The 53,287-nt window shown below is 67.4% G+C and carries 51 protein-coding genes and 1 riboswitch; of the genes, 35 read left to right on the plus strand and 16 right to left on the minus strand.

Translation table 11 applies throughout. The features are described from left to right. A partial coding sequence (locus C664_RS15250; protein WP_004263359.1) for a glycoside hydrolase family 19 protein occupies positions 1-901 on the minus strand: 901 nt, incomplete at its 3' end. A 174-nt stretch (positions 902-1,075) separates the two neighbouring features. Further along, positions 1,076-1,297, plus strand: a riboswitch (cobalamin riboswitch). Between the two features lie 186 nt (positions 1,298-1,483). Between C664_RS15250 and C664_RS15255 the strand changes: the two genes are divergently transcribed. Genes C664_RS15255 through cobJ form a run of 10 tightly spaced genes read left to right on the plus strand, consistent with a single transcriptional unit; the run spans position 1,484 to position 10,161 of the window. After that, complete coding sequence (locus tag C664_RS15255; RefSeq protein ID WP_004263362.1) at positions 1,484-2,122, plus strand: energy-coupling factor ABC transporter permease; 639 nt, start codon at positions 1,484-1,486, stop codon at positions 2,120-2,122. After that, entirely contained in the window at positions 2,122-2,949 is an 828-nt protein-coding gene (gene cobM, locus C664_RS15260) for a precorrin-4 C(11)-methyltransferase (protein WP_004263366.1), read from the plus strand. Before C664_RS15255 ends, cobM begins: the two co-directional genes overlap by 1 nt. Then, a complete protein-coding gene (locus C664_RS15265) occupies positions 2,946-3,860 on the plus strand; it encodes a sirohydrochlorin chelatase (protein WP_004263369.1) in 915 nt (304 codons plus the stop codon). The genes cobM and C664_RS15265 overlap by 4 nt, the downstream gene beginning before the upstream one ends. Positions 3,861-3,873: 13 nt before the next feature. Further along, positions 3,874-4,554, plus strand: coding sequence for a precorrin-8X methylmutase (locus C664_RS15270; RefSeq protein WP_038012063.1), 681 nt, complete (start codon positions 3,874-3,876; stop codon positions 4,552-4,554). A gap of 9 nt (positions 4,555-4,563) precedes the next feature. Continuing rightward, positions 4,564-5,730, plus strand: a complete 1,167-nt coding sequence (locus tag C664_RS15275; protein WP_004263375.1) for a cobalt-precorrin-5B (C(1))-methyltransferase — start codon at positions 4,564-4,566, stop codon at positions 5,728-5,730. Then, complete coding sequence (locus tag C664_RS15280) at positions 5,723-7,117, plus strand: bifunctional cobalt-precorrin-7 (C(5))-methyltransferase/cobalt-precorrin-6B (C(15))-methyltransferase (RefSeq protein WP_004263377.1); 1,395 nt, start codon at positions 5,723-5,725, stop codon at positions 7,115-7,117. Before C664_RS15275 ends, C664_RS15280 begins: the two co-directional genes overlap by 8 nt. Continuing rightward, positions 7,114-7,920, plus strand: a complete 807-nt coding sequence (gene cobI, locus C664_RS15285; protein ID WP_004263382.1) for a precorrin-2 C(20)-methyltransferase — start codon at positions 7,114-7,116, stop codon at positions 7,918-7,920. The genes C664_RS15280 and cobI overlap by 4 nt, the downstream gene beginning before the upstream one ends. A gap of 11 nt (positions 7,921-7,931) precedes the next feature. After that, positions 7,932-8,720 carry a cobalamin biosynthesis central domain-containing protein gene (locus tag C664_RS15290; protein WP_004263387.1) on the plus strand — a complete coding sequence of 263 codons (789 nt, stop codon included), beginning with the start codon at positions 7,932-7,934 and terminating at the stop codon, positions 8,718-8,720. Beyond that, positions 8,717-9,157, plus strand: coding sequence for a cobalamin biosynthesis protein (locus C664_RS15295; RefSeq protein WP_004263391.1), 441 nt, complete (start codon positions 8,717-8,719; stop codon positions 9,155-9,157). The genes C664_RS15290 and C664_RS15295 overlap by 4 nt, the downstream gene beginning before the upstream one ends. Next, positions 9,154-10,161, plus strand: coding sequence for a precorrin-3B C(17)-methyltransferase (cobJ, locus tag C664_RS15300; protein ID WP_004263395.1), 1,008 nt, complete (start codon positions 9,154-9,156; stop codon positions 10,159-10,161). Before C664_RS15295 ends, cobJ begins: the two co-directional genes overlap by 4 nt. A 10-nt stretch (positions 10,162-10,171) precedes the next feature. On the opposite strand, the gene C664_RS15305 is transcribed toward cobJ, so the two are convergent. Genes C664_RS15305 through C664_RS15315 form a run of 3 tightly spaced genes read right to left on the minus strand, consistent with a single transcriptional unit; the run spans position 10,172 to position 12,871 of the window. Next, entirely contained in the window at positions 10,172-11,122 is a 951-nt protein-coding gene (locus C664_RS15305; protein ID WP_004263397.1) for an AEC family transporter, read from the minus strand. 9 nt (positions 11,123-11,131) lie between these two features. Continuing rightward, positions 11,132-12,067: an AEC family transporter gene (locus tag C664_RS15310; protein WP_004263399.1), complete on the minus strand. Its 936-nt coding sequence runs from the start codon at positions 12,065-12,067 to the stop codon at positions 11,132-11,134. 42 nt (positions 12,068-12,109) lie between these two features. Next, positions 12,110-12,871, minus strand: a complete 762-nt coding sequence (locus C664_RS15315) for a FadR/GntR family transcriptional regulator (RefSeq protein WP_004263401.1) — start codon at positions 12,869-12,871, stop codon at positions 12,110-12,112. 396 nt (positions 12,872-13,267) lie between these two features. Between C664_RS15315 and gudD the strand changes: the two genes are divergently transcribed. The 10 genes from gudD (at position 13,268) to C664_RS15365 (ending at position 23,938) form a co-directional block, all read left to right on the plus strand. Then, positions 13,268-14,617, plus strand: a complete 1,350-nt coding sequence (gene gudD / locus C664_RS15320; RefSeq protein ID WP_004263403.1) for a glucarate dehydratase — start codon at positions 13,268-13,270, stop codon at positions 14,615-14,617. A gap of 28 nt (positions 14,618-14,645) precedes the next feature. Continuing rightward, on the plus strand, positions 14,646-15,551 hold the full coding sequence (gene glxR, locus C664_RS15325; protein WP_269745300.1) for a 2-hydroxy-3-oxopropionate reductase: 906 nt from the start codon (positions 14,646-14,648) through the stop codon (positions 15,549-15,551). A 94-nt stretch (positions 15,552-15,645) separates the two neighbouring features. After that, on the plus strand, positions 15,646-16,410 hold the full coding sequence (locus C664_RS15330; protein WP_004263406.1) for an aldolase/citrate lyase family protein: 765 nt from the start codon (positions 15,646-15,648) through the stop codon (positions 16,408-16,410). 29 nt (positions 16,411-16,439) lie between these two features. Beyond that, positions 16,440-17,261 carry an NAD-dependent epimerase/dehydratase family protein gene (locus C664_RS15335; protein WP_004263409.1) on the plus strand — a complete coding sequence of 274 codons (822 nt, stop codon included), beginning with the start codon at positions 16,440-16,442 and terminating at the stop codon, positions 17,259-17,261. A gap of 79 nt (positions 17,262-17,340) precedes the next feature. Continuing rightward, positions 17,341-18,333: a TRAP transporter substrate-binding protein gene (locus C664_RS15340; protein WP_004263414.1), complete on the plus strand. Its 993-nt coding sequence runs from the start codon at positions 17,341-17,343 to the stop codon at positions 18,331-18,333. Between the two features lie 71 nt (positions 18,334-18,404). Further along, entirely contained in the window at positions 18,405-18,938 is a 534-nt protein-coding gene (locus C664_RS15345; RefSeq protein ID WP_004263418.1) for a TRAP transporter small permease, read from the plus strand. Beyond that, complete coding sequence (locus tag C664_RS15350; protein WP_232435116.1) at positions 18,935-20,221, plus strand: TRAP transporter large permease; 1,287 nt, start codon at positions 18,935-18,937, stop codon at positions 20,219-20,221. Before C664_RS15345 ends, C664_RS15350 begins: the two co-directional genes overlap by 4 nt. A 7-nt stretch (positions 20,222-20,228) precedes the next feature. Then, positions 20,229-21,242 (plus strand): lactonase family protein, encoded by a 1,014-nt coding sequence (locus C664_RS15355; RefSeq protein WP_004263427.1) that lies wholly within the window; start codon positions 20,229-20,231, stop codon positions 21,240-21,242. 38 nt (positions 21,243-21,280) lie between these two features. Further along, the gene (gene garD, locus C664_RS15360; protein ID WP_004263429.1) at positions 21,281-22,864 is read left to right on the plus strand and encodes a galactarate dehydratase; all 1,584 of its coding nucleotides are present in this window, start codon (positions 21,281-21,283) and stop codon (positions 22,862-22,864) included. 90 nt (positions 22,865-22,954) lie between these two features. Then, positions 22,955-23,938 carry a DMT family transporter gene (locus tag C664_RS15365; protein ID WP_004263433.1) on the plus strand — a complete coding sequence of 328 codons (984 nt, stop codon included), beginning with the start codon at positions 22,955-22,957 and terminating at the stop codon, positions 23,936-23,938. A 37-nt stretch (positions 23,939-23,975) separates the two neighbouring features. Here the strand turns inward: C664_RS15365 and C664_RS15370 are convergent, their stop codons facing one another. Both C664_RS15370 and C664_RS15375 read right to left on the minus strand, forming a co-directional pair. Further along, on the minus strand, positions 23,976-25,124 hold the full coding sequence (locus tag C664_RS15370) for a glycerate kinase (protein ID WP_004263437.1): 1,149 nt from the start codon (positions 25,122-25,124) through the stop codon (positions 23,976-23,978). Between the two features lie 135 nt (positions 25,125-25,259). Then, positions 25,260-26,402 carry a sugar diacid recognition domain-containing protein gene (locus C664_RS15375; protein WP_004263441.1) on the minus strand — a complete coding sequence of 381 codons (1,143 nt, stop codon included), beginning with the start codon at positions 26,400-26,402 and terminating at the stop codon, positions 25,260-25,262. Positions 26,403-26,750: 348 nt separating this feature from the next. Here C664_RS15375 and C664_RS15380 point away from each other — a divergent pair, with 348 nt between their 5' ends. Beyond that, positions 26,751-26,969: a glycine zipper 2TM domain-containing protein gene (locus C664_RS15380; protein WP_004263444.1), complete on the plus strand. Its 219-nt coding sequence runs from the start codon at positions 26,751-26,753 to the stop codon at positions 26,967-26,969. Between the two features lie 107 nt (positions 26,970-27,076). On the opposite strand, the gene chrA is transcribed toward C664_RS15380, so the two are convergent. Continuing rightward, positions 27,077-28,282, minus strand: a complete 1,206-nt coding sequence (gene chrA / locus C664_RS15385; RefSeq protein WP_004263447.1) for a chromate efflux transporter — start codon at positions 28,280-28,282, stop codon at positions 27,077-27,079. Between the two features lie 248 nt (positions 28,283-28,530). Here chrA and C664_RS15390 point away from each other — a divergent pair, with 248 nt between their 5' ends. Continuing rightward, complete coding sequence (locus C664_RS15390) at positions 28,531-30,153, plus strand: peptide chain release factor 3 (protein WP_004263451.1); 1,623 nt, start codon at positions 28,531-28,533, stop codon at positions 30,151-30,153. Positions 30,154-30,203: 50 nt separating this feature from the next. Here the strand turns inward: C664_RS15390 and C664_RS15395 are convergent, their stop codons facing one another. From C664_RS15395 to C664_RS15420, 6 genes are all read right to left on the minus strand, one after another. After that, positions 30,204-31,010, minus strand: a complete 807-nt coding sequence (locus C664_RS15395) for a nidogen-like domain-containing protein (protein WP_004263463.1) — start codon at positions 31,008-31,010, stop codon at positions 30,204-30,206. 322 nt (positions 31,011-31,332) lie between these two features. Beyond that, positions 31,333-31,716: a hypothetical protein gene (locus C664_RS15400; protein ID WP_004263466.1), complete on the minus strand. Its 384-nt coding sequence runs from the start codon at positions 31,714-31,716 to the stop codon at positions 31,333-31,335. Positions 31,717-31,799: 83 nt separating this feature from the next. Beyond that, complete coding sequence (locus C664_RS15405) at positions 31,800-32,663, minus strand: SPFH domain-containing protein (RefSeq protein WP_004263469.1); 864 nt, start codon at positions 32,661-32,663, stop codon at positions 31,800-31,802. Positions 32,664-32,688: 25 nt separating this feature from the next. After that, positions 32,689-33,144 carry an NfeD family protein gene (locus tag C664_RS15410; RefSeq protein ID WP_004263475.1) on the minus strand — a complete coding sequence of 152 codons (456 nt, stop codon included), beginning with the start codon at positions 33,142-33,144 and terminating at the stop codon, positions 32,689-32,691. Between the two features lie 339 nt (positions 33,145-33,483). After that, positions 33,484-34,461 carry a recombination-associated protein RdgC gene (locus C664_RS15415; protein ID WP_004263480.1) on the minus strand — a complete coding sequence of 326 codons (978 nt, stop codon included), beginning with the start codon at positions 34,459-34,461 and terminating at the stop codon, positions 33,484-33,486. A 70-nt stretch (positions 34,462-34,531) separates the two neighbouring features. Then, the gene (locus C664_RS15420; protein WP_004263482.1) at positions 34,532-35,005 is read right to left on the minus strand and encodes an SRPBCC family protein; all 474 of its coding nucleotides are present in this window, start codon (positions 35,003-35,005) and stop codon (positions 34,532-34,534) included. A gap of 58 nt (positions 35,006-35,063) precedes the next feature. Here C664_RS15420 and C664_RS15425 point away from each other — a divergent pair, with 58 nt between their 5' ends. Next, positions 35,064-35,798 (plus strand): 16S rRNA pseudouridine(516) synthase, encoded by a 735-nt coding sequence (locus C664_RS15425; protein WP_004263484.1) that lies wholly within the window; start codon positions 35,064-35,066, stop codon positions 35,796-35,798. 25 nt (positions 35,799-35,823) lie between these two features. On the opposite strand, the gene C664_RS21025 is transcribed toward C664_RS15425, so the two are convergent. Further along, positions 35,824-37,092 (minus strand): hypothetical protein, encoded by a 1,269-nt coding sequence (locus tag C664_RS21025; RefSeq protein ID WP_232435117.1) that lies wholly within the window; start codon positions 37,090-37,092, stop codon positions 35,824-35,826. 75 nt (positions 37,093-37,167) lie between these two features. Here C664_RS21025 and earP point away from each other — a divergent pair, with 75 nt between their 5' ends. The 5 genes from earP to C664_RS15455 all read left to right on the plus strand — a co-directional run bounded on the left by earP (position 37,168) and on the right by C664_RS15455 (position 46,274). Then, positions 37,168-38,343, plus strand: a complete 1,176-nt coding sequence (gene earP / locus C664_RS15435) for an elongation factor P maturation arginine rhamnosyltransferase EarP (protein WP_038012060.1) — start codon at positions 37,168-37,170, stop codon at positions 38,341-38,343. A 64-nt stretch (positions 38,344-38,407) separates the two neighbouring features. Next, positions 38,408-38,965: an elongation factor P gene (efp, locus tag C664_RS15440; protein WP_004263495.1), complete on the plus strand. Its 558-nt coding sequence runs from the start codon at positions 38,408-38,410 to the stop codon at positions 38,963-38,965. 131 nt (positions 38,966-39,096) lie between these two features. Further along, positions 39,097-39,579 (plus strand): hypothetical protein, encoded by a 483-nt coding sequence (locus C664_RS15445; RefSeq protein WP_038012071.1) that lies wholly within the window; start codon positions 39,097-39,099, stop codon positions 39,577-39,579. Positions 39,580-39,731: 152 nt separating this feature from the next. Next, entirely contained in the window at positions 39,732-45,431 is a 5,700-nt protein-coding gene (gene uvrA / locus C664_RS15450) for an excinuclease ABC subunit UvrA (RefSeq protein ID WP_004263504.1), read from the plus strand. 144 nt (positions 45,432-45,575) lie between these two features. After that, the gene (locus tag C664_RS15455) at positions 45,576-46,274 is read left to right on the plus strand and encodes a cytochrome b/b6 domain-containing protein (RefSeq protein ID WP_004263511.1); all 699 of its coding nucleotides are present in this window, start codon (positions 45,576-45,578) and stop codon (positions 46,272-46,274) included. A gap of 49 nt (positions 46,275-46,323) precedes the next feature. On the opposite strand, the gene C664_RS15460 is transcribed toward C664_RS15455, so the two are convergent. Together C664_RS15460 and C664_RS20695 are read right to left on the minus strand one after the other, a co-directional pair. Next, a complete protein-coding gene (locus C664_RS15460; protein WP_004263514.1) occupies positions 46,324-47,334 on the minus strand; it encodes a helix-turn-helix domain-containing protein in 1,011 nt (336 codons plus the stop codon). After that, positions 47,331-47,576, minus strand: coding sequence for a hypothetical protein (locus C664_RS20695; RefSeq protein WP_157354184.1), 246 nt, complete (start codon positions 47,574-47,576; stop codon positions 47,331-47,333). The genes C664_RS15460 and C664_RS20695 overlap by 4 nt, the downstream gene beginning before the upstream one ends. Positions 47,577-47,667: 91 nt before the next feature. Here C664_RS20695 and C664_RS15465 point away from each other — a divergent pair, with 91 nt between their 5' ends. The 7 genes from C664_RS15465 (at position 47,668) to C664_RS15495 (ending at position 53,135) form a co-directional block, all read left to right on the plus strand. Further along, positions 47,668-48,525, plus strand: coding sequence for a hypothetical protein (locus C664_RS15465; protein ID WP_004263517.1), 858 nt, complete (start codon positions 47,668-47,670; stop codon positions 48,523-48,525). A gap of 74 nt (positions 48,526-48,599) precedes the next feature. After that, positions 48,600-49,811, plus strand: coding sequence for a methylamine dehydrogenase (amicyanin) large subunit (gene mauB, locus C664_RS15470; protein WP_004263520.1), 1,212 nt, complete (start codon positions 48,600-48,602; stop codon positions 49,809-49,811). A 6-nt stretch (positions 49,812-49,817) separates the two neighbouring features. Further along, on the plus strand, positions 49,818-50,363 hold the full coding sequence (locus C664_RS15475; protein ID WP_004263525.1) for a MauE/DoxX family redox-associated membrane protein: 546 nt from the start codon (positions 49,818-49,820) through the stop codon (positions 50,361-50,363). A 27-nt stretch (positions 50,364-50,390) separates the two neighbouring features. Further along, positions 50,391-51,017, plus strand: a complete 627-nt coding sequence (gene mauD / locus C664_RS15480) for a methylamine dehydrogenase accessory protein MauD (protein WP_004263528.1) — start codon at positions 50,391-50,393, stop codon at positions 51,015-51,017. Positions 51,018-51,108: 91 nt separating this feature from the next. Further along, entirely contained in the window at positions 51,109-51,669 is a 561-nt protein-coding gene (mauA, locus tag C664_RS15485; RefSeq protein ID WP_004263530.1) for a methylamine dehydrogenase (amicyanin) small subunit, read from the plus strand. Positions 51,670-51,674: 5 nt separating this feature from the next. Next, a complete protein-coding gene (gene mauG / locus C664_RS15490; RefSeq protein WP_004263533.1) occupies positions 51,675-52,715 on the plus strand; it encodes a tryptophan tryptophylquinone biosynthesis enzyme MauG in 1,041 nt (346 codons plus the stop codon). A 9-nt stretch (positions 52,716-52,724) separates the two neighbouring features. After that, on the plus strand, positions 52,725-53,135 hold the full coding sequence (locus C664_RS15495) for a hypothetical protein (protein WP_004263537.1): 411 nt from the start codon (positions 52,725-52,727) through the stop codon (positions 53,133-53,135). Positions 53,136-53,287 lie beyond the last annotated feature (152 nt).

Genomic DNA, 53,287 nt, shown 5'->3' on the forward strand with positions numbered 1-53,287 from the left:
GCATCGCGGCACGTGCGCGGCCGCGGGCGCGCGGCTGCGGCGCGAGTGCGGCAAGATACTGCTCGGCCACCACGCCCTCGCGCATCGTTCCGCCGAGCATCACGCGGACCCGCAGCCAGCCCGCGACCGCGCCCGGCCCGCGCACCTCGACCTCGGTTCCCTGGGCAAGCGAGGCCAGCAAGGTCGCTGGCGACACGCGCGGCGCGGAACGCAGGTTGAGCTGCAGCGGCACGACGCGGTGGGTGGGGGCAAACGGCACCGAGGCCGGGGCGACCGAGCCAGCCAGCCCCAGCTCGCGCAGGGCGTGGCGGCCTTTCTCTAGCAGTTCGCGGCGGTCGGCAAAGCCGTTTAGGCCGCCGTTGATGCGGCGCGTGATCGCCTTCAGGTCATCGATGTCGGCCAGGTCGTTGAGGGCGTTGCGCTCCCAGAAGAACACCGCCGACTGCACGGCCAGTTCGCTTCCCACGCGGTCGGGCTCGGCCACCACGTCCTGTCCGCACCAGCGTGCCAGGGCGCGGTAGTTGTCCTTGCCAGTAAGCTGGATCAGACCCCGGCCGCGGTAGCGGAAGCCGTCCCCGCTGGCTTCGGGCCCGTTGCCCATGCGCCCGCAATACACGCGGTTGCCGATCCGCTCGGGCTTGCGCGCATAGGCCTCGGCCTCGGCACGCGCGGGGAAATAGCGCGGAAAGACCTTCAGCAGACCGTCTGCCGAGTAGTTCAGGTTCTCCTCGGTCAGGCGCAGGCAGCCCGACTCGTGCAGCGTCTGGGCCAGGAAATGAACGACGCGCGGCGCCGTGTCGATGGCATGCCGGGCCATCTCCGCATTGAGCGCCTCGACATAGCGATCGGCATTTGGACCGGTCGCCCCCATGCGGGTCAGCACCTCGCGTGTGATCAACATGCTGCGTCTCCCGGAAAGCGCGCCCCCGCGGCCGTCGGCGCACTTTCACTAAAGCCCAGGCGCGCACGCTATTCAAGACGTGGCGCAGCCCATCGGAATGTCACCTCTACCCTGCGGTCACGCCGCGACCTTCCGCAGCGGCAACTTGCGTATCCCGATCGGTTTCGATTAGTCTGCGCCCGCATTCGATCCGGGTGCCTTGTCATGCAACCGCATGACAGGGTGAAACGGGAAGTCCGGTGACGTCGTCCGCCCCGCGCGTACGACCAGTCCGGCGCAGCCCCCGCTGCTGTAAGCCTGACGACTCCGCCACACGCCACTGAGCCTTGCGCTCGGGAAGGTCGGCGGACGAGGAAGAAGGCAAGCCAGAAGACCGGCCCGATCGAGTTTGGTTGATGTGAGCCCCGGGGTGAGGGTTCGATCCGACTGGTTTTCCGCCGGCTGCCCGCGTGCGCCGGAAGCTCCAGCCGATTCGTATTGCATGCGTCCGCACGTTCTTGGCGAGGCCAGGGTGCGCGCACGTACGCACACTCCGCCTGCGTGGCTCCCATCGTTGATTCAAAGCACTCGTGGGGAGTCATCATGCATATCGAACCGGGCATCCTTTCCGGCGCCAAGATCGCCGCCGCCAACCTCGCCGCCATCGGCCTTGTCGCCGCCCAGGCACCGCAAGTGGTCAAGCGGCCACAGCTCATCCTGCGCACACTGCTCGCGGCGCTGTTCTTCTCGGTCTTCATGCAGAGCTTCCACCTGCCTGCCGGCGCGTCGGAACTGCACTTCATCGGCGCGATGCCGATCTATCTGGCGCTGGGCTTCGTGCCCACGCTGCTCGGCTTCGGCCTCGGCCTGCTGCTGCAGGGCGTAGTCTTCGAGCCGGCCGACCTGCTGCATCTGGGCGTCAATTTCCTGTCGCTGGCCATGCCATTGCTTGCGCTGCATCTCGGCCTGGGCCGCAAGCTCGCCGCGGGTGCGGCGACCGAGATCAGGTCGGTGCTCAAGCTCGACGCCGCCTACTACGCCGGCGTTGCAGCGATGGTCGGCTTCTGGCTGTCGATGGGCGAGGTCGCCACACCCTTCGCCGAATGGATGACCTTTGCCGCGGCCTACCTGCCGGTGGTGCTGATCGAGCCGGTGCTGACGGTGGCCGTGGTCAGGCTGCTGCAGTCGCAGGCGCATCGCCCGCTGGTCCAGCTCTGCTTCGCCGTCCCGGCGCGCGGCTGATGGCCGGAATACCCGGCACGGTCTGGTTCGTCGGCGCAGGACCCGGCGACCCGGACCTGATCACCGTGAAGGGCCGCCGCCTGCTCGAGCAGGCCGGAGCGATCCTGTTCGCCGGTTCGCTGGTCGACCGCACGGCCACGCAGTACGCGCCAGCCGACTGCGAGATCCGCGACTCCAGGGACATGACGCTCGAGGCCATGAGCGCCTGGCTGCTCGACGCCTGCGCCCGCCATCACACCGTGGTGCGCCTGCAGACCGGCGACCCCGGCCTGTATGGCGCGCTGGTCGAGATGACCCGCCCGCTGGACGCGGCCGGCATCACCTGGCAGGTCGTGCCGGGGGTGTCCTCGGCGATGGCCTCGGCCGCCGCAGCCGGTGAGACCCTGACCCTGCCGGAAGTGACGCAGACCGTGATTCTCACCCGCGTCGCCGGGCGCACGCCGATGCCGCCGGACGAGGATCTGGCGGCGCTCGCCGCGCACCGCACGACGCTGTGCATCTTCCTGTCGATCACGCTGCTGCACGAGGTGCAGCGCGCGCTGCGCGCCGCCGGCTGGCCGGAAGAGGCGCCCATCGTGGTGGTGCAGAAGGCGAGCTGGCCGGGCGCGGAGAAGATCGTCCGCGGCACGCTGGCCGACATCAAGCGCCGCTGCCAGGACGAGAAGATCGCCAGCCAGGCCATGATCATCGCCAGCCCCGCGCTCGGCGCCCGCCACTGGCCCGACATCGCCCGCTCCAAGCTCTACGACCCGGGCTTCGGCCACCGCTTCCGCAAGGCCTCCGCGCCTGCCACCGAAGCCGGCCTGCCCACCGGAGAATCCGCATGAACGACACCGCCATCCTCCTCGTCGGCCACGGCTCGCGCAATCGCGAGGGCAACAAGGAGATCCTGCATTTCGCCGCCCAGTGGCGCGACCGCCACCCTGGCTGGCGCATCGAGACCTGCTTCATCGAGCACGCCGAGGTCTTGCTCGACGAGGGCCTCGACCGTGCCGCGCTCGGAGCACGGCACGTCGTCACCATTCCCTTCATCCTCAACGCCGCCGGCCACGTCAAGATGGAGCTGCCGGCCGCCATCGAGCGCGCGCGCCAGCGCCACCCCGGCGTCGCCTTCGCCTGCGCCCGCCACCTCGGCATGGGGCGCGAGATCTTCACCGTGCTCAAGGGCCAGCTCGACCGCCTGCTGAAGCAGCTCGACATGCCCGACCCGCGCACCACCGGCGTGGTGCTGCTCGGCCGCGGCTCGTCGGACGCGGGCGCCAACGGCGAGCTGGCCAAGATGGCGCGCTGGCTGTTCGAGGACGGCGACCACGAGCTGGTCGACCTCGCCTTCACCGGCGTCACCTGGCCGCGACTCGAAACCGTCGTCCAGCGCCAGGCGCGGCTGGGCATGACGCAGATCTGCGTCGTGCCGGTGTACCTCTTCACCGGGGTGCTGATGGAGCGCATCAAGGCCCAGGTCGCACGCCTGCAGCGCCAGTACCCGCAGATCGCCTTCGCCCTCGGCACGCACTTCGGGTTCGACAAGGGCATCTTCGATCTGCTCGACGCCAAGGTCGGCGGCCAGGAACTGCCCGAGGGCGCGCTGCTGGAGTGCGACGGCTGCAAGTACCGCATTGCCGCCGAGGCCGAGCATCTGCATGACCACAGCCATACACACGTCCATCACACGGACCACGACCATGGCCATCACCACGGTTCCGTCCATGGCCACGCCCATGAACATGCTCACGCCTGAGGCCGGCGCCGCGATGAACACCAACACCGTCACCGAACAGCTCACCGCCGCCGGCCGCGCGATCGAGCACGACTCCTTCGCCATCATCGACGCGGAGGTCGGCGCCCACGCCTACGGCGCCGGGGAGTGGCCGGTCGTGCGCCGCATGATCCACGCCAACGCCGACTTCGACTTCAACGGCCTCACCGCTTTCCACACGGACGCAGTGGAAGCCGGCCTGGCCGCCATCCTCGGTGGCGGCACGCAGATCGTCGCCGACGTCGAGATGATCTGCGTCGGCCTGTCGGCCTCTCGTCTCGCGCACTTCGGCATGCGCACCCATCAGTTCATCTCCGACACCGACGTCATCGAACGCGCCCGCGCCGAGGACACCACGCGCGCGGTACAGGCGATGCGCAAGGCCCACCGCCTCGGCCTGCTCGACGGCGCCATCGTCGGCATCGGCAACGCACCCACAGCGCTGATCGAGCTGGTGCGGCTGATCCGCGACGAAGGCGTGCGCCCGGCTCTTGTCGTCGGCATGCCGGTCGGCTTCGTGTCGGCGGCCGAATCCAAGGACCTGATGGCAGAGCTCGACGAAGTGCCCTGGATCGTCATCCGTGGCCGCAAGGGAGGCTCGACCCTGGTAGTGGCGGCAATCCACGCCCTCTTGGGGCTGGCCGAGGCCCGCCAGTTGCAGGCCCTGCAGGGCTGAGAACCGGCCATGGCGGCAGGACACGCATTGCCGGATAAGGTGCGCAAGGGCGATGCCAAGCGTGACCGCGGCAACCGCACCGGCTTCTCGACCGGCGCCAACTCGGCCGCCGCCGCCGCCGCGGCCACACTCGGCCTGGTGCAGGGCGAGGTGCCGGACGCGGTGGAGTGCGTCCTGCCCAACATGATGCGCGTGCGCTTTGCAGTCACCGACGGCCATGTCGACGGCGATCATGCCCGTGCGGTGTCGGTCAAGGACGCCGGCGACGACCCGGACGCCACCCATGGCGCCCATCTCACCGCCGACGTGTGCCGCATCCCCGGCGGAGGAGGTTCAGTGATCCTGAAGGGCGGCCCCGGCGTAGGCGTAGTCACCAGGCCCGGCCTTGGGCTGGACGTTGGGGGCCCGGCGATCAACCCGGTACCAAGGCGAAACATCGTCGACAACGTACGCGCGGCAGGCGCCCCCATCCTCGAGGCCGGCGACAGCCTGGAGGTGACCATCTCGGTACCGGGCGGCGAGGAGATGGCGAAGAAGACCCTCAACGCCCGCCTCGGCATCCTCGGCGGCATCAGCATCCTCGGCACCACCGGCATCGTCCGCCCGTATTCGACCGCCGCCTTCCGCGCCAGCGTGATCCAGGCCATCGATGTCGCCGCCAACCAGGGCCAGACCAGCGTCGTGTTCACCACCGGCGGCCGCACCGAGAAATGTGCGATGCGCGAATTTCCGCAACTGGACGAAGCCTGCTTCGTGCAGATGGGCGACTTCGTCAAGGCCGCCTTCACCACCGCGGTCAAACAGGGCATGCAGCACATCATCGTCGGCGCGATGGTCGGCAAGCTCACCAAGATCGCCCAGGGCCTGTCGGTCACGCACGCCTGGCGCGAGGAAGTGGACCGCGAGCTGATCGCCGCCGCCGCCGCCGAGGTCGGTGCGCCGCCCGATCTCGTGGCCGAGATCCGCGCAGCCGAGACCGCCCGCTTCGCCGCCGAACGCCTGGCCGGACTCGGCCTGGCCGCGGCCTTCCACCGCGCGCTGGCCGTGCGCGCCATTCGCAGCCTGCGCCAGCGCTACCCCGGCCCGCACCGGCTCACGGTGCTGGCCTGCAACTTCGAGGGCGTGCCGATCGTGACCGTGAACGAGGCCGACCTGACGGAGCCCACGCATGCCTGAACCTACCGCTCCTGTCTGCAGCATCGTCGGCGTCCTCGACGACGGCTGGGACGGCCTTGGCGCCACGGCTCGCCAGCGCATCGACACCGCTGCCTGCGTCATCGGCGCCGAACGCACGCTGGCGCTGATCGCGCCACACGCGCCGGCCGCCCGCCTGCTGGACATGGACGGCGCGCTGAGCCGCGTGCCGGGCTGGATCGAGGAGGTTTCCGGGCAGGGCGGCCACACTGTGGTGCTCGCCACCGGCGACCCCTTGTGCCACGGCATCGCCGGCTTCCTGATCGGCAAGCTCAGCGCCGCGCGGATCGAGGTGCTGCCCGCGCCGTCCACGCTGCAGCTCGCCTTCGCCCGCCTGAAAAAGCCGTGGCAGGAGGCCCGCTTCACCTCCTGCCACGGCGCCGATGCCGGCGAATGGCGGGCCGACCCGCTGCAGCCCGGGCCGACGCCGGAGCACGGCCTGTACCGATTGGTCCGCGCCGTCGCCGAGCATCCGCTGGTCGCCAGCTTCACCAGCCCGGCCAACAGCCCCGACCGCATCGCCCGCGCCTTGCTGGCGGCCGGCTATGGCGAGCCGGGCGGCGGCGAGGACCTGCGCCTGTCGGTGGTCGCCCGCCTGTGCCTGGACGACGAGGCCGTCTTCGAGGGACTGAGCCTGCACGAGGCCGCCACCCGGCGTTTTCCGGAGCCCAACATCCTCGTGATCGAACGCTCGCACTCCCCCGAGCGACGAGACGGAGCGGCGGCGGGCAGGGAGACGGCGACTGCAGCCGACGTCGCGCTCCGCGCCCTGCCCGCCGATACCCCCCTGTTCGGCCTCGACGATCTCGACTACGTGCAGCGCAGCCCCGAGAAGGGCCTGATCACCAAGCTGGAGGCACGCGCGGTGTCGCTCGCCAAGCTGGCGCTGCGTGCCGACAGCCGGGTATGGGACATCGGCGCCGGTTCCGGCTCGGTCGGCCTGGAGGCGAGCCGGATCGCCCGCCATGGCCATGTGTGGGCGATCGAGAAGAACGCGGGCGATGCCGCCAACGCGCGCGCCAACGCCCGTCGCCTGCGCGCGAGCAACTACAGCCTGCACGAAGGCAAGGCCCCGGCCGGGCTCGACGCCTGGCCCGACCCCGACGCGGTCTTCATCGGCGGCTCGGGCGGCGAACTGGGCGAACTGATCGCCCTGGCGCTTCGCCGGCTCAGAGCCGGCGGCCGGCTGGTGATGAACTTCGTCACCCTCGAGAACCTCGCCACTGCCACGTCCGCACTGGCCGCAAGCGGTGCTGCCTGGGACGTGACCATGCTGTCGGCCGCGCGCAGCCAGCCCATCCTCGACATGCACCGGCTCGCTGCGCAGAACCCGGTGTGGATCGTCACCGCCCGCAAGGAAACCGCATGAACGCGCCCACTTTGACCCCCCGTCGTTTCGGCCGCCTGATCGGCGTCTCGCTCGGCCCCGGCGACCCCGACCTCATCACCCGCCGGGGCTGGGCCGCGCTGCAGTCCGGCGCACGCTGGGCCTATCCGGTCAAGCGCGCCGAGGAGTCCTCCTACGCACTGGACATCGCCCGCCGTGGCGGGCTGGCGGTTCCGGACGACGCCGTCGAGCTGGTGTTCCCGATGACACGCGACGCGATCACGCTCGCCAAAGCCTGGGCACGAGCCGCCGCGCAGACGTTGCAGCTGCTGGCCGAAGGCCGCGACCTCGCCTTCCTGGTCGAAGGCGACGCCTCCACCTACTCCACCTTCCGCCACCTGGCGCGCGCCGTACGCGAGCTGGCACCCGAGGTCGAGGTCGACACCATCCCCGGCGTCAGCTCCTTCGCTGCCGCTGCGGCCGTGGCCGACCTCGCGCTGGCCGAAGAGGACGAAACGATGGCGGTGATCCCCGCCGCCTACGGCACCGCCGTCATCGACCACCTGCTCGACGAGTTCGACACCGTGGTGCTGATGAAGGTGAAGCCGCTGCTCGACGAGGTGCTCGACCTGCTCGCACGCCGCGGCCTGCTCGCCAGCAGCTGCTTCGTCGAGAAGGTGGGTGCGCCCAAACAGCGCGTCGTGCATGACGTGGCCAGCCTGCGCGGCGAAAAGGTCAATTACCTGTCGCTGCTGCTGGTGCAGAACCCCAAGCGCCAGCGCGGCGAGCTGCGCCGCGGCTGCCGCAAGCGCGCCGAACAACAGGCTGTAACGGCCGTTTCCTGAGGTCCCTCCCGATGTCTCCACAGACGACCCAACACCTGCCCTTTCCCAACACCCGCATCGCCGTGGTGTCGATCACTCGCCACGGCATCGCGCTGGCCGGCCGCGTCATCGCGGCGCTGCCCGGTGCCACGCTGTTCGCGCCGCAGAAGTTCGGCATCGAGGCCGAAGCCGCCGCCCCCGGCGCGTTCGCCTGTTACGAAGGCAAGGTCGGCGACCAGGTGCCGGCGCTGTTCGCCGGCTTCGACGGCATCGTCGCCATCGTGTCGCTGGGCGCGGTGGTGCGTCTGGTCGCGCCCCACCTGAAGAACAAGGAGACCGACCCCGGCGTGGTGGTGCTCGACGAAGCGGGGCGCTGGGCGATCCCGGTGCTGTCCGGCCACCTCGGCGGCGCCAACGCCATCGCCGGCGTGCTGCAACAGGCAGTAGGCGCCACCCCGGTGCTGACCACCGCATCGGACGCACGCGAGACGCTGGCGGTCGACCTGCTGGGGCGCGAGCTGGGCTGGATCTTCGAGGCCAGCCACGACGAGATCGTGCGCGCCAGCGCCGCAGTAGTGAACGACGAGCCGGTCGCGCTGGTGCAGGAAGCCGGCAGCACCGACTGGTGGTCGCGCCATGCCAACGGCCGCAGCGGCCCGCTGCCGGCCAACATCCAGCGCTTCGAACGGCTGGAAGACGTCGATCCCGAGCGTTTCGGCGCGGTGCTGTGGATCAGCCACCGCCCCTTGCCCGCAAGCTACGCCGGACGCCTCACCGGCAAGCGGGTGATCTACCGTCCCTCCGCGCCGGAGGCGGCGTGAGCGCGGACGGGGGTGCCGGCCGGGCTCTTCAGAGGCTCGCGCTCGGCCTCGGCTGCGACCGCGGCACACCGGCCGCGACCATCGCGCAGGCCATCGACACGGCCCTCGCCAGCATCGGCGCATCGCGCCGCGATGTCGTCACCGTGGCCAGCATCACGCTCAAGGCCGACGAAGCCGGCCTGCTCGAGGCCGTCGCCGCGGCGGGCTGGACGCCACGCTTCTTTCCGCCGCAGCTGCTGGCCGCGGTCGCCGTGCCCAACCCGTCGGAAACGGTGCGCAAATACACCGGCACACCCTCGGTGGCCGAAGCCGCCGCACTGCTTGCCGCCGGAACCGATCTCGCCACCGACCCCGGCGCCCTGCGCGTCGAAAAACACCGGCTGCGCGGCTCCGATGGCCGCAACGCCACCGTCTCCATCGCAAGGATGCCCGCATGAACGCGCCCGACCCCCTCCGCCCCGCCGCTTCCGGCGGCAAGATCATGCTCGTCGGCCTCGGCCCCGGGGCCCACGCGCACCTCACGGCGCGCGCGCGCGCCGCGATCGCCGAAGCCGACACCGTGATCGGCTACGTCACCTACATCCGCCTGGTCGCCGACCTGCTCGAAGGCAAGGAGGTCATCAGGAAGTCGATGACCGAGGAACTGGACCGCGCCATCGAGGCGCTCGAACGCGCGCGCCAGGGCCGCAAGGTCGCGCTGGTGTCCTCGGGCGACGCCGGTGTCTACGGCATGGCCGGTCCCACCTTCGAGGTGCTGTTCCAGGCCGGGTGGACGCCGGACTCGGGCATCGAGGTCGAGATCGTCCCCGGCGCCTCTGCGCTCAACACCTGCGCCGCGTTGGTCGGCGCGCCGCTGACGCACGATTTCTGCGCGATCTCGCTGTCGGACCTGCTCACACCGTGGCCGACCATCGCCCGCCGCCTGGATGCCGTCGCCTACGCCGATTTCGTCGTCGCCCTCTACAACCCCAAGAGCGGCCGTCGCACCCGCCAGATCGTAGAGGCCCAGCGCCTGTTCCTGCGCCACCGCCGCCCCGACACACCGGTCGCCATCGTCAAGTCGGCCTACCGGCCGAAGCAGCGCATCGAATTCACCACGCTGGCGCGCATGACCGAGGCCGATATCGGCATGCTGACCACCGTGCTGATCGGCAACTCCAACACCTTCGTGCGCGACGGCCTGATGGTGACGCCGCGCGGCTACAGCAACAAGTACGAGGTCGCCGCAGGCGAACGCGCCACTCGCGACGGGGAACGGGCGGGCCGCTCGCTGTCGACCGGTCTGGAAGGGTGGCTGCAGGCGATTCGCGCCAGCGGCGCCGACGCAGCGCAACTCGCCGCCGAGTACCGCTTGCCGCAGGACTACATCGCCACCTTGCTGGCGGAACCGGCGGACGAGGCGACAGGCGCAGCCGAAGCACCGCCCGAAGCTGCGGTGTAAGCGCCGTGGCTCAGATCAGCCCGCCGCTGCGCAGCAGCATCACGCCCAGACTCGTCGTCAGCAGCGAGCCGAGGGTCGTCAGCGCGATGATGTTGGCCGCCAGCGCGGCGTTGCCGCCCATCGCGCGCACCATGACGTAGCCGGCCGCGGCCGAGGGCGAGGAGGCCATCAGCATCAGGATGCCGAGCTCGATGCCGCGGAAGCCGAGCGCGACGGCGCCCGCCGTCAGCACCAGCGGCACGAGCACCAGCTTGCCGACCGTCGCCAGCGCGGTGCTGGCGATCTCCGAGCGCAGGCTGCGGAAGTTCAGCGACGCGCCGGTGCACAGCAGCGCCAGCGGCAGCGTCATGTCGGCGACGTATTGCGCCGACTGCAGGGCCAGCGCCGGCAGGCGGATCTCCAGCGCCGACACCGGCAGCGCCAGCAGGATGCCGATGATGAGCGGATTGGTCGCGATGCCGCGCGCGATGCGGCCGGCGCCCTGGCTGCGATGCAGCGAACGGCTGAGGGTGATGACACCGAGGATGTTGACCAGGATCGTCACCAGTCCGAGGTAGAGCGAAGCTGCCGCCAGACCCGCATCGCCGTAGGCATTGACGCAGTAGGCCAGGCCGATGACACCGAAATTGGAGCGAAAGGCGCCCTGCACCACCACGCCACGGTCGCGCTCGGGCTGAACGATGTACTTCGCCACCCACTCCAGCGCGAGGTAGATCGCCAGCGTCGCCAGCAGGCCGTAGGCGATCATGCCGGCGTTGGCCGACTCCGCGATGCGCGTGCGCGCGATGCTGATGAAGAGCAGGGTGGGCAGGGCGATGGTGAACACCAGCTTCGAGCCGCCCTCGATGAAACCGTCGGTGAGCATGCCGGTACGGCGCAGCAGCACGCCGAGGCCGAGCAGCACGAAGATCGGTCCGGTGACCGAGAAGGAGAAACCCAGGATGGAGAGGAAATTGGTCATCGGCGCGCGTCAGGGTCGCAACAGGAACAGCAGTCCGGACAGCGTGAACACCGACAGCACGGTCGACAGGAACACGGCCGAGGCGACGGTCGACTGGCAGGCGTTGTAGCGCTGGGCGAACAGGTAGGGCGTGATCCCCGCCGGCAGGGCCGCGAGCAGCACGCCGGTCATCATCCACAACGGGGGCACGTCGAACACCTGCGTGGCCAGCAGCCACACCAGCAGCGGATGCACGACCGTCTTGAGGGCCACCAGCACGGCTGGCTCGCGCAGGTTGCCACCCAGGCTGTAGCGCGTCAGCGAGGCGCCGAGCGCGAACAGCGCGCAGGGCGTGGCCGCACCGCCCAGGCCCTTGGCCACGGCATCGAACGGGCCGGGAATCTCGATGCCCGACAGCGCGAAGGCCAGCCCGCAGGAAAGACCCCAGATGATCGGCGTGCCCAGCACGCTCCTGCCCAGGTTCAGCAAGGTCGCCGCCGCCGACTGCCTGCCGCCGCGCGCGGCCTCGATCAGCGCGGTGGTGGGCGGCAGCATCAGCAGGCTGTGGCAGGCAATCATCACGAACAGGGGCAAGGCCGCAGACGGACCGTAGGCGGTCATCACCAGCGGGATGCCGAGCATGCCGGTATTCGAGAAGCCGGCGCCGAGGCCCAGTACCGCCTGCTCGTCGGTACGGCGCGCGAACAGGGCGCGCGCCGCCACCATCGCCATGCCGAACACGCCAAAGGCGCCGATGTAGTAGGACAGCAGGTAGCCCCAGGGCATCGCCTCCGGCAGATCGGCCTGGGCGATGGCACGGAACAGCATCAAGGGCAGGGCGAAGTTGAACACGAACAGGGACAGCCCGCGATTGGCCGCCTCGTCGAACACGCCGAGGCGCGCCGCGGCATAGCCAAGCGCGAGCGTGCCGAAAACCGGCAGGATGATGCCGAAGATGATGTCCAAGACCCTTCCTTGCTCAGATGGCCGACCGCGCCCACGCGGCACTCAGGCCGGCGGACGCTCCGCCTCTTCCTGCACACGCACGAGACGCTCGCGGCTGTTGGACAGGTGGGTGCGCATCGCCGCCCGCGCCGCCTCGGTGTCCTGCCGGCGAATCGCGTTGTAGATGTCCTCGTGCTCGCGATTGACGCGGTACAGGTAGGCGGCGAAGTCGTCGCCCGCCAGCCGGGCGGTGTTGACCCGGGCACGCGGAATGATGGCTTCGCCCAGGTGCTTCATGAAGTCGGAAAAGTGCGGATTGCCGGTGGCCTTGGCGATTGCGAGGTGGAAGCGGATGTCGGCGCCGACACAGTTGCCCTGGTTGCCCACCGCGTCCTGGAAATCGTCGAGCGCCGCGCGCATCTCGTCGAGCTGGGCGTCGGTGCGGCGCACGGCCGCCAGCGATGCGGCCTCGGTCTCGAGCGCAATGCGCAGTTCCAGGATGGAGATGATGTCACGCACCGTGTGCAAGGTGGCGGGGTCGATGCGCAAGGTGCCCTGCGGCGCGCGGGCCGGCGCCAGCACGAATGAACCGATGCCGTGGCGCGTCTCGACCAGGCCGGCGGCCTGCAGTCGCGAGATCGCCTCGCGTACCACCGTACGGCTGACACCCCGTTCGCGCACGATCTCGGATTCGGTCGGCAGCTTGTCGCCGGGTCGGAGTTCGCCTGTCTGAATGCGCTGCGTCAGGTCAGCCACCACGTCGTGCGCCAGACCGCGGGCGGGGCGGCGCGGTTTCGATGCGGAAGGAAGGGGGTCGGGACTCATGTCGTATCGCGCAGCGCGCCCTCGTCAGTGATCGGCGAGGCGGCAGGCGAGCGCCTGTCGCATGTCGTTGGATTAGGGCTGAATTGTATGTTGTCTGACGTCTTCAGCCAAGCACGCGAATGCTCGTCAGAACCAGCACTTGTCAGACATCATCAGTAAAACCTCGGGGATCGGCCTGGTCATCACACCACCAGACACGCCTTGAAGCCCCCATTCATGCAATCCAGTAAGGGTTTGAGCCCTTATGGAAAGCGAAAAAACTCTTTGTCTGCGCGCATTTCATGCTGCAAAGCAATAAATAGAATCTTTTCATTCATCAGGAAAAGTCTTGCATGAGGAAAAGCCGAATTATAGGATGTCAGACATCTTAAGCCGCAGGACGCAGGAGCCCTCTTCATGAGCCTTTCCCAGCCCGCCAGCCACGCCCCGGTCGTCACCACCATGCGAGTCGTCCCGGTCGCCGGCCAGGACAGCATGCTGCTGAACCTGAGCGGCGCACACGGCCCTTACTTCACCCGCAACATCCTCATCCTGACGGACAGCGCGGGCAATACCGGCCTGGGCGAGGTGCCCGGCGGCGAGAAGATCCGCCAGACGCTGGAAGACGCCCGCAGCCTGATCGTCGGACAACCGGTCGGCAACTGGAACGCCGTGCTCAATGCCATGCGCCAGCGCTTCGCCGACCGCGATGCCGGCGGCCGCGGCCTGCAGACCTTCGACCTGCGCGTGACCATCCACGCCGTCACCGCGGTCGAGGCCGCGCTGCTCGACCTGCTCGGTCAGCACCTGGGCGTGCCGGTCGCGGCCCTGCTCGGCGAAGGCCAGCAGCGCACGGAAGTCGAGATGCTCGGCTACCTGTTCTTCGTCGCCGATCGCAACCGGACCGACCTGAAGTACCGCAGCGAAGCGGACGCCGACGAAGCCTGGTTCCGCGTGCGCAACGAGGAAGCGATGACGCCCGAGGGTGTGGTGCGCCTGGCCGAGGCCGCCCACGCGCGCTACGGCTTCAACGACTTCAAGCTCAAGGGCGGCGTGCTGCGCGGCGAGGAAGAGGTGGAAGCCGTCCGTGCCCTGCACGAACGCTTCCCGCAGGCACGCGTGACGCTCGACCCCAACGGCGGCTGGCTGCTGAAGGATGCGGTGCGCCTGCTGCGCGACCTGCACGGCGTGCTGGCCTACGCGGAAGACCCCTGCGGCGCCGAAGGCGGTTTTTCCGGCCGCGAGGTGATGGCCGAATTCCGCCGCGCGACCAGCCTGCCCACCGCCACCAACATGGTCGCCACCGACTGGCGCCAGATGGGGCATTCGATCCAGCTGCAGTCGGTGGACATCCCGCTCGCCGACCCGCATTTCTGGACGCTGGCCGGTTCGGTGCGGGTGGCGCAGATCTGCCACGAATGGGGCCTGACCTGGGGCTCCCATTCCAACAACCACTTCGACATCTCGCTGGCGATGTTCACCCACTGCGCCGCCGCCGCGCCCGGCCGCATCACCGCCATCGACACCCACTGGATCTGGCAGGAAGGCAGCGAGCGCCTGACGCGTGCGCCGCTGCAGATCGTCGACGGCAAGGTCGCCGTGCCGCAGAAGGGCGGCCTGGGCATCGAGCTCGACGAGGACCAGCTCGAGAAGGCCCACCGCTGCTACCTGGAAAACGGCCTCGGCGCGCGCGACGACGCGGTGGCCATGCAATACCTGATCCCGGGCTGGACCTTCGACAACAAGCGGCCGTGCATGGTGCGCTGAGCCGCCACCCCCGACCCCACGTCATTTCATACGATCACGGAGAACTCACATGAAACTCGGATTCATCGGCCTCGGCATCATGGGCGCACCGATGGCGGGCAAGCTGCTCGCGGCCGGTCACGAACTCTTCGCGCAGTCGCGCAGCGGCGTGCCGGCCGAACTGCTGGAGAAGGGCGCCAAGGCCTGCGCCAACGCCCGCGAAGTGGCACGGCAGGCCGACATCGTCTTCCTCATGGTGCCCGACACGCCGCACGTCGGTGAGGTGCTGTTCGGCGAGGACGGCGCCGCCGCAGGCCTGTCCGCCGGCAAGATCGTGGTCGACATGAGCTCGATCTCGCCGATCGCTACCAAGGCATTCGCCCAGCGCATCAACGCACTGGGATGCGAGTACCTCGACGCGCCGGTGTCGGGCGGCGAGGTCGGCGCCAAGGCCGGCACCCTGACCATCATGGTCGGCGGCAACGAAGCCACCTTCGAGAAGGTCAGGCCGCTGTTCGAGCTGATGGGCAAGAACATCACCCTGGTCGGCGGCAACGGTGACGGCCAGACCTGCAAGGTCGCCAACCAGATCATCGTCGCCCTAAACATCGAGGCCGTCGGCGAAGCGCTGCTGTTCGCCTCCAAGGCGGGCGCCGACCCGGCCAAGGTACGCCAGGCGCTGATGGGGGGCTTCGCGTCCTCGCGCATCCTCGAGGTCCATGGCGAGCGCATGATCAAGCGCACCTTCAACCCCGGTTTCCGCATCGAGCTGCACCAGAAGGATCTCAACCTCGCGCTCGAAGGCGCACGGGCCCTGGGGCTGTCGCTGCCCCACACCGCCAGCGCGCTGCAGCTGATGAACGCCTGCACCGCCCACGGCGGCGCGGCCTGGGACCACTCCGGCCTGGTGCAGGCCCTGGAGATCGCCGCCAACCACAAGATCGCCGGCAACTGAGCCCCCGACCCCGACCGCTCTCCCAGGCGGGCGCCATGGACGACGCCCGTCGCCGCGGTGCCTGCCACCTCCAACAGCCCTGACGGAACCGACCATGGACCTGCCCATCAACCGTTTCAAGCACGCCATCCAGTCCGGCCAGAAGCAGATCGGCCTGTGGTCGCACCTGTGCAGCAACATCAGCACCGAGATCCTCGCCCATTGCGGCTACGACTGGCTGCTGCTCGACATGGAGCACTCGCCCAACGAGGTCGGCACCATCCTGTCGCAGTTGCAGGCGATGAACGGCGGCACGGCCTCGGCCATCATCCGCCCCTACTGGAATGACATGGTGCTGTTCAAGCGCCTGCTCGACATCGGCGTGCAGACCCTGCTCGTCCCCTACGTGCAGACCGAGGAAGAGGCCCGCAACGCCGTCGCCTACACGCGCTACCCGACCCAGGGCGTACGCGGCTACGCCGGCGCGCCGCGCGCGTCCAACTACGGCCGCGTCAAGGATTACGCCCATCGTTGCCAGGACGAGATCTGCGTGCTGGTGCAGGTCGAGACCATCGACGGGCTGAAGAACCTGGAAGCGATCGCCAGCGTGGACGGCATCGACGGCGTCTTCATCGGCCCGGGCGACCTGTCGGCCGCACTCGGCCATCTCGGCAATCCCAAGCACCCGGACGTGCTGGCCGCGATCGAGGACGCGATCCGCCGCATCCAGGCCTGCGGCAAGGCCGCCGGCATCCTGACCGGCGACGAGGCGCTGGCGCAGCGCTACGTCGAACTCGGCTGCCTGTTCGTCGCCGTCGGCGCCGACCAAAACGTGCTGCGCGACGGCGCACAGGCACTGGCTGCACGCTTCAAGGGCTGAACTCCCGCTTCGAACCCAGGACGACCAACATGCTCGACAAACCCGCCTCCCCCATCCGCTTCAAGCGCCTGCTGCTGACCGGCGCGGCCGGCAACCTCGGCAAGGTGCTGCGCCCCCGCCTGCGCGCCTACTGCGACGTGCTGCGCGTGAGCCACCGTTCGGACCTCGGCGCCCCCGAGGCCGGCGAAGAGATCATGATCGCCTCGCTGGAAGACAAGGACGCCATGCTGGGCCTGCTCGAAGGCGTCGACGCCGTGGTGCACATGGGCGGCGTATCCACCGAGCAGCCGTGGGAGCCGATCCTCGCCGGCAACATCGTCGGCGCCTACAACCTGTACGAGTCGGCGCGCAAGAACGGCGTCAAGCGCATCATCTTCGCCAGCTCCAACCACGTCACCGGCTTCTACCGCCAGGACGAGGTGATCGACACCCGCGTGCCGGTCCGCCCAGACGGCTTCTACGGTCTGTCCAAGGCCTTCGGCGAGAACCTCGCCCAGCTCTACTTCGACCGCTGGGGCATCGAGACCGTCAGCCTGCGCATCGGCTCGTCCTTCCCGGCCCCGGTCGACCGCCGCATGCTCGCGACCTGGATGAGCTACGACGACCTCGAGCGCCTGGTGGTGGCCGGCCTGACCGCCCCCATCGTCGGCCACAGCGTCATCTACGGCATGTCGGACAACGCCACCACCTGGTGGGACAACACCTACGCCAGACACATCGGCTACCGCCCGCTCGACAGCTCGGACGTCTTCCGCGACGAAGTCGAGGCGCGCCAGCAGACCATCGACCGCAACGATCCGGTCGCGCTGTACCAGGGTGGCGGCTTCGTCACCAAGGGACCGTTCGACTGACCCCGCAATCCCTTTTCATAACCGGCCGCGCACCGCCGCAAGCGGCCTCGTAGCACCTCGCCAAAGGAAGGAGACTCAGATGAAAACCCGCAGGAAGTTCCTCGCCACCGGCGCCCTGATGGCGGCGCTCGGCTTCGCCGGCCTCGCTCCGATGAGCGCCAGTGCGCAGATGGTCATGAAGGCCGCCGACGTCCACCCCGCCGGCTACTCGACCGTGGTCGCGGTCGAGAACATGGGCAAGAAGGTCGAGGCCGCCACCAACGGCCGCATCAAGTTCCAGATGTTCCCCGGCGGTGTGCTCGGCGACGAGAAGACGATGATCGAGCAGACCCAGTTCGGCGCGATCCAGATCCTGCGCACCTCGCTCGGCCCGGTCGGCAACGTGGTGCCCGAGGTCAACGTCTTCAACATGCCCTTCATGTTCCGCGACGAAGCCCACCTGCACGCGGTGCTCGACGGCCCGATCGGCCAGGAGATGCTGGACAAGATCAGCGCCTCGCCGGCCAAGATGGTGGCGCTCGCCTTCACCGTGGCCGGCAGCCGCAGCCTCTACACCAAGAAGCCGGTGCGCACGCCCGACGACCTGAAGGGCCAGAAGATCCGCATGATGGGCAATCCGCTGTTCATCGACACCATGAACGCGATGGGCGGCAACGGCATCTCGATGGGCTACGGCGAAGTCTTCACCGCGCTGCAGACCGGCGTGATCGACGGCGCCGAGAACAACGAGCCCAGCCTGTTCACCTCGAACCACTACACCACCGGCACCAAGTACTACACCCAGACCAAGCACCTGATGATTCCCGAGATCATCGTGATGTCGAAGGTCACCTGGGACAAGCTGTCGGCGGACGACCAGGCGATGTTCAAGAAGCTGGGCCGCGAGGCGCAGATGGAACAGCGCGAGCTGTGGAACAAGAGCGTGGAGGAAAGCGTGGCCAAGCTGAAGGCTGCCGGCGTCGAGTTCATCGAGGTGGACAACAAGCCCTTCTACGACGCCACCGCGCCGGTGCGCGCGAAGTACGGCGAGAAGTACGCCGACCTGATCAAGCGCATCGAAGCCGTCAAGTAAGGCCCAAGACGTCTCTCCCAGGGGCCGGTGTTCCGAGCGGGCATCGGCCCCACCTCCGGAGTCTTCTCCAAATGAGTCATCCCTTCGTCCGGCTGATGGACCATCTCTATCACGCCTGCATCTGGGTCGCCGGCCTGTCCATCCTGGCCATGTCCCTGATCATTCCCTGGGGCGTGTTCTCGCGCTACGTGCTGGGCACCGGCTCGCACTGGCCCGAGCCGATCTCGATCATGCTGATGGTGGTGTTCACCTTCGTCGGCGCCGCGGCCAGCTACCGTGCCGGCGGCCACATCGCGGTGGCCATGCTGACCGAGCGCCTGCCTGCGACCCTGCAGGGGCTGTGCGCGAAGCTGGTCGACCTGCTGATGGCGGCCATCAGCCTCTTCGTCGCCTGGTACGGCATGGACCTGGTGCTGGCCACCATGGGCCAGACCGTCGCCGAACTGCCCTCGATGCCGGTCGGCTACACCTATCTCGCATTGCCGGTCGGCAGCATGATCACCCTGCTGTTCGTCATCGAACGCATCGTCTTCGGCAGCCAGCACATGCGCCCGATCGTGCGCTTCGACGAGCACCACGAAGAACACGCCGAAGGAGGCGCATGATGGACGCCCTGGTCCTGCTCGGCAGTCTCGCCGTCTTCATCGCGATCGGGGTGCCGGTCGCCTATTCGCTGGGCCTGGCGGCGCTGGTCGGCGCGCTGTGGATCGAGCTGCCGCTCGAAGCGGTCATGATCCAGCTCGCCTCCGGGGTCAACAAGTTCTCCCTGCTGGCGATTCCCTTCTTCGTGCTGGCCGGCGCGATCATGGCCGAAGGCGGCATGTCGCGCCGTCTGGTGGCCTTCGCCGGGGTGCTGGTGGGTTTCATCCGCGGCGGGCTGTCGCTGGTGAACATCCTGGCCTCGACCTTCTTCGGCGCCATCTCCGGCTCGTCGGTGGCGGACACGGCCTCGGTCGGCTCGGTGCTGATCCCCGAGATGGAGCGCAAGGGCTATCCGCGCGCCTTTGCCACCGCCGTCACGGTCAGCGGCTCGGTGCAGGCCATCCTGATCCCGCCCAGCCACAACGCGGTGATCTATTCGCTCGCCGCCGGCGGCACGGTGTCGATCGCCAGCCTGTTCATGGCCGGCGTGGTCCCCGGTCTGCTGCTCGGGCTGACGCTGGCGATCATGTGCCTGTTCATCGCCAAGAAGCGCAACTACCCCAAGGGCGACCCGATCCCCTTGCGTCAGGCGCTGAAGATCGTCGGCGAAGCGATGTGGGGCCTGCTGACCATCGTCATCATCCTCGGCGGCATTCTGAGCGGCGTCTTCACCGCCACCGAGTCCGCGGCAATCGCGGTGGTGTACGCCTTCTTCGTGACGATGTTCATCTATCGCGACTACAAGTGGTCGGAACTGCCCAAGCTGATGCACCGCACGGTCAAGACCGTGACCATCGTCATGATCCTGATCGGCTTCGCCGCCGCCTTCGGCTACCTGATGACGCTGATGCAGATCCCGACCAAGGTCACCGCTGCCTTCACCACGGTCTCGGACAACCGCTACGTCATCCTGGCGCTGATCAACGTCATGCTGCTGGCGCTGGGCACGCTGATGGACATGGCCCCGCTGATCCTGATCCTGACCCCGATCCTGCTGCCGGTGGTCACCGCGCTCGGCATCGACCCGGTGCACTTCGGCATGATCATGATGGTGAACCTGGGCATCGGCCTGATCACGCCGCCGGTAGGCACGGTGCTGTTCGTGGGCAGCGCGGTGGCCAAGCTGCCGATCGGCGTGGTGACGAAGGCGACGATGCCCTTCTTCGTCGCACTTTTCACGGTGCTGCTGCTGGTCACCTACATCCCCGGCCTGTCGCTGTGGCTGCCGCGTGCACTGGGTCTGTGAGCCGGCCATGAGCACCGTCGTCTATATCTCGAACGCCGACAGCGGCGACATCGCCATCCTGTCGATGGCGACCGACGGCACGCTGGCGCCGCTCGGCACTGCCGAGGTCGGCGGCACGGTGATGCCACTCGCCGTCAGCCCCTGCCGCTGCTTCCTTTACGTGGCGCGGCGCAGCGAGCCGATGGCGGTGGTCAGCTTCGCCATCGACCCCATCCACGGCACGCTGAGCCGCCTGGGCGAAGCGCCGCTGCCGGCCAGCATGGCCTACATCGCCACCGATCGCAGCGGTCGCTGGCTGTTCGCCGCGTCCTACCAGGGTGACGTGGTCACCGTCAGCCCGATCGCTGCCGACGGCCGCGCGGAGCCGGTACGGCAGTCGATCGCCACCGGCCGCCACGCCCACGCCATCCTGCCCGCGGCGTCCAACCGCCACGTACTCGCCACCAGCCTGGGCGGCGGTGTGGTGATGCAGTTCGCCTTCGACGCCGCGAGTGGGCAGCTGACACCGAACGTCCCCGCCGCACTGACCGTGCGCCCTGGCGCCGGGCCGCGCCACCTGCGCTTCCACCCGAACGGCCGCTTGGTCTATCTGCTCAACGAACTCGACGCCAGCGTGGACGTGCTCGGTTTCGACGCGGACACCGGCACGCTCGCGCCGCTGCAGACCGTCGATTCCCTGCCGCCCGGCTTCGAGGGCGAACCCTGGGCCGCGGACCTGCAGCTCACGCCGGATGGCCGCTTCCTGTACGCCAGCGAACGCCGTTCGAGCACGCTCGCCGCATTCCGTATCGATGCCGACAGCGGCCGGCTCGCCCTCGTCGGCCACGTGCCGACCGAAACCCAGCCGCGCGGCTTCGCCATCGACAGCCGCGGGCAATGGCTGCTCGCCGTCGGCCAGTTGTCCGACCGGCTCAGCCGTTACGCCATCGACCCCGTCAGCGGCGCGCTGGCCTCCGTGCAGCGCATCGAGGTCGGCCGCAATCCGAACTGGGTCGAGATCGTCGACCTCCCCGCGCCCTGATGCCGGACGCGCCCCTCCCGCCCACGCCGAGCCACGCCATGTCCCACCGCCCCGCCCCGCTCACGATCCGCATGCACCCCGCGGACAACGTCGCCATCGTCGCCAATGACGGCGGCCTGCCGGCCGGCACGGCGCTGCCGGACGGTCTCGTGCTGCGCGAGCCTGTGCCACAGGCCCACAAGGTGGCGCTGGTCGACATCCCCGCCGACACCGCGGTACGGCGCTACGACGTCGCCATCGGCTATGCGCTGAAGGACATCCCGGCCGGCAGCTGGGTGCATGAACGCCTGCTGCGGATGCCCGAGGCGCGCGAACTCGACGGCCTGCCGATCGCCACCAGGCGCACCGCGCCCTTGCCGCCGCTGGAGGGCTACACCTTCGAGGGCTTTCGCAACCCCGACGGCTCGGTCGGCACGCGCAACATCCTCGCCATCACCACCACGGTGCAGTGCGTGGCCGGCGTGGTGGATTTCGCGGTCGCGCGCATCAAGGCCGAGCTGCTGCCGAAGTACCCCAACGTGGACGACGTCGTCGGGCTGGAACACAGCTATGGCTGCGGCGTGGCGATCGACGCACCCGATGCCATCGTGCCGATCCGCACCCTGCGCAACATCAGCCTCAACCCCAACTTCGGCGGCGAGGTCATGGTCGTCAGCCTGGGCTGCGAGAAGCTGCAGCCCGAACGCCTGCTGCCACCCGGCAGCATCCCCATCGTCGACGAACGCAACGTCGCCGACGTCGGCACCAGTGCGGAACCCGCGCTCGACGTCGTCTGCCTGCAGGACGAACGCCATGTCGGCTTCATGTCCATGATCGAATCGATCATGCGCACCGCCGAGGAACATCTCGAACGCCTCAACGCACGCCGGCGCGAGACGGTGCCGGCCGCCGAACTGGTCGTCGGCGTGCAGTGCGGCGGCAGCGATGCGTTCTCGGGCGTGACCGCCAACCCGGCGGTCGGCTTCGCCACCGACCTGCTGGTGCGGGCCGGCGCCACGGTGATGTTCTCGGAAGTCACCGAGGTGCGCGACGGCATCGACCAGCTCACCGCACGCGCCATCGACGCTGGCGTGGCCGAGGCGATGATCGCGCAGATGGCCTGGTACGACGCCTACCTGCAGCGCGGCCAGGTCGACCGCAGCGCCAACACCACCCCGGGCAACAAGAAGGGCGGACTGTCGAACATCGTCGAGAAGGCAATGGGCTCGATCATCAAGTCCGGCACCGCCCCCATCTCCGGCGTGCTCGCGCCGGGCGAGAAGCTGAAGCAGAAGGGGCTGATCTATGCCGCGACCCCGGCCAGCGACTTCATCTGCGGCACGCTGCAACTGGCCGCGGGCATGAACCTGCACATCTTCACCACCGGTCGCGGCACGCCCTATGGCATGGCAGAATGCCCGGTGATCAAGGTCGCCACCCGCAGCGAGCTCGCCCAGCGCTGGCATGACCTGATGGATGTCGATGCCGGCCGCATTGCCACCGGCGACGCCACGATCGAAGACGTGGGCTGGGAGCTGTTCCACCTGATGCTCGACGTCGCCAGCGGCCGCAGGAAGACCTGGGCCGAACACTGGAAGCTCGCCAACGCGCTGGTGCTGTTCAACCCCGCACCGGTGACCTGAACCCGCAGCGTCCCCCCGCCATTACATCCGCCGCGCCCCTTCCCTGGAGAACGGGCGCGCATCACCACTTGTACAGGGAGATTCGTACCAATGGACAGTCGCCGCTACTTTACCGGGCCGAGGGCCGTTCTCCTGCTCGCCACGCTGTGCTGCATGCTGTGGGGCAGTGCCTACCCGGCAATCAAGAACGGCTATGCCATGTTCGGCATCGCCGCCGACGACATTCCGGGCAAGCTGGTGTTCGCCGGCTGGCGTTTCCTGTTCGCCGGCTGGGTGCTGCTCGTGCTCGCCAGCCTGATGAAGAAACCGGTGCTCCGGCTGACCGGCCGCGACCTCGGAGCGCTCGGCCTGCTCGGCATCACCCAGACCACGCTGCAGTACGTCTTTTTCTACGTCGGCCTGGCCTACACCACCGGCGTGAAGGGCTCGATCCTCAACGCCACCGGCACCTTCTTCAGCGTGCTGCTGGCGCATTTCATCTATCACAACGACCGCCTGAGCTATCGCAAGGTCCTCGGCTGCACGGTGGGCTTCGCCGGCGTCATGGTGGTCAATCTGGCGGGCGGCGCGGCCGGCTTCGACTTCGAGTTCACGCTGCTGGGCGAGGGCTTCATCGTCATCGCGGCCTTCGTGCTGTCGGCCGCCACCATCTATGGCAAGCGTCTGTCGCAACGCATGGACTCGATGGTGATGACCGGCCACCAGCTCACCATCGGCGGCGCGGTGCTGCTGGCCATGGGCTATGGCAGCGGCGGCACCCTGCAGGGCTTCACCCTCGCCTCCACCGCGCTGCTGGCCTACATGGTGGTGCTGTCCTCGGCCGCCTTCGCCATCTGGGCGACGCTGCTGAAGTACAACCGCGTCGGCATGGTCACCGTGTACAACTTCCTCATTCCGGTGTTCGGGGCCGTGCTGTCGGCGATCTTCCTCGGCGAGGACATCCTGCAATGGCGCAACGCCCTCGCGCTGGCGATGGTGTCGGCCGGGATCTGGTGGGTGACGACCGAGCGCAGCACGGAAGCGACGGACGCTGCAGCAGAACGCGCCACCGGCACGAAGGACCGGACCGCCTGAGTGCGAACGGCAATTTCCGTTTCGGACAGGGAATCCTTCAGCACGGGCGGGCAGACATGCCCACGCGCAGGGTGGCGGCAACGTTGCGAGCCGTGAGTTCGACATTCACCGCAGCCTCGCGCAAGGCGTCATCCAGCGAACAAGGCGCGTTCAGCACGCTGAACACCGCGTCGATGCCGTGCGCGTAGACGACGCCGACATTGGCCCCGAGCGAGCCGGCGATGCCGATCACCGGCTTGCCGTGGCGCTTGGCCACGCGGGCGACACCGACCGGCGTCTTGCCGTGGACGGTCTGGAAATCGATGCGGCCTTCGCCGGTGATGACGAGATCGGCATCGCGGACGTGGGCCTCGAGTCCGACCGCCGCGGTGACGATCTCGATGCCGGGTTTGAGGGTCGCGCCGAAGAAGGCCAGCATCGCCGCGCCCATGCCACCGGCGGCACCGGCACCGGGTACCTGATCGACCGCGACACCCAGGTCGCGGTCGATGATGCGGGCGAAATGGGCCAGATTGGCGTCCAGGGTGGGCACCATCCCGGCGGTCGCGCCCTTCTGCGGGCCGAACACGGCCGAGGCACCGCGCGGGCCGGTGAGCGGGTTATCCACATCGCAGGCGACCTCGATGCGACATTCGGCCAGGCGCGGGTCGAGTGCCGACACATCGATGCGCGCCAGCGCCGCCAGCGCCGCACCGCCGGGTGCCAACACCTGCCCATCCCGGTCCAGCAGGCGCGCGCCCAGGGCCTGTACCATGCCGGCCCCGCCATCGTTGGTCGCGCTGCCACCGATGCCGAGGATGAAGCGGCGCGCGCCGGCGTCGAGCGCGCTGCGGATCAGCTCGCCGGTACCGCGCGAGGTGGTGAGGAGCGGATTGCGCCGCGCCGGCGGCACCAGCGCCAGGCCGCTGGCCGCGGCCATCTCGATCACCGCCGTTTCACCGTCGCCGGTGAGCCCGTAGAAGGCCTGCACCGACTCGCCCAAGGGGCCGGTCACCGCCACCTCCAGCCGTCGCCCGCCGGTCGCGGCGACCAGGGCCTCGACCGTGCCCTCGCCACCATCGGCCACCGGCACCAGCACGTAGTCGGCCTGCGGGAACACGGCGCGGAAACCCGCCTCGACCGCCTGTGCAACCTCCAGCGCGGACAGGCTTTCCTTGTATGAATCGGGGGCGATGACGATCTTCATGAACAGGGGGCTCCGGGCGACAAAGGGCTCACGAACAGGACGACACAGCTTAGGGCAGCGCCATCACCGGGTCTTCATGAAATTGCACATAAATGGCGCGTAAAACTGCGCGAAGAATGTGCTTTTTCACATCAATCAACCCTGATCGAGTTCGAGCGCGATGAACAGCAGCAGAACGTCGTCAAGGCGGCCGAGATCCAGTCCGCTGAACTCGCCGATCCGGCGCAAGCGGTAGTCGAGGGTATTGCGATGGACGTGCAGCGCACCGGCCGCGAGCGAGGACTTCATGTCGTGCGCGAACCAGGCGGCAAGCGTGCGCCGCAGGACACCGTCGCGGTCATGTTCCGCCACGCGCTGGAGCGGCCGGCGCAGCTCGTCTGCCTGCCAGCCTTCACCCAGACCGGCGAGCAGTACCGCCAAGGTCTGGTCTGCATAGCAATGGAGCGCACGCGCCGGCTGGCGACGACGGCCCACGCGCAACACCGTGCGCGCCGACTGATAGGAGCGCACCAGACCGGCACGCCCGGGAAAGACACCGCCCAGCCCCAGCAGCAGGGGGCGCGGCGCCCCGCGCTGGAGGCGGACGAGCAGGGCGTCGACGCGCCCGTGCAGGCGCACGGGATCATCCCCGGCGCCGGCCACCGGCAGCAGCCCCACGATCTCGCGCAGTGATACGGGTGCGCACAGGACGCCGGGTTCGGCCCGGGCGATCGACTCCAGCACGCGCTGCTGCTCGGCCAACAGCGCGGTCGCGTCACCCACGGCCGGATCGAGCGCAACCAGCACGGCGACGCGCGGCAGGTCCGGATCGACCCCCAGCTTGCGCGCCCAGTCCTCCAGCGCCGGTGTCGGCGTCGCGATGCCGACGAGCTGCAGCACGAGTTCTTCGCGCAAGCGGAGGTCGCGCGCGAGGATCCGCATCAGCCGCGCCTGCTCCAGCATGGTTTCGGCCGCCATGCGCAGCAGTTCGGCGAACTGCCGAATTGCATCAGGCGCACCACTCAGCCCGATCACCCCGACGATGGTGCCCTCGGCGCGCAAGGGCAGGTTGATGCCTGGACGGGCATCGTGCAGGCGGCTCGCCAGCGCATCGTCGATCTCCACGGTGCGCCCCTGCGCCAGCACCATCGTCGCGCCCTCGTGCCGCGCACCGAGCCGCGCCGGATCGCCGCTGGCGATGATGATGCCGCGCGCGTCCATCACATTCACGTTGGCGTGCAGGATCTGCATCGTGCGATCGACGATGGACTGGGCGAGCGAGGCATCGAGCAACAGCATGGCGGCAAGGTCGTGCGCACGGGATGGCCCATGCTGCCGCGTCGCCACGGTAGGTACAAGCGCTATCGGACGGTAAACCGCTCAGCCGGGCACGTCCTCGGCTGGCCGTGTGGCTCACCAACATGCGTCCAAATGTAATTCTCATCCGGTCGCGCTGCCGCAGCGTCGTCAGCGAAGCCCCCTGTCCGCCTGCTGAGAACGGCAGCGTAAGGCACACATCGGCGACGATCCGGCGCTGAAACAACTCGTCACGCTCGGTCGGGATCGCCGACGCCTCGCCGTGTTCATATGGATGCCACTGTGCGGAACACGCCAGTTCCGCCTCGAACAACGCAGAAGGAGAACAGCATGAAAGTCCAGACCCTGATTCCCGCCCTCCTGATCACCGTGGCCGCGAGCGGTTGTGCCACATGGGACAACATGTCGTCGCGCGAGAAGAGCGCAGCGACCGGTGCTGCCGTCGGCGGCGTGGCTGGCGCGGTCATTTCCAACGGGGGTGTCCTGGGCACGGTCGGCGGTGCAGCCATCGGTGGTGTGATCGGCGATCAGGTCGGCAAGAAGAAGTAAGCCGCTGCCGCGTCCCCGAGACGCGGACGCCGGATTTTTTCTTTCGCTCTCCTCATTCGGGGCATCGACGCCATGCATGGCCGACATGCCCCGTTTTCTTTCCCGTCTCAGCCCACCGCGCCCATCACCCCGCTGACCAACGCAGCGCCAACGACGACCAGCCACGGCGGCAGCCTCCAGAACATCAGCGCCACCAGCGCGAGCAGCGCCAGCGCGAAGTCCGCCGGCCCCAGGACCGCACTCGTCCACACCGGCTGGTAGAGCGCCGCGAGCAGCAGACCGACCACCGCGGCGTTGATCCCCATGAGTGCTGCCTGCATGCGCACGTGGCGACGCAGGCCTTCCCAGAACGGCAGTACGCCGACCACGAGCAGGAAGGCCGGCAGGAAGATCGCCACCAGGCAAAGCAGCCCGCCGAGCCAGCCGTTCGGCGCACCCGTCATCGAGGCGCCAAGAAAGGCAGCGAAGGTGAACAGCGGCCCAGGCACGGCCTGTGCAGCACCATAGCCCGCGAGAAAGGTCTCGTTGTCGACCCAGCCATTGGGCACGACCTCCGCCTGCAGCAGCGGCAGCATCACGTGGCCGCCGCCGAACACCAGCGAACCGGCACGGAAAAACACGTCCATGCGCGCCAGTGCGGTCGCGTTCCACCCGTCCGCCAGCAAAGGCAGGACGAGCAAGAGCCCGAAGAACAGGACCAGCGCCGCGATTGCCGCCGGGCGGCCGACGCGGATCGGCAGCGACTCGTGTCCGTCGCGCGCCGCGGGACGAAACCAGGCGAGGCCGACGAGCGCAGCAAGGACGATCACGCCCACCTGCGTCCATGCCGACGGACTCGCCAGCACGATGCAACTCGCCACCGCCATGATGCTGACACGGGACGCATCGGGGCACAGCGTACGCGCCATGCCCCACACTGCCTGGGCCACGACGGCCACGGCGACGACCTTGAGCCCGTGCAGCACGGCCGGCGACAGCAGCGTGTCCTGTGCCGCGACGCCGAACGCGAACAGGATCATCGCAAAGGCCGAAGGCAGGGTGAAACCCGCCCAGGCCGCCAGCGCCCCCGCATAGCCTGCGCGCGACAGGCCGAGCGCGAGCCCGATCTGGCTGCTCGCCGGCCCGGGCAGGAACTGGCACAGCGCCACCAGATCGGCATAGCTGCGCTCGCTGAGCCAGCGCCGGCGGGCGACGAACTCCTCGCGGAAATACCCGATATGCGCCACCGGCCCGCCGAAGGACGTGAGCCCGAGACGCAGGAAAGCCAGGAAGACGGACCACGCGTTGCGGTCGTCGCGAAGGAATTCGGTCATGGCCGAGTGTCTCGCTGCTGGATCAACGGCAGGGATTATCGATTATTCCCCGTGACGCACGATCATGCCTCGCGACGAACCTGGCTCTCAGGAATGCGGGGCCGGCACGCATAGTCAGGCACTGAAGATATCTGCCCGAGCGGACTGCGAACCCCGCAAGGCAGCCCCGTAGTTCCTTGATAGAATTGCGCTTGTCCCGCCTCGCCCAAACCCGCGCAGGCGGTTTTTCTTTCTGCCGACGACTCTCGATGACCACCACCCCCTATCCGCCCGAGTTGCTGCGCGACGTCGAAAAGCGCCGCACCTTCGCCATCATCGCCCACCCCGACGCGGGCAAGACCACGCTGACCGAGAAGCTGCTGCTGTTCGGCGGCGCGATCCAGCTCGCCGGCACGGTGAAGGCGCGCAAGTCCGCACGCCATGCCACCTCGGACTGGATGGAAGTGGAAAAGCAGCGCGGCATCTCGGTGTCGAGCTCGGTGATGCAGTTCGAGTACATGAACCACACCGTCAACCTGCTCGACACCCCGGGCCACGAGGACTTCTCCGAGGATACCTACCGCGTGCTCACCGCCGTGGACGCGGCGGTGATGGTGATCGACGCCGCCAAGGGGGTGGAGGCGCAGACCATCAAGCTGCTCGAGGTCTGCCGGCTGCGCAACACGCCCATCATCACCTTCGTCAACAAGATGGACCGCGAGGTACGCGAGCCCTTCGAACTGCTCGCCGAAATCGAGGACGTCCTCAAGATCACCTGCGCGCCGGTGACCTGGCCGCTGGGCATGGGCAAGGCCTTCCGCGGTGTCTACCACCTGCTGCAGGATCAGGTCCTGACCTTCACCCCCGGCCAGGAGCGGCGCAGCGACGCTGAAGTGCTGAAGGGCATCGCCAACCCCGAACTGGATGCACGCTTCCCAATGGAAGTAGGCCAGTTGCGTGAGGACGTCGAGCTCATCGAGGGTGCCTCGCCGCCCTTCGATCTCGACGAATTCCTGGCGGGTAAGCAGACCCCGGTGTTCTTCGGCTCCGGTATCAACAACTTCGGCGTGCAGGAGATCCTGCAGTCACTGATCGACTGGGCGCCGCCGCCGCAGGCGCGACTCGCGGGCACCGGTGCCGACGGCACGCGCATGGTGCAGCCGGCCGAACCGGCCTTCACCGGCTTCGTCTTCAAGATCCAGGCCAACATGGACCCGAAGCACCGCGACCGCATTGCCTTCTTCCGCATCTGCTCGGGTCGCTACACGGCCGGCATGAAAGTCAAGCACGTGCGCGCCGGTCGCGACATGAAGCTCGCCAACGTGCTCACGTTCATGGCCAATGAGCGCGTGATCATGGAAGACGGCGTCGCCGGCGACATCGTCGGCATCCACAACCATGGCCAGTTGCAGATCGGCGATACCCTGACCGAAGGCGAGAACCTCGGCTTCAAGGGCATCCCGTACTTCTCGCCGGAAATGTTCCGCGCCGCTCGCCTGCGCGATCCGCTCAAGTCCAAGCAACTGCAGAAGGGTTTGCAGGAGCTGGGCGAAGAAGGCGCCATCCAGGTGTTCGAACTCGAAGGCGGCCAGATGCTGCTCGGCGCGGTCGGCGTACTGCAGTTCGAGATCGTCGCCCAGCGCCTCAAGGACGAGTACAAGGTCGATGCCATCTTCGAGCCCGCCGACATCCACACCGCGCGCTGGCTCACCTTCCCCGACGACGTCACCCGCCGCAACTTCGAGCGCGAGCAGGCGCTGCGCCTGGGCAAGGACATCGACGGCAATCCGGTGTATCTGGCCACCAGCCGCTACAACCTGGAAGTCACCGCCGAGAAGTGGCCGAAGGTGACCTTCCACGCCACACGCGAGCATGGGGAAGTGCTGGGCTGAAAACACGACGGCAGCCGAAGCTGCCGTCGTGTAAGGGCTGCCTTGTGAGCTCAATTCGCCTTACGGCGGCGTACAGCAAGACCAGCAAGGCCGAGACCCAGCAGAGCCAGCGTGGCGGGCTCCGGAACCGGATTCACGATTACGCCATTTCGCACCGAAAAGACGTATTGCCCCTCGATCTCCGAGTTGCGGGAACCGCTGATCAACGCATTCGGGCCACCGTCCAGCAGCGCCCCATTTACGAGCGAACCGGGAAACTGGAAGAACGTACCAGCACCATTTGTCCAGCCGGCTACAGCCGAAGTGCCGCCCAGGCCACCCGTCCCACCGCTGGCATCACCAGTTTCCCATTGAATCTGGTCATAGTTGAACTCGAAATCGAAGTCGCCAGCGGCGATGTCTGAACGGTCAGTGATGATCAGCTGAAAGCTGTTGAGCTTGTCGATTCCACTGCTGTAATAGCCAACATTGATCCAGTTCACACCAAACACGTTGCGACCGCCAAGTGTGCCCTGACCGTATTGTACGAGAGCGCTGCTCGGGTTCCGGGTATCAACGTCGGCGAAGAAGGGCGCCAGCATGGGCGTGCTGCCGCCGGTGATGGCAGACGGCGTGAAGGTACTAAAAGCAGCGTTAAAGGTCGTGTTGCCGTTGTTATTCACGTACAGGCTGCTGTACCCGTTTCCGTAGAAGTTCAGGTTGAAGCCGATCGAAACCGCACCGGTCGATCCGTCGTCATTCGCGGCGAGCGTGTTGCCGGTGAAGAGGCTTGCATCGTGGATCGCTGCGGCCTGTGCGAAACCGGTGCCGAGAGCGATCAACAGCGCGGCGGAAAGCGTCTTGAGTGAGTTTTTCATTTTTTGATCCCTGCAGTGAGTACTTCGATGGTCGGTTTTCGAACTCGCGAAACGCGCATCGCGACTTCATTGGGAGGGATCAAGCATATTCAATACCAGATTTCTCAAACCTCTGTTTTAAAAAACAAAAAATAATTACTGCATGCCTATTGCAGTCGTAGTGTAAGAAGATCCGACAAGCAGGCTTTCACCCAGTAGGTCTGCTCGTCCCATGTGCCTCAAAGGCACTTACGGCCGCCTCAGCCTCGTCCCGATGCGCGAAAGCGCCGAGCATCCCGCGTATGACCGTCAATGGTCGAGTACGCGATCAGCAACCGCCTGCCTACTTGCCGGTCAGCACGCCTTCGACGACCTTCTTGCCCTCCGAATACAGCGCCACCTGTCCGTCCTCGAACTCGACATTCATGCAGGCGGTGTTGCCCTTGAGCTTGCCATCCAGCCATTCGCGGCAGTAGCGCGCCTGCTCGTCCACCCACCAGCGCGCCTTGGCACCGGTGGTGTCGGTCAGCATGCCATCGGTACCGAACTTGAGCGTGTAGGCGGACTCGGTGCGCAGATACACGCCGATGAAGGTGGCGCCGCTCAACAGCTTTTCGACTTCGGCCTTGCTGGTGATGAAGTTCTGCGCCAGCGCACCACCGGCCGCTGCAGACAATGCCAGCGCCGCCGCCAGGGCGCGTCCCGTGTTCCCGAGCTTCAGCTTCATGTTCGTCCTCATGTACATACTTTCGGTCGATCGATGCGGAATGTCCCGCGATTGTCCATCTGCCGCGTGCGCCGCCGCCCCGCTCAGCCGCGTGCGCCCAGGCGGCCCACGAGACCACGCAGGGTCTCCTGCAGGTCGGCCGGCATCACCACCACCTTCGAGCTGCCGGACTCGCCCAGCTTCTCGAGCGAGGCGATGTATTTCTCGCCCAGCAGGTAGAGCATCGGCGTCGTCTGGTCGCCGATGCTGGCCGTCACGCGGCGGATGGACTCGGCCGAGGCTTCCGCCAGCATGACCTGGGCGTTGGCGTCGCGCTTGGCGGATTCCAGCCGTGCCTCGGCTTCGAGGATGGCCGCCTGCTTGGCGCCTTCGGCCTTGGTCACCGCCGCCTTGCGCTCGCGCTCCGCTGCGGCCTGCAGCTCCATCGCTCTCTGCATCGATTGCGAGGGCTTGATGTCCTGGATCTCGACCGACTTCACCGTCAGCCCCCAGTCCACCGCCTCGTCGGCGATGCTCTCGCGCAGCCGCGCCTTGATCTTGTCGCGCGAGGAAAGCGCCTCGTCCAGCTCCATTTCGCCGACGATCGAGCGCAATGTCGTCATGATCAGGTTGCGGATCGCCTCGGAGAAATCGGTCACGCCATACACCGCCTTGACCGGGTCGGTGACCTTCACGAACGCGATGGCATTGGTCAGGATCACCGCGTTGTCACGGGTGATGACTTCCTGTTCCTGCACGTCGAGGATGATGTCCTTCGTCACCAGCTTGTAGGCGACGTTGTCAAGGTAGGGAATCAGAATGTTGAGGCCGGGACGCAAGGTGGCGTGGTACTTGCCCAGGCGCTCGACCACCCATTCCTCGCCTTGCGCCACCAGGCGCACGCCCTTGGCGATGGTGATGACGACAAACACCAGGATGGCGAGCGCAATGGCGAGGCCTTCGGTCATGAGTTCTTCCTTTCGTTTGAATTGATCAGGCCTTCGTCACCTTGACGAAGCTGCCTTCGACGCTGACGACACGCACGCGCTCGCCGGCCGCGATCGCGGTCTCCGCCATGCAGGCCCACTCCTCGGCGCCCAGCACCGGCCGCTGGAAACGCACCCTGCCGCGCTGGAAGGGGGCGACGGCACTGACCAGCAGACCCACCTCGCCGATCACCTCGCCCGCAGCCGTGCCGACGAGGGTCTTGTGCTGCGACCGCTTGAACACGCGGAACCACAGCACCGCCATTGCCACGGACGCGACGATCCAGGCCGCGATCTGCGTCGTCAGCGACAGTTCCGGCGCGACCAGCAACACCAGTCCGACCAGCAGCGCGCCGAAGCCGAACCAGATGACGAAGAAGGCCGGCACCGCCAGCTCCAGCAGCACCAGCCCCAGACCAGCCAGCTCCCAGTGCCACCATTCGATGATCAAGGCGTTTTCCATGGCGAGACTTTAGCGCACCCCGACGGCAAACGGATTTGACCTGTCGCAGGGCGCAGTGGGAAAGCTGTGGTTCCAGGGGGGGCGAAGTTGTGGACAACGATGATTCCGGTCTGGCGACGCGTTTCCATCAACAAATGATCCCGCGCTTCAAGCCCAGATATGAACGGCTTTATACAGATTGCAAATACCTGTTTTTATAGGTTAAAAACGACTTATCCACAGAAATCGCCGGTACACTATGTTTACAGTCTTTTAAATATATAAAACCTGTGTACACCCAGAAGAAAAAAAGCGCCGACCGCAGCCGACGCCTTTTCTACAGCCCCTTCGGGACAGGAATCAGAACGGCGGATCGTCCGCTGCAGGCTGCACGACTGCGGAAGACGACGGTGCCAAGGCCGTCGACGGCTCGGCCGCGACAAAGGCGATTTCGCCCCCGAGTGCCTGCACCACTGCCGGCAGCAGATGCGTCAGTTCACCTGTCATCAAGGCAAACTCAGCGTTGAACAGCGCTTCCGCGTCTTCCTTCTCGCCATCGATCTGGTCACGCACGACATCGAGGAAGTCCAGTCGCTTGATCTCGAGCTTTTCGGTGAGCACGAAGCTGACGCGGTCGTCGAAGGTCAGTGCCAGCCGGGTCGGCAGCTTGCCGGCTTCCAGATGGCCCTTCACTTCGTCACCGTCCAGTGTGTGACGCACGTAGCGCACCGCGGCCTTGTCCTCGCTGACCGAGCGCAGTTCGCAGTCTTGGTCGATGGTGAAGCCCGCCGGTGCCTCGCCACCGGCCAGCCAGTCGGCCATCGCCGACATCGGCGACAGTTCGGTGCGCAGCAGCGTCAGCGGAAAGCTGTCGAGGGTGTGGCGCAGTTGCTCGAGCATGTCCTCGGCCTTGCTCTGGCTCGCAGCGTCGATGACCAGCCAGCCATTGACCGGGTCGATCCAGGCGAACATCCGGCGACGACGGGTGAAGGCGCGCGGCAGGAGCTCCTGCGTGACCTGATCGCGCAGTTCCTTCATCTGCTTGCGACCGAGCTTGTAGCCCTGCTGCTCGGCAAGCTCCTCGGCGCGCTCGTCGGCCTCCTGCTTGACCACGGCCGAGGGCAGCAGACGGTGCTCGAAACCGAGCGAAACCAGCCACTGGTCACCGACGGCGTGCACCAGCACGTCATTGTTCAGCGGCGACAACCAGCCGCGGCTCTCCATGTCCTGGCTGCCGCAGGGATGGAAGGGCTTCTTCGCCAGTTGTTCCTCGAGGCGCTCGGCACTCATGTCCCACTTGGCGGGCAGGCGATAGATCTGCAGGTTCTTGAACCACATGGGGGTCTTTCCTTGTCGTGAACGAATACACGCCCGCTGCCGGGGCAACGGGCGCGGTCAATGGCGGGGATTACTGCTGCAGACCGCCGGATGCGGCGATCATGCGGATGACGCGAACGGTATCGACGTCGGACTGGTGGTAAGCCGAGCGCACGAAGTCGGCATAACGCGCATCGTCGCTATCCGCAGTTTCAGGCAGCGTGGTCTGGTAGCAGAAGCGCAGGAACAGCGCACCGGCCTGCGGTTCATCGATGCGAATCGTCAGGCTTCCCCCGGGATGCTGTGCGTTCGCCTCCGACTCGAAGCGAATCCAGTCGAAAGGACTGAACGTGACGCGGTCTCGAATGACCACGCCACCGAAGTCGAGGTCGCGCACCAGGCCAGCGTCGCTGCGCTCGACGATACGACAGGCTTCGAGACCCGGCAGGAAGGGACGGGCGTCCTCTGCCCGGCACAAGAGGCCGAACCACAACTCCTCGCGCGTCAGCGGATCCTGCAGGGGGTTAGCGAGATCGTTGACCTCGATCAGATGTTCGAATTTCAAGGGCATCTCCTGTGCAGGCGCGACAGTTTACCCCGTCGACCGGCCGGGCCGGGATACCATGCGCGCCATGCAACTCGAACGACTTCTCCATGCCCAGGGCTTCGGCAGCCGCAAGGAATGCCGCGCCCTGATCCGTGCCGGCCACGTCAGCGTCGCCGGCGTTTCCTGCGAAGACCCCTATGCGGATTTCGACCCCGGCAGCAGCGATGGTTCGGCCGGCCTCGAATTCAGTGTCGGCGACGAAACCTGGCGCTTTCGTGCCAAGGCCTACCTGATGCTGCACAAGCCCACGGGCTACGAGTGCTCGCACAAGCCGACCTTCCATCCCTCGGTCTTCACGCTGCTGCCGCCACAGATGCTGCTGCGCGACGTGCAGTGTGTTGGCCGGCTGGACCAGGACACGACCGGGCTGCTCCTGCTGTCGGACGACGGGCAGTTCATCCACCAGTGGAGCTCGGGCAAGAAGCGCACGCCGAAGGTGTATGAGGTGACGCTGAAGCATGCGGTCGGCGAGGATTTCGTCGCCCAGCTGCTCGCCGGCGTCGAGCTGCATGACGAACCGGCGCCGATCGCGGCGGCGGCCTGCGAACTGACATCCGAAACGACCCTGCGCCTGACGATCTGCGAAGGCAAGTATCACCAGGTCAAGCGCATGATCGCCGCCGCGGGCAACCGCGTCGAAGCCCTGCACCGCAGCCGAGTCGGCGGACTCTCGCTGGACCCCGCACTGGCGCCGGGCGAGTGGCGCTGGCTGGAAGCGGCCGACCTGCAGACGCTGGCCGACTACGCCTGAATCAACGCTGGCTTCGGGCCGGCGTTCAGAAACGCATTTCCAGGCCGGCTCCGACGGCCCAGCTGCGGTCGCGCTCGCGATCCTCGTGGCCCCGGGGCCAGAAATGGCCGACGATGAACTCCGCCAGCAGCCAGTCGCGATAGACGGGTTGCAGCCACTTCAGGCGGATGCCGTATTCGCCCACGTCGGTTTCCGCGCCGGTTTCACCACTGGCCAACGCCTCGAGCGACAGCAGCCTGGTATCGCCGAAGGTCTTGAACATCCCGATGCTGCTCGACCACGCGAAGCCGTCGGTTTCCTTGGTGAGGGTCGCCGCGTTCTGCCATTTCAGCGCCAGCGATGGCGAATAGGCGTGCTCGAGGTTGATTGCTGTGGTCGAACCCAAGCCGTCGCTGGCACGCCAGAACACCGTCTCGCGGAACTCGGCGCTGTTCGATGCCGAAAGCGCCCATGACCTGCGATAGCGTGCCTGTGCGTAGGGCTTGATGCCCCCCCGCACCCCGACCCGCAGATCGACATAGTCACGCAGGTTGAAACCCAACCCAAGGAAGCCGGTCTGGTCCGCGCTGCGACGCTCGCGCAGCAGCTGCTGTTCGCGGGAAAAGGTCTCCGGCTGGTCAGAGATCAGCTCGCGCTCGTTCTCCTGTCCGAAGAACACGTAGGCCTTGTCCTTCAGGTTCGGCAGGTCGAATCGGGCACGAAAGCGCACGCTGGTGCTGCTGCCGTCGTCTTCACGCCAGCTGGCGCGAATGCCCAGTCGGCCGTGCGACACCTTGCCGCCGTCGGCAAAGGGCTTGTCGCCGAACCAGTCGTTCACCTCTTCGCCCAGCCAGTGCGCGAATTCGCGAACCTTGCGCCGGGTCGTGTCGACGAAATCCTCCGATTCGTGTTCCGCGCCCGCAAGCCGCTGAGTGGGGGGCGCCGCAGGTGTCGTCCGCGCATCGTTGTCCCGCACAGGCGGTGAGGTCGTGCCTGCACACCCTGCGAGTGCAACCACCAGGGCGAAGTGCCAGAAACGCCGGCAGATCATGACTGCCTCCCTTTGGGCCTTTCTTGTCCTTCCGATTCTACGCCGGTCTGTTCGACGGGGTTTTGCAGGGTCCACTGTCGTGCGGCGGGCAGCCAGATGGGGGAAGGTTTGTTTGTTCTGTTTTTCTTTTAATTTAAATAATAAAGATGTAAACAGTCGGGCAAAAACTGTGGATAAGTCCTGTGCGCCCTTGAAGGACAGGGTTTTGGCTGCGGTAAAACACCGTGGACAAACCCCGTAGACCGCTGTGCGTGAATTGTCCATCGTTTTTCGACACAAGCGGATTGTCCGGCTTGTTCACAAGCTTTCCCGCACTTTTGTCCAGGAATATCCACAGTCATGCAGTCCGTTCATCGCTCATCTGCCCTTAACTGGGAGATCTTCTGTCAGGTTGTGGATAATTTTGGGGATATTGGCGTCTGCTGGCGGCTCGCACGCGATCTCGCGGCTCGGACGGGATCTCAGGTCCGCTTGTGGGTGGACGATTGGACGGTGCTGACGCGCATCTGTCCCGAGGCACGAACGCTCGATCCGCAGCAGGGGGGACGGGTTGCCGGTGTCGACTTGCGGCAGTGGACGGATCCGTTCCCGCGGGTGGCGCCGGCCGATGTCGTGATCGAGGCGTTCGCCTGCGAGATCCCGGAGGCGCACCTGCAGGCAATGGCGGCGCGAACGCCGGTGCCGGTGTGGATCAATCTCGAGTACCTGTCGGCCGAGGACTGGGTGGCCGGTTGTCATGCGCTGGCATCGCCGCATCCGCGCCTGCCGCTGGTGAAGCACTTCTTCTTTCCCGGTTTCGACGAAGGCACGGGGGGCCTGCTGCGCGAGCCGGACCTGCTCGCGCGCCGCGATGCCTTCCGCGCCGATTCGGCCGGGCGGGGCGACTGGCTCGCGCGCCGCGGCGTGCTTGCCGGCCATGACGAGACCTGCGTGTCGCTGTTCGCCTACGAACAGGCCCGGCTGCCCGGCCTCATCCACCTCTGGGCGCAGGGTGCGCAGCGACTGCATGTGCTGGTTCCCGAAGGGCGGGTGCTGGGCGATGTCGAACGTGCGCTGGGGCGCACCGCGCTGAAGGCCGGCGATTGCATCCACGAGGGCAGTCTGAGCGTGCATGTGCTGCCCTTCACCGACCAAGATGGCTATGACGAGCTGCTGTGGGCCTGCGACCTGAACTTCGTGCGCGGTGAGGATTCCTTCGTGCGCGCACAGTGGGCCGGCGTGCCCTGCGTGTGGCAGATCTATCCGCAGGACGAGGATGCGCACTTCGACAAGCTCGAGGCCTTCATGGCCCGCTACCTTGCCGGCGCGGCCCTGCCCGAGGCGGAAGCCTGTGGCGCCTTCTGGCGCGCCTGGAACGGACGGGGTGACCCGGCGGCCGCCTGGCCGGCCTTCGCCGCCGCGCTGCCCGGACTGCAGCGTCGTGCCGCGCGCTGGTGCGACGACCTGGCGCGGCAATCGGATCTTGTTTCACGCTTGACAGGATTCTGTTCCCACATTCCGGCCGTCGCGGGGTAGAATCCCGCGCCTAATTTTCAAAGACATGCGGCTCGCGCCGCGTCGATTTCATTCAGGAAACAGCATGAAAACCGCTCAGGAACTCCGCTCCGGCAACGTCATCATGGTCGGTAGCGACCCGCTGGTGGTGCAGAAGGCCGAATACAACAAGTCCGGCCGCAACGCCGCGGTCGTCAAGATGAAGCTCAAGAACCTGCTGACCGGCGCGCCCTCCGAATCGGTCTACAAGGCTGACGACAAGTTCGAAGTGGTCGTGCTCGACCGCAAGGAAGTGACCTACTCCTACTTCGCCGATCCGATGTACGTGTTCATGGACGCCGACTACGAGCAGTACGAAGTCGAAGCCGAGAACATGACCGACGCGCTGAAGTACCTCGAAGACGGCCTGCAGTGCGAAGTCGTGTTCTACAACGGCAAGGCCATCTCGGTCGAACTGCCGAACAGCGTCGTGCGCGAGGTCGTCTACACCGAGCCTGCCGTCAAGGGCGACACCTCGGGCAAGGTCATGAAGCCGGCCAAGATCTCCACGGGCTTCGAGCTGCCGGTGCCGGCCTTCGTCGAAATCGGTGACAAGATCGAGATCGACACCCGTACCGACGAGTACAAGAACCGAGTCAAGTAATCGACGCCGTTCTGCAAGCGAAAGGGCCCGAGCGGCCCTTTTGTTTTCTTGTGCGTCGAACCGGGCGTGCCGTGTGTTGTCTTCCTTGGCACAATCCTGTGGTTCCTCGTCAACTCATCGTCATCGCCGCCATGAAGCCCCTGATTCTCACCCTCGCCGGCCCGATCCTGATGCTGCTTGCCGCCTGTGCGCCCGAGGCCCCCGCGGAGAAAGCGGAGAAGGCGGCAAGCGAAGCGGCCGAGGCCGCGCGCGAGGCGCTCGACAAGGCGGGCGAGGCGGTGAAGAAGCTCGGCGAGTCCGGTAGCGCGGCCGCCCAGGCAGTGGTCGAGTCCGCCACCGAGAAGGTGAAGGAAGGCGCAGAAGTGGCCGAAGAGGCGGTGCGCGAGAATTCGGACGTCGCCCGCGAAGTCACCGATGCGGGCGTGCGCGACGCCAAGGAGGCTGCCGAAGCCGCGGCCCAGCGGATCGCCGACGCGACGCGCGGCGCGGCGCAACGCCTGAAGGAAGCCGGCCAGGGCGCGCTCGGCAGCGTGCGTCCGCGCGAGGATGGCGCACCGGTCGAGGACGCCACGGCCGAGGCGGCGACGGAACCGAAACCCGACGCCGTGAAGTGAGTCCGGCTCCGCCGGGCTGGCGATGTCGCTCCGGCCGCAATGGTCGATGTCGGTGCCTGATCCCCACCCGCAGGGGAACCTTTCACCCCCGGGCATGAGTCGGATGCCGGTCCGCGCCTAGAATGGCGTCTTGTGTCCGAGCTTTCCGTCCCATGTCCGCCTCTGCAACCCGCTACACCCCGGTCGATGCGCCCGCTTCGATCGCCGACGCCATCCGCATCCGCGGTGCGCGCCAGAACAACCTGCGCAATCTCTCGCTCGATTTGCCGCTGAACCGCCTGACGGTGGTGACCGGCGTATCGGGCTCGGGCAAGTCCTCTCTGGTGTTCGACACCCTGTACGCCGAGGGCCAGCGGCGCTACGTCGAGACCTTCTCGCCCTACGCGCGCCAGTTCCTCGATCGCATGGATAAACCGCAGGTGGATCGCATCGAGGGCGTGCCGCCGGCGATCGCGATCGACCAGACCAACCCGGTGCGCACCTCGCGCTCGACGGTGGGCACGATGACCGAGCTCGCCGACCACTTCAAGCTGCTGTACGCGCGCGCCGCGCACCTGCACTGCCGCTGCTGTGGCAAGCCGGTGCGGCGGGATTCGGCGGTCAGCATCGCTGCCGAGCTGCGCGCGCGCGCGGCCGCCGAGGGCGATCCGCGCCTGGTGGTGTGCTTTCCGGTGCCGGTGCCGTCCAACTTCAGCGAAGCGGAGGTGACCGGCCTGCTCAACGCGCAGGGCTACACCCGCATCCAGGAACGCATCGCCAGTGCCGGCCCCGAGGGGCAGGACGTGCTGCAGGTGGTGCAGGACCGCTTTCGCGCCTCGAACGCCGAGGATGCGCGTCTGGCCGAGGCGCTGGAGTCGGCCCTGCATCGCGGTCATGGCCGGCTGTCGGTGTATGCCTCGGGCGAGGGCGTGAAGCCGGAAACAAGGAACGGGACGGGGACACCGGGCGAGGCGGTGTGGCGCTATTCGTCCGGCCTGCATTGCGCCGACTGCGACATCCATTACTCGGACGCCACGCCCGGCCTGTTCTCCTTCAATTCGCCGATCGGCGCCTGTGAGACCTGCCGCGGCTTCGGGCGCGTGATCGGGGTCGATTTCGGCCTGGTGGTGCCGGACGAGTCAAAGACCCTGGCCGAAGGCGCGGTGAAGCCCTGGCAGACCGAGAGCTACCGCGAGTGCCAGGCCGACCTCGAGAAGATGGCGAAGAAATACGGCGTGGCGATGGACATCCCGGTGCGAGACCTGCCATCCGAGCATCGTCACTGGCTGTTCGAGGGCGACCCGAAATGGAAGAACTGGGACAGCTCGTGGCCGCGCTACTGGTACGGCGTGCGCCACTTCTTCGACTGGCTGGAGACCAAGGCCTACAAGATGCACATCCGCGTGCTGCTGTCGCGCTACCGCAGCTATACGGAGTGCCCGGCCTGCCATGGCGCGAGGCTCAAGCCCGATGCGCTGCTGTGGCGGCTGCCCGTGGGTGACAAAGGCATCGCGATCCACGAGCTGATGGCAATGCCGGTCGATCGCATCCGCGAGGCCGTCGCCGCGCTGCAGATCCCCGGCCAAGCTGAAATGATGAGTGACGAAGCCACCGAGCTGGTGCTGGGCGAGATCCGCAGCCGGCTGACCTATCTCGCCGACGTCGGCCTCGGCTACCTGACGCTGGATCGCCAGTCGCGCACGCTGTCGGGCGGCGAGGTGCAGCGCATCAACCTGACCACGGCGCTGGGCACCTCGCTGGTGAATACGCTGTTCGTGCTCGACGAGCCCTCGATCGGCCTGCACCCGCGCGACATCGGTCGCATCCTCGGCGTGATGACGCGGCTGCGCGACGCTGGCAACACACTGGTGGTGGTGGAGCACGACCCGCAGGTGATGGTCGCTGCCGACGAGCTGCTGGAGATCGGCCCCGGCCCGGGCGAGCGCGGCGGCAACATCGTCGCGCGCGGCACGCCGGCCGAGATCACGGCGAATCCGGACTCGGTGACGGGTCCGTGGCTGGCAGGCAGGAAGCGCATCGACATCGACCGTCCGCCGCGGCCGGTCGATGACGCCACGCCGCGCCTGACCCTGGTCGGCGCGCGCCAGCACAACCTGCGTGACCTCACGGTCGGTTTTCCGCTGCAGCGCATGACCTGCCTGACCGGCGTGTCCGGCTCGGGCAAATCGACGCTAATTCAGGATGTGCTGTACCCGGCGCTGGCCAAGCATTTCGGCGAGGCGACCGAATCGCCTGGGGTGTTCGATCGTCTCGAGAATGTGGATAACTTGCGTGGCGTGGTCATGGTGGATCAGTCGCCGATCGGCAAGAGTTCGCGGTCCAACCCGGTCAGCTACGTCGGCGCGTGGGACCCGATCCGCAACCTGTTCGCCGCCCTGCCGGAGGCGAAGCAGCGGGGTTACTCCCCCGGCACCTTCAGCTTCAACGCCGGTCACGGCCGTTGCCCGACCTGCACCGGTTCGGGCTTCGAGCATGTGGAGATGCAGTTCCTGTCCGATGTCTGGTTGCGCTGCCCGGACTGCGACGGCAAGCGTTACCGGGCGGAAGTGCTTGAATTGAAATGGAACGGGCTGTCGGTGGCCGACGTGCTCGAGCTGACCGTGCATGAAGCGCTCGACGTTTTCCGCGAGCATCCCAAGGCGATTGCCGCACTTGCACCACTGGCCGATGTCGGCCTCGACTACCTGCGCCTTGGCCAGCCGGTGCCGACCCTGTCGGGTGGCGAGGCGCAGCGTCTCAAGCTTGCCGGGCATCTTGCCGAGGCGTCGCAGAAGAAGACTGTACGCAAAGCCAGGGCTGTGGATAACTTTGTTGAAAATTCCGGGAGTGCGCCTGAGCCGGGGCTGCTGTTCCTGTTCGACGAACCCACCACCGGCCTGCACTTCGAGGATGTCGCCACGCTGCTCGGCGCCTTCGACAAGCTGCTGCAGGCGGGGCATTCGCTGATCGTCATCGAGCACAACCTCGACGTGATCGCTGCGTCCGACTGGATCATCGACCTCGGCCCCGAGGGCGGCGACGGCGGCGGTGCGATCGTGGTCGAGGGGCCGCCCGAGGTGGTGCGCGGGCACGAAAGCTCGCACACCGGCAAGGCATTGCGCGACTACGCCGAGGCACTGGAGAAGACGCGCACGGCGCCGCTGATCGCGGCCGAACCGCGGGTGGAGTATCGCCCGGTCGCCGCGCCTGCGATCGCTGGATCCGTCATCGAGATCCGCCATGCCCGCGAGCACAACCTGAAGAACGTCAGCCTGCAGATTCCGCGTGACCAATTCACCGTGATCACCGGCCTGTCCGGCTCGGGCAAATCCACGCTGGCCTTCGACATCGTCTTCGGCGAGGGCCAGCGCCGCTACCTGGAATCGCTCAACGCCTACGCCCGCCAGTTCGTGCAGCCGGCCAGCCGGCCCGACGTGGACGGCCTGTTCGGCATTCCGCCGACGGTGGCGATCGAGCAGCGCACCAGCCGCGGCGGGCGCAAGAGCACGGTGGCGACGCTGACCGAGATCCACCCCTTCCTGCGCCTGATGTACGTGAAGCTGGGCACGCAGTTCTGCCCCGACTGCGACGTGCCCGTGACGCCGCAGAGCTTCGAAGCCATCGTCGCGCAGATCCAGCGCGAGCTGCGCGGGCAGTCCATCGAAGTCCTCGCGCCGCTGGTGATCAACCGCAAGGGTCTGTACACCGACCTCGCCAAGTGGGCACGCGCCAAGGGCCATGCGCAGCTGCGCGTCGATGGGGAATACCTGCCCACCCATAAATGGCCGCGCCTGGACCGCTACAAGGAACACAACATCGAGCTGCCCACCGGCATGGTGATGGTGCAGCCCGAGCACGAGGCCACGCTGCGCGAATTCGTGCGCCAGGCGCTGGAGATCGGCAAGGGCGTGATCAAGGTGCTGCGGATTTCAATGGGGTCTGACCCCATTGAAATTACCTTCTCCACGCTGCGCGCCTGCCCGAGCTGCGGCACCGGCTTTCCCGAGCCGGATCCGCGCCTGTTCTCTTACAACGCCAAGCATGGCTGGTGCCCCAAGTGCTACGGCACCGGCCTGAAGACTGCGGCGCGCATTGAGGACCCGGACGCGCTCGACCTCGGCGATGCGGAGGAAGTCATCGTCAGCGACGAGCCCTGCCCCGCCTGCGACGGCGCGCGGCTGAACCCGGTGGCGCGCGCGGTGCGCTTCCGCGAGCTCGGCCTGCACCAGCTCGCTGCGCAACCGGTGGACAAGGCGGCGAGCTTCTTCGCCGATCTGGCGCTGAACGAGCGGGAAACCGACATCGCGCGCGATCTCGTCAGCGAGATCCGCGGGCGCCTCGCTTTCCTGCAGCACGTCGGTCTTGGCTACCTGGCGCTGGATCGCGCCGCGCCCACGCTGTCGGGCGGCGAGGCGCAGCGCATCCGGCTGGCGGCGCAGCTCGGCTCCAACCTGCGCGGCGTGTGCTACATCCTCGACGAGCCGACGATCGGCCTGCATCCGCGCGACAACCGCCTGCTGCTCGACACCCTGGAGGCGCTACGCGACCGCGGCAACACGCTGCTGGTGGTCGAGCACGACGAGGACACCATCCGCCGCGCCGACCACGTCATCGACCTCGGCCCCGGTGCCGGCGTGCGCGGCGGTCGGGTGGTGGCTGAAGGGCGCATCGACGACCTGCTCGCCGCGCCCGAATCCGCCACCGGCGCATGCTTCCGCCACCCGCTGCAGCACCCGCTGCGCCCGCGCCGCGCGGTCCCGGACGACCACGCGGCGATCCGCATCGAGGGCGCCAGCCTGCACAACCTGCGCGACGTCGACGTGCGCATCCCGCTCGCGCGCCTGACGGTGGTGACCGGCGTGTCCGGCTCGGGCAAGTCCAGCCTGGCACGCGACGTGATCCACGCCAACCTGCGCGCCCGCCTGGGCGACCCCGAGGCCACCCGCGCCCGCCGCCGCGGCCAGGCGCAGCCGGAGGAGGTCGACCAGGCACTGGTCGGCTGCAAGGGCCTTCACGGCTGGCAGCAGGTCGGCCGCGTGCTGGAAGTCGACCAGACTCCGATCGGCAAGACGCCGCGCTCCTGCCCGGCGACCTACGTCGGCTTCTGGGACGCGATCCGCAAGCTCTTCGCCGACACCTTCGACGCCCGCACCCGCGGCTGGAACGCCTCGCGCTTCTCCTTCAACACCGGCGCCGGGCGCTGCCCGGTGTGCGACGGCGCAGGCCAGACCACCGTCGAGATGAACTTCCTGCCGGATGTGAAGACGCCCTGCGAGGCCTGCGGCGGCGCGCGCTTCAACCCCGAGACGCTGTCGGTGCGCTGGAAGGAGAGGACCGTGGCCGAGGTGCTGGCGATGCCGGTGGACGAGGCGGTGGACTTCTTCTCCGCCCATCCCGCGATCGCCCACCCGCTGCAGCTGCTGCAGGACGTCGGCCTCGGCTACCTGACCCTGGGCCAGCCCAGTCCGACGCTGTCGGGCGGCGAGGCGCAGCGCATCAAGCTCGTGACCGAACTCGCCAAGGTGCGGCGGCGCCCCGGCGACGCCGAGGACACCGGCGGCGTGCCGCTGCCGGCCGACAAGCACAGCCTGTACGTGCTCGACGAGCCTACCGTCGGCCTGCACATGGCCGACGTGGACAAGCTGATCCGCGTGCTGCATCGCCTTGCCGATGCCGGCCATACGGTGCTGGTGATCGAGCACGACCTCGACGTGATGGCCGAGGCCGACTGGCTGATCGACCTCGGGCCGGAAGGCGGTGACGGTGGCGGACGGGTGGTGGCCGAAGGTCCGCCGGAGGTGGCGATGGCAACCCCGGAATCGCACACCGGCCGGCATCTGCGCGAGTTCCTGGCCCAGCGCATGGCAGGATGATGCAGTGCAGCGGAACCCCGGCCGCTGTGTCCGGGTCATCTATGCGGCATGCCGCCGTTCGGCGGCGGGCGGCGGTCGCAATCATCTTTCGTGGGCGGGTGCCGTCAGGAAACCCGCGTTGTGGATCAATACAGGAATGCAGGAATGAGCACGCGAACGATAAAGGTGTGGGATCTGCCCACGCGCATTTTTCACTGGCTGCTGGCCATACTGGTGGTCGCCGCCTTCGTCACGGGCTGGCTGGGCGGCAACCTCATCGAATGGCACGGCCGTGCCGGCATCGCCATCACCGGCCTGCTGGCGTTCCGTCTCGTGTGGGGTTTCATCGGCTCGACCTACGCCCGTTTTGCCGACTTCGTGCCCGGCCCCGCCCATATCTGGGCGCACATCCGGGGTGAATGGAACGGTCTGGGCCACAACCCGTTCGGCGCCCTGTCGGTACTCGCCCTGCTGGGCATCCTGATCTTCCAGGCGGTGAGCGGGCTGGTGTCGAACGACGACATCGCCTTCGAGGGACCGCTGTACGCGCTGGTCAGCAAGGACACCAGCGACTGGCTCAGCAGTCTGCACCGGCTGAACTTCTGGGTGATCATCGCCTTGGTGGCGGCGCACGTGGGCGCCATCCTGTATTACCTGCATGCGAAGAAGGACAACCTGGTGAAGCCGATGATCGTCGGCACCAAGGACGTCTCCGACCCGGACGCCCGGGCCGCGCAGGGCGGCGGTGTGCTGGCTTTCGTGGTTGCACTCGCGATTGCGCTCACGGTGGTCTGGGCGGCCAACGGGGGTTTGCTGCCGCCGCCGCCACCGCCCGCGCCAGCCGAAGCGACGCCCGCCTGGTAAGCGCGGACGGCACGGTCGCCGTGGCGGCGGCGGTCGTGCCCCCCGGCCTTCAGGTGCGGCGCGCGCGGCTCAGCGTTCCCATCGGGAGTTCGCCGAACAACTCGCGGTAGTAGCGCGAGAACAGGCTCATGTGCCAGAAGCCCCACTTGGCGGCGACGTTGGCGATGGTGACGATCTGCTCCGGCGCGCTCTGCAACTGGGCGCGCACCCGGTGCAGGCGGATGTTGCGCATGTAGGTCACCGGGGTAATGCCCAGCACGCGGATGAAGGCATGGTTGAGCGTGCGCCGGCTCACCCGCAACTGTTCGCACAGCTCGCCGATCGTGGGCGGGTAGCCGGGGTTGGCCAGGGTCGCCTCGCGTACGCGGTTGACGATGTAGCGGTGGATGCGGTGCTCGTGGTGCTTGGAGCCGTCCGAACGGCCGCGGGCCAGCACCTGCACGCAGGACGCGAGCAGTTCGTCCTCGAAGTGGCGCCACGCCTGATCGTTTCCGTCATCGCCGGGCAGGTGCTCCGCGAATCGCTGCAGGCCGCCCAGCACTGCCGATTTCAGGCGAGCCGAGATCTCCGCCGAGACACTTTCCGCGGGCTTCAGCGACTCCAGCAGTTTGCGCAGGTTCATGCATTCGACGCGTTCTGCGTAGCACTCGAGGCACTCCGCGGGAATGACGGCGGCGGCGATCTCCGAGCGTCTGGAGGTCCGGAACAGCAGCTCGCTGTTCTTGTCGAGCGTCAGCACGGACTGGGCGTTGATCGGCAGCAGGCCCCAGCTGGCCTCGCCCTCGACGACGGTCGGGAAGCCGATGACATAGCTGTCCGGCGGTGCGCTGGCCACTTCATCGACCGAGCGATTCATTGCTTCGCGGAACAGCTGCAGCCCTTGCCGGGACACGCTGGTGACCGCGCCGGTGAATTCGCCCTTGCACAACTGCGTGTAGTCCTGTGACCAGAACGGCAGTGCATCCGCCTGTTCGAGCACATCGCTCGTCGTTCGCCGAACGACCATGAAGTCGCCGCGCGGGGTCGGCACCCGGCCGGCGAAGCTCTCGTTGAGATTCAATTCAACTCCTCCTCCGCATCCCTGTTCTCGTCGATGCGCCCTTGAGCGGCATCGGCGGACATGGCTTTATCGTTTGAGTCTCCTCGACCTGCAGGTACCCGTGGGCCTGCTGCTGGCAAGGGCGGCGTCTTGTTCGCGCCGTGATCCCACTGCCACGCATGCAACATAAGCCAGATGCGTAGGCGCGGGATAGCAAGAATCAGCAACAGACCCTGCCCGACCGGGTTCACCGGCCGGGTCATGCCGAATATTGCTACGAGTGTCCGGGGTGCCCTCCTAACCTGAAGCTGCACGATCAACCAGCGGGCCTCGGAGCCCGAACAGGAGGGGACAATGAACTCAAGCCCGGGTGCGGCTCGCTACGACGAGCCGGCATATCAGGATGACGGCACCGCCTGCATTCCAGACCAGCAGCGCTTCGCCCAGTCGCAGTCTGCAGCGGCACGCAGCCTGTGGATGCTGTTGGCGGCGGTCGCCGGCGTGGCAGCGGGTTCTGCACTCGCGACGCAGTTCCCGGTGGGCGGGTCGCTGACGCTGATTCTAGCGGTGCTTGCGCTGGTCGGCGGCCTGCTGTCGACGTGGTCGCCCTGCGGCTATTCCAGCTTGAGCCTGCTGCGTCCGGCGGGCCGCTACTCGGCAGCCTCGGTCCTGCGCTGGACGCCGACCTTCATCGCTCATGCCATCGGCTACGCCGTCGGCGCGCTGGTTCTCGGTTCCATGCTCGGCCTGGCCGGCGGCATCGCCCTGGGTGCGCTTCCGCTCGAGTACTCGGCAATCGGCCTTGCGGTGCTCGCGATCGCCTACGGGGTTCATCAGTTCGGCTTCCTGAAGATGCCGTATCCGCAGCGCCGGGCCCAGGTGCCGCACGATGCGCGTTTCCGCTTCCGCCCCTCGGTCATCGGCCTGCTCTACGGCTATGCGCTGGGGATGAACTACCTCACTTACGTGCAGACGCCGATGCTCTACATCGTCACCGGTGCGGCGCTTGCCAGCGGCAGCGTGGGGTCGGCCATCGCGATCATCGCCCTGTTCAACGTCGGCCGCTGCCTGCCGGTCGCGATCAATTTCCTGCCGGTCACCGACCAGGGTGTCCAGGCCTGGCTCGCGCGCTGGCAAGAGCGTGCGGTCGAGGTGGATGGCTTCGTTCTGATCGCACTCGGTTCGGCCGCGCTCGCCTTGTTGCTCGGCTGAAACGGTTCCACGCGCCGTCGCGGTGCGATCCAGCGCGGCGCAAGCACGAGAACCAGAAATCAACAGGAGACAAAATGAACAAGAAGCTTTCGACCGGCGCCCGACGCGGGCGCCTGGACATCTTGCTCGGCGGCGTGGCCTCCACGGCGCTGATCCTGGGGGCGGCTTCGGTTTCGGCGCAGGTGCCGGAACAGCTCGGCGCGGAGGCCACGGCGCAATTGCAGGAAGAGTCCGTGATCCTGTCCGCGCCGCCCAGCGATTCGAAGCGCGTGTATGTGCTGGATCCGGGCCATTTCAACGCGACCTCGACCGTCTACACGATCGATGGCAAGTCGTCTTCCCTGCTCGGCATGACCGATGCGGGCAAGCTGCCGCATGTGATGCTGGCCAGCGACGGCGGCTTCTTCGCGGTGGCGAACACGGTGTATTCGCGCATCTCGCGCGGCACGCGCAATGACTACGTCGAGCTGATCGACAGCCGCACGCACGACGTGCTGGCCGATATCGACATTCCGGAAGGCCGCTTCCTGACCGGCGTTCTCGAACGTCTTGCGGCGATGTCTACTGACGACAAGCACCTCCTGTTCCAGCAGTTCTCGCCGTCGCCGGCGGTGGGACTGGTCGATCTGGAGAAGAAGTCCTTCGTCAAGATGATGGAGGTGCCGGATTGCTACCACCTGTTCCCGGTGCCCAAGCAGCAGTTCTTCATGCACTGCCGCGACGGTTCGCTGCTGCAGGTCGGCTACGACGGTATGGGAAACACCACGCAGAAATCGACCAAGGTGTTCCATGCCGAGAACGAGTACCTGCTGAACAACCCCTTCTATTCCAACGCGAGCGGACGTCTGGCGTGGCCGACCTACGAAGGCCGCATCTTCCAGGCGAAGCTGTCGGCGTCGGGGGCCGAGTTCCTGCCACCCATCGAGGTATTCACCGAACAGGAGAAGGCAGCCAAGTGGCGTCCGGGGGGCTGGCAGACCATCACCTATCACACGGGCAGCAACGAGCTCTATCTGCTCGCTGACCAGCGTGAGAAGTGGACGCACAAGCTGCCGAGCCGTTTCGTGTTCGTGGTGGATGGCGCGACCGGCAAGCGACTGCGCCGGATCGACCTGAATCACGAGATCGACTCGATCGCGGTGAGCCAGGATGCCGAGCCGCTGCTGTATGCGGTGTCGGCGACCGACAAGGCGCTCTACACCTACGACGCCCGCAGCGGCAAGGCGGTCGGCACGGTGGATGAGCTCGGCAGGGCGCCGATCCTGATCGTCACGCCGGACAGGTGACGCGCGATGAACTGGCTATCCAACCCTGCCGTGCTGGTGTTCGCCAAGATGTTCCTGGCGCTCGTTCTGGTTGCCGCCGCCGTTCCCAAGCTGCGGCATCCGGACGAGTTCCTGGGCGTGGTCGCCAACTACCGCATCCTGCCCTCGGCCCTGGTGGCACCGTTCGCGGCCTTGCTGCCCTGGATCGAGCTGGCATGTGCGGCCGCGCTGTTCATCCCGGCGACGAGCGTGCTCGCCGCCGGCGTGGCAGCCGGACTGTGTGCGTCCTTCGCCCTGGCGCTGGCCATCAACATCGCCCGCGGCCGTACCCACATCGACTGCGGCTGCCTGCGCCGGCCGGCCAGCAAGAGCCGGATCGGCAGCTTCCACGTCGCACGCGCCCTCGGTCTCGTCGGCATCGCGCTGTTCATCGCGGGCACCGGCAAGGCCACCGGCGAAGCGTCGTTCGGCAGTCTGACGCTGGGTGTGGTGGCGGCCCTGATGCTCGTGCTGATCTATCTGGTGGCCGATCTCATGACCGGTCTGCCGGATGCACGTGCACGCAAGCACTGACAACAAACTCTTCAAGGAATCCATCCAATGGCAAGCGAAATCCTCTTTGCATCCAACGTCCTGCTGTGGGCCGGCTTCATCGCCCTGTCGGCGCTCCTGTTCGGCGTGGTGCGCCAGATTGGCCTGCTCCACGAACGCTCGGCCCCGCTGGGCGCGATGATGATCGACCACGGCCCGGACATCGGCGAACGCTCGCCGACGTTCAAGGTGACCGAGTTCGACGGCACGCCGATCACGGTCGGTCGTCCGCTCAACCCGGGTCGCCCCAGCCTGCTGATGTTCACCGGCCCGACCTGCCCGATCTGCGCGAAGCTGCTGCCGATCATCCGCTCGGTGGCGGCGGCCGAAGGGGCCGACGTGGTGCTGATCAGCGACGGTACGCCGGCCGAGCACAAGGAGTTCCTGCGTCTTCACCCGCTGCAGGGCGAGCGCTACGTGGTGTCGGCCGAAATCGGCATGCGCTTCCAGGTCGCGAAGATTCCCTACGGCGTGCTGCTGGATGGCGAGGGGGTGATCCAGGGCAAGGGGCTGTGCAACACCCGCGAGCATGTCGAGAGCCTGTTCGAGACGGTGCGCATGGGCCATGCCTCGCTGCAGGGGTATCTCCAGCGCGAAACCGCGTCCGAAGCCGCGGGCAAGTACGAACTTCACTGATGGACGCCCGTCGCTGCCTGTCGGGCGGCAGGGGGCGCCTCATCGAAGCAGCACGGCAAGACCAAGCACGACCACGCTGAAGGAGACCGAAGTGAAGAAGAACACAGGATTTGACTCGACCATCGAGAGGCTGGCGCGATCGACCGCCAGCAAGACCAGTCGCCGCGGGTTTCTGGGCAAGCTCGGCGCCCGCCTGGCCGGCGTGGCGTTGCTGCCGCTGCTGCCGGTCGACCGCCGCGGCCGCCTCAACGAAGCGCATGCGGCCACGGTTGGCGGGCTGACGCGGCAGGGCTTCAAGCCGCAGGACAAGGACCCGAAGTCCTGCGATTACTGGCGCCATTGCTCCATCGACGGCAACCTCTGCGACTGCTGCGGCGGCTCGCTGACCTCCTGCCCGCCGGGCACCGAGCTGTCGCCCAGCTCGTGGGTGGCCAGCTGCTACAACCCGGGCGACGGGCAGAACTACCTGATCGCCTACCGCGACTGCTGCGGCAAGCAGACCTGCGGGCGCTGCAACTGCGTCAATACCGAGGGCGAACTGCCGATCTATCGACCGGAGTTCAACAACGACATCGTGTGGTGCTTCGGTGCCGATAACGACGCGATGACCTATCACTGCACGATCTCGCCCATCGTCGGCAAGGCGAGCTGAGTGCAGTGGAAACCGCAAGCCGTGTCCTGTCGTCCGCAGCGCCGCGTGCACTGCGGGCGTTCGCGCTCGGCCTGTCGGTGTCGCTTGTCTGCGTGCCCGCTGCCGCCATGGACGGTGGCGGGCGCAGCGACTACCGCCGGCCGGATTCGCCGCCCGCCCCGGGGGGACAGCCGCCCAGTGCGGCGCAGATCGAGCTCGGCCGCGCGCTGTTCTTCGATCCGCGGCTGTCGCGCGACGCGACGATGTCCTGCGCGACCTGCCATGCGCCCGAACTGCGCTGGAGCGATGGCCGGGTGCGGCCGATCGGGTCGGAACAGGTGGTCCATGCCCGGCGCACGCCTACGGTGGTCAACAGTGCATGGCTGAGCGCGCTGATGTGGGACGGGCGCGCCGCGTCGCTCGAGGCCCAGGCGGCATTGCCGATCACCTCGCCGCACGAGATGGGTCAGGCGATGCCGGCACTGGTCGAGCGCCTGTCGGGCATCGCCGGCTATCGCCGCTTGTTCGGCCAGGCCTACGGCGACGAGGTGGTGTCGGAACGTCGTGTGGCCGAAGCCCTGGCCAGCTTTCAGCGCACGCTGGTGTCGCCGGTCGCGCCCTTCGATCGATGGGTGGCCGGTGAGGACGATGCGATCGACGCGCAGGCGCGTGCAGGCTTCGATGTCTTCACCGGCAAGGCACGGTGCGTTGCCTGTCACAAGGGCTGGCGTTTCACCGACGACAGCTTCCACGACATCGGGCTGGATTCGACCGACCCCGGGCGCGGCGCGCACGTGCCGGCGGAGGTGGTGATCATGCAGCACGCCTTCAAGACGCCGTCGCTGCGTGATCTGGCGGTGGAGGGACCCTACATGCACGACGGTTCCATGCACAGCCTGGAAGAGGTCATCCGGCACTACGAAAAGGGCGGGCGGCGGCGGCCCAGTCTGTCGCCGGAAATGAAGACCTTCGAACTGGACCCCGATGAGCGTGCGGCACTGATCGCGTTCCTGCGCACGCTGGATGGCGGGTTTGTCGGCGTCGACCCGCCGGTGCTGCCGGAGTGAGGTGAGCACATGATCGACCGCATGAGGAAATCCGCAGCCGCATGGGCTGCCGCACTGGGGCTTCTCGGGGCGCTGGCGGCATGTGCGACGACTCCGCCGCAGCTGGCGGCGCGGATGACGCTGTCGCACCACGAGTTCGAGCCCTGGTCCTTCGTGCCGCGCGCGGGGGAGCCGATCGAGATCGACAACCGTTCCGACATCGCGCACAGCATCTACATCACCTACCCCGACGGCACCGTGGTGAGCCTGGGCACCCAGCTGCCGGGCACGGTGCTGCGCTGGACGCCACCGCAGGATGGCGAGTTCGTACTGCGCTGCTGGATACATCCGGTGATCCGTGCCGCGCTGACGGTGGGCGCCGGTCCGGTCTCGGGTGGCGGCTCGGACGGGCGGCGGCATCATGGTGCCACCCCCCACTGACCCCGCTCCCGCACCGGGCGCCAGCCCGCGGCGGCAGGCGTTCCGGCGCGTGGCGCGTGCGCTGGGCGGCGTGATGATCGCCACCCTCGCGGCCCGCGGCCTGCTGGGTGCGCGGCCGGCACGCGCCGCGCACATGCTGCGGCCGCCCGGCG

Source organism: Thauera sp. 63 (assembly GCF_000310165.2).
GTDB classification, from domain to species: domain Bacteria; phylum Pseudomonadota; class Gammaproteobacteria; order Burkholderiales; family Rhodocyclaceae; genus Thauera; species Thauera humireducens.

Excerpts from the sequence above, each read along its gene's own strand:
- C664_RS15465 (WP_004263517.1), top strand. The coding sequence starts at position 47,668 with ATGAACTCAAGCCCGGGTGCGGCTCGCTACGACGAGCCGGCATATCAG.
- C664_RS15330 (WP_004263406.1), top strand. The coding sequence starts at position 15,646 with ATGGACCTGCCCATCAACCGTTTCAAGCACGCCATCCAGTCCGGCCAG.
- C664_RS15265 (WP_004263369.1), top strand. The coding sequence starts at position 2,946 with ATGAACGACACCGCCATCCTCCTCGTCGGCCACGGCTCGCGCAATCGC.
- C664_RS15405 (WP_004263469.1), bottom strand. The coding sequence starts at position 32,663 with ATGACCGAAGGCCTCGCCATTGCGCTCGCCATCCTGGTGTTTGTCGTC.
- C664_RS15475 (WP_004263525.1), top strand. The coding sequence starts at position 49,818 with ATGAACTGGCTATCCAACCCTGCCGTGCTGGTGTTCGCCAAGATGTTC.
- gudD (WP_004263403.1), top strand. The coding sequence starts at position 13,268 with ATGAGCCTTTCCCAGCCCGCCAGCCACGCCCCGGTCGTCACCACCATG.
- mauD (WP_004263528.1), top strand. The coding sequence starts at position 50,391 with ATGGCAAGCGAAATCCTCTTTGCATCCAACGTCCTGCTGTGGGCCGGC.
- C664_RS15445 (WP_038012071.1), top strand. The coding sequence starts at position 39,097 with ATGAAGCCCCTGATTCTCACCCTCGCCGGCCCGATCCTGATGCTGCTT.
- C664_RS15455 (WP_004263511.1), top strand. The coding sequence starts at position 45,576 with ATGAGCACGCGAACGATAAAGGTGTGGGATCTGCCCACGCGCATTTTT.
- C664_RS21025 (WP_232435117.1), bottom strand. The coding sequence starts at position 37,092 with ATGGACAATTCACGCACAGCGGTCTACGGGGTTTGTCCACGGTGTTTT.
- chrA (WP_004263447.1), bottom strand. The coding sequence starts at position 28,282 with ATGACCGAATTCCTTCGCGACGACCGCAACGCGTGGTCCGTCTTCCTG.
- C664_RS15305 (WP_004263397.1), bottom strand. The coding sequence starts at position 11,122 with ATGACCAATTTCCTCTCCATCCTGGGTTTCTCCTTCTCGGTCACCGGA.
- C664_RS15290 (WP_004263387.1), top strand. The coding sequence starts at position 7,932 with ATGTCTCCACAGACGACCCAACACCTGCCCTTTCCCAACACCCGCATC.
- C664_RS20695 (WP_157354184.1), bottom strand. The coding sequence starts at position 47,576 with ATGACCCGGCCGGTGAACCCGGTCGGGCAGGGTCTGTTGCTGATTCTT.
- C664_RS15495 (WP_004263537.1), top strand. The coding sequence starts at position 52,725 with ATGATCGACCGCATGAGGAAATCCGCAGCCGCATGGGCTGCCGCACTG.
- cobJ (WP_004263395.1), top strand. The coding sequence starts at position 9,154 with ATGAACGCGCCCGACCCCCTCCGCCCCGCCGCTTCCGGCGGCAAGATC.
- C664_RS15425 (WP_004263484.1), top strand. The coding sequence starts at position 35,064 with ATGCGCGCCATGCAACTCGAACGACTTCTCCATGCCCAGGGCTTCGGC.
- mauB (WP_004263520.1), top strand. The coding sequence starts at position 48,600 with ATGAACAAGAAGCTTTCGACCGGCGCCCGACGCGGGCGCCTGGACATC.
- C664_RS15390 (WP_004263451.1), top strand. The coding sequence starts at position 28,531 with ATGACCACCACCCCCTATCCGCCCGAGTTGCTGCGCGACGTCGAAAAG.
- C664_RS15270 (WP_038012063.1), top strand. The coding sequence starts at position 3,874 with ATGAACACCAACACCGTCACCGAACAGCTCACCGCCGCCGGCCGCGCG.
- C664_RS15280 (WP_004263377.1), top strand. The coding sequence starts at position 5,723 with ATGCCTGAACCTACCGCTCCTGTCTGCAGCATCGTCGGCGTCCTCGAC.
- C664_RS15255 (WP_004263362.1), top strand. The coding sequence starts at position 1,484 with ATGCATATCGAACCGGGCATCCTTTCCGGCGCCAAGATCGCCGCCGCC.
- C664_RS15355 (WP_004263427.1), top strand. The coding sequence starts at position 20,229 with ATGAGCACCGTCGTCTATATCTCGAACGCCGACAGCGGCGACATCGCC.
- C664_RS15410 (WP_004263475.1), bottom strand. The coding sequence starts at position 33,144 with ATGGAAAACGCCTTGATCATCGAATGGTGGCACTGGGAGCTGGCTGGT.
- efp (WP_004263495.1), top strand. The coding sequence starts at position 38,408 with ATGAAAACCGCTCAGGAACTCCGCTCCGGCAACGTCATCATGGTCGGT.
- earP (WP_038012060.1), top strand. The coding sequence starts at position 37,168 with ATGCAGTCCGTTCATCGCTCATCTGCCCTTAACTGGGAGATCTTCTGT.
- C664_RS15350 (WP_232435116.1), top strand. The coding sequence starts at position 18,935 with ATGATGGACGCCCTGGTCCTGCTCGGCAGTCTCGCCGTCTTCATCGCG.
- C664_RS15380 (WP_004263444.1), top strand. The coding sequence starts at position 26,751 with ATGAAAGTCCAGACCCTGATTCCCGCCCTCCTGATCACCGTGGCCGCG.
- C664_RS15345 (WP_004263418.1), top strand. The coding sequence starts at position 18,405 with ATGAGTCATCCCTTCGTCCGGCTGATGGACCATCTCTATCACGCCTGC.
- C664_RS15400 (WP_004263466.1), bottom strand. The coding sequence starts at position 31,716 with ATGAAGCTGAAGCTCGGGAACACGGGACGCGCCCTGGCGGCGGCGCTG.
- C664_RS15415 (WP_004263480.1), bottom strand. The coding sequence starts at position 34,461 with ATGTGGTTCAAGAACCTGCAGATCTATCGCCTGCCCGCCAAGTGGGAC.
- garD (WP_004263429.1), top strand. The coding sequence starts at position 21,281 with ATGTCCCACCGCCCCGCCCCGCTCACGATCCGCATGCACCCCGCGGAC.
- C664_RS15275 (WP_004263375.1), top strand. The coding sequence starts at position 4,564 with ATGGCGGCAGGACACGCATTGCCGGATAAGGTGCGCAAGGGCGATGCC.
- C664_RS15340 (WP_004263414.1), top strand. The coding sequence starts at position 17,341 with ATGAAAACCCGCAGGAAGTTCCTCGCCACCGGCGCCCTGATGGCGGCG.
- C664_RS15365 (WP_004263433.1), top strand. The coding sequence starts at position 22,955 with ATGGACAGTCGCCGCTACTTTACCGGGCCGAGGGCCGTTCTCCTGCTC.
- C664_RS15395 (WP_004263463.1), bottom strand. The coding sequence starts at position 31,010 with ATGAAAAACTCACTCAAGACGCTTTCCGCCGCGCTGTTGATCGCTCTC.
- C664_RS15370 (WP_004263437.1), bottom strand. The coding sequence starts at position 25,124 with ATGAAGATCGTCATCGCCCCCGATTCATACAAGGAAAGCCTGTCCGCG.
- uvrA (WP_004263504.1), top strand. The coding sequence starts at position 39,732 with ATGTCCGCCTCTGCAACCCGCTACACCCCGGTCGATGCGCCCGCTTCG.
- cobI (WP_004263382.1), top strand. The coding sequence starts at position 7,114 with ATGAACGCGCCCACTTTGACCCCCCGTCGTTTCGGCCGCCTGATCGGC.
- C664_RS15315 (WP_004263401.1), bottom strand. The coding sequence starts at position 12,871 with ATGAGTCCCGACCCCCTTCCTTCCGCATCGAAACCGCGCCGCCCCGCC.
- cobM (WP_004263366.1), top strand. The coding sequence starts at position 2,122 with ATGGCCGGAATACCCGGCACGGTCTGGTTCGTCGGCGCAGGACCCGGC.
- C664_RS15335 (WP_004263409.1), top strand. The coding sequence starts at position 16,440 with ATGCTCGACAAACCCGCCTCCCCCATCCGCTTCAAGCGCCTGCTGCTG.
- C664_RS15375 (WP_004263441.1), bottom strand. The coding sequence starts at position 26,402 with ATGCTGTTGCTCGATGCCTCGCTCGCCCAGTCCATCGTCGATCGCACG.